The 57671-nt window shown below is 38.2% G+C and carries 53 protein-coding genes, 17 tRNA genes and 3 rRNA genes (2 of these 73 cut by a window edge); 25 read left to right on the top strand and 48 right to left on the bottom strand.

Going from position 1 to position 57671, the window contains the following annotated elements; all coding sequences use genetic code 11:
• From MKX65_RS05965 to MKX65_RS05945, 5 genes are all read left to right on the top strand, one after another.
• On the top strand, window positions 1–122 hold the end of the coding sequence (locus MKX65_RS05965; RefSeq protein WP_119707130.1) for an HIT family protein. 298 nt of this gene lie to the left of the window's left edge; the window shows 122 of its 420 coding nt (coding positions 299–420); its start codon lies beyond the left edge, outside the window; the stop codon is at window positions 120–122.
• A 158-nt stretch (window positions 123–280) separates the two neighbouring features.
• The gene (serC, locus tag MKX65_RS05960; protein WP_340902792.1) at window positions 281–1357 is read left to right on the top strand and encodes a 3-phosphoserine/phosphohydroxythreonine transaminase; all 1077 of its coding nucleotides are present in this window, start codon (window positions 281–283) and stop codon (window positions 1355–1357) included.
• Between the two features lie 129 nt (window positions 1358–1486).
• Window positions 1487–2014: a tryptophan transporter gene (locus tag MKX65_RS05955; RefSeq protein WP_340902791.1), complete on the top strand. Its 528-nt coding sequence runs from the start codon at window positions 1487–1489 to the stop codon at window positions 2012–2014.
• A gap of 341 nt (window positions 2015–2355) precedes the next feature.
• On the top strand, window positions 2356–2712 hold the full coding sequence (locus MKX65_RS05950; protein WP_340902789.1) for a YtxH domain-containing protein: 357 nt from the start codon (window positions 2356–2358) through the stop codon (window positions 2710–2712).
• 250 nt (window positions 2713–2962) lie between these two features.
• Window positions 2963–3535, top strand: coding sequence for an HTH-type transcriptional regulator Hpr (locus MKX65_RS05945; RefSeq protein ID WP_160548195.1), 573 nt, complete (start codon window positions 2963–2965; stop codon window positions 3533–3535).
• Here MKX65_RS05945 and MKX65_RS05940 read toward each other — a convergent pair whose 3' ends face one another.
• On the bottom strand, window positions 3536–3871 hold the full coding sequence (locus MKX65_RS05940; protein WP_340902787.1) for a DUF1878 family protein: 336 nt from the start codon (window positions 3869–3871) through the stop codon (window positions 3536–3538). It abuts the gene before it with no gap.
• A gap of 190 nt (window positions 3872–4061) precedes the next feature.
• Here MKX65_RS05940 and MKX65_RS05935 point away from each other — a divergent pair, with 190 nt between their 5' ends.
• Together MKX65_RS05935 and MKX65_RS05930 are read left to right on the top strand one after the other, a co-directional pair.
• Window positions 4062–4619, top strand: coding sequence for a DUF3267 domain-containing protein (locus tag MKX65_RS05935; RefSeq protein WP_340902785.1), 558 nt, complete (start codon window positions 4062–4064; stop codon window positions 4617–4619).
• Window positions 4620–4722: 103 nt separating this feature from the next.
• Window positions 4723–4902, top strand: coding sequence for a hypothetical protein (locus tag MKX65_RS05930; protein ID WP_119707123.1), 180 nt, complete (start codon window positions 4723–4725; stop codon window positions 4900–4902).
• Between the two features lie 58 nt (window positions 4903–4960).
• On the opposite strand, the gene MKX65_RS05925 is transcribed toward MKX65_RS05930, so the two are convergent.
• Both MKX65_RS05925 and MKX65_RS05920 read right to left on the bottom strand, forming a co-directional pair.
• The gene (locus MKX65_RS05925; RefSeq protein WP_119707122.1) at window positions 4961–5044 is read right to left on the bottom strand and encodes a YjcZ family sporulation protein; all 84 of its coding nucleotides are present in this window, start codon (window positions 5042–5044) and stop codon (window positions 4961–4963) included.
• A gap of 88 nt (window positions 5045–5132) precedes the next feature.
• Window positions 5133–5207 (bottom strand): YjcZ family sporulation protein, encoded by a 75-nt coding sequence (locus MKX65_RS05920; RefSeq protein WP_160548211.1) that lies wholly within the window; start codon window positions 5205–5207, stop codon window positions 5133–5135.
• Window positions 5208–5462: 255 nt separating this feature from the next.
• On the opposite strand from MKX65_RS05920, the gene MKX65_RS05915 reads away from it, so the two are divergent.
• The gene (locus tag MKX65_RS05915) at window positions 5463–6341 is read left to right on the top strand and encodes a peptidylprolyl isomerase (RefSeq protein WP_340902784.1); all 879 of its coding nucleotides are present in this window, start codon (window positions 5463–5465) and stop codon (window positions 6339–6341) included.
• Window positions 6342–6389: 48 nt separating this feature from the next.
• Here MKX65_RS05915 and MKX65_RS05910 read toward each other — a convergent pair whose 3' ends face one another.
• The 6 genes from MKX65_RS05910 to MKX65_RS05885 form a co-directional block, all read right to left on the bottom strand.
• Window positions 6390–6560: a sporulation YhaL family protein gene (locus MKX65_RS05910; protein WP_160548192.1), complete on the bottom strand. Its 171-nt coding sequence runs from the start codon at window positions 6558–6560 to the stop codon at window positions 6390–6392.
• Between the two features lie 99 nt (window positions 6561–6659).
• A complete protein-coding gene (gene yhaM / locus MKX65_RS05905) occupies window positions 6660–7604 on the bottom strand; it encodes a 3'-5' exoribonuclease YhaM (protein ID WP_160548191.1) in 945 nt (314 codons plus the stop codon).
• A 110-nt stretch (window positions 7605–7714) separates the two neighbouring features.
• Window positions 7715–10699, bottom strand: a complete 2985-nt coding sequence (locus tag MKX65_RS05900) for an AAA family ATPase (RefSeq protein WP_160548190.1) — start codon at window positions 10697–10699, stop codon at window positions 7715–7717.
• A gap of 12 nt (window positions 10700–10711) precedes the next feature.
• Window positions 10712–11932, bottom strand: coding sequence for a metallophosphoesterase (locus MKX65_RS05895; RefSeq protein ID WP_160548189.1), 1221 nt, complete (start codon window positions 11930–11932; stop codon window positions 10712–10714).
• A gap of 109 nt (window positions 11933–12041) precedes the next feature.
• Complete coding sequence (locus MKX65_RS05890) at window positions 12042–13295, bottom strand: ABC transporter permease (RefSeq protein WP_160548188.1); 1254 nt, start codon at window positions 13293–13295, stop codon at window positions 12042–12044.
• A complete protein-coding gene (locus tag MKX65_RS05885; protein WP_160548187.1) occupies window positions 13288–14187 on the bottom strand; it encodes an ATP-binding cassette domain-containing protein in 900 nt (299 codons plus the stop codon). The genes MKX65_RS05890 and MKX65_RS05885 overlap by 8 nt, the downstream gene beginning before the upstream one ends.
• Before the next feature lie 136 nt (window positions 14188–14323).
• Between MKX65_RS05885 and MKX65_RS05880 the strand changes: the two genes are divergently transcribed.
• Window positions 14324–14509: a YhzD family protein gene (locus tag MKX65_RS05880; RefSeq protein WP_160548186.1), complete on the top strand. Its 186-nt coding sequence runs from the start codon at window positions 14324–14326 to the stop codon at window positions 14507–14509.
• Window positions 14510–14544: 35 nt separating this feature from the next.
• Here MKX65_RS05880 and MKX65_RS05875 read toward each other — a convergent pair whose 3' ends face one another.
• Window positions 14545–15333 (bottom strand): enoyl-CoA hydratase, encoded by a 789-nt coding sequence (locus MKX65_RS05875; RefSeq protein ID WP_160548185.1) that lies wholly within the window; start codon window positions 15331–15333, stop codon window positions 14545–14547.
• A 230-nt stretch (window positions 15334–15563) separates the two neighbouring features.
• Here MKX65_RS05875 and MKX65_RS05870 point away from each other — a divergent pair, with 230 nt between their 5' ends.
• Window positions 15564–16679: an IS4 family transposase gene (locus MKX65_RS05870; RefSeq protein ID WP_101730630.1), complete on the top strand. Its 1116-nt coding sequence runs from the start codon at window positions 15564–15566 to the stop codon at window positions 16677–16679.
• Between the two features lie 185 nt (window positions 16680–16864).
• Window positions 16865–17356: a GNAT family N-acetyltransferase gene (locus tag MKX65_RS05865; RefSeq protein ID WP_340902778.1), complete on the top strand. Its 492-nt coding sequence runs from the start codon at window positions 16865–16867 to the stop codon at window positions 17354–17356.
• Between the two features lie 32 nt (window positions 17357–17388).
• Here the strand turns inward: MKX65_RS05865 and MKX65_RS05860 are convergent, their stop codons facing one another.
• From MKX65_RS05860 to MKX65_RS05845, 4 genes are all read right to left on the bottom strand, one after another.
• Window positions 17389–18909, bottom strand: coding sequence for a coproporphyrinogen III oxidase (locus MKX65_RS05860; RefSeq protein WP_445677907.1), 1521 nt, complete (start codon window positions 18907–18909; stop codon window positions 17389–17391).
• An 88-nt stretch (window positions 18910–18997) separates the two neighbouring features.
• Entirely contained in the window at window positions 18998–19864 is an 867-nt protein-coding gene (locus MKX65_RS05855; RefSeq protein WP_340902775.1) for a Cof-type HAD-IIB family hydrolase, read from the bottom strand.
• Between the two features lie 138 nt (window positions 19865–20002).
• On the bottom strand, window positions 20003–20356 hold the full coding sequence (locus tag MKX65_RS05850) for a YlbF family regulator (protein ID WP_160548182.1): 354 nt from the start codon (window positions 20354–20356) through the stop codon (window positions 20003–20005).
• A gap of 68 nt (window positions 20357–20424) precedes the next feature.
• The gene (locus tag MKX65_RS05845) at window positions 20425–21564 is read right to left on the bottom strand and encodes a DUF445 domain-containing protein (RefSeq protein ID WP_340902772.1); all 1140 of its coding nucleotides are present in this window, start codon (window positions 21562–21564) and stop codon (window positions 20425–20427) included.
• A 105-nt stretch (window positions 21565–21669) separates the two neighbouring features.
• On the opposite strand from MKX65_RS05845, the gene MKX65_RS05840 reads away from it, so the two are divergent.
• Genes MKX65_RS05840 through MKX65_RS05825 form a run of 4 tightly spaced genes read left to right on the top strand, consistent with a single transcriptional unit; the run spans window position 21670 to window position 26536 of the window.
• Window positions 21670–23094 carry a YheC/YheD family endospore coat-associated protein gene (locus MKX65_RS05840; protein ID WP_340902770.1) on the top strand — a complete coding sequence of 475 codons (1425 nt, stop codon included), beginning with the start codon at window positions 21670–21672 and terminating at the stop codon, window positions 23092–23094.
• On the top strand, window positions 23054–24145 hold the full coding sequence (locus MKX65_RS05835; protein ID WP_160548180.1) for a YheC/YheD family protein: 1092 nt from the start codon (window positions 23054–23056) through the stop codon (window positions 24143–24145). The genes MKX65_RS05840 and MKX65_RS05835 overlap by 41 nt, the downstream gene beginning before the upstream one ends.
• Complete coding sequence (locus MKX65_RS05830) at window positions 24123–25493, top strand: YheC/YheD family endospore coat-associated protein (RefSeq protein ID WP_340902769.1); 1371 nt, start codon at window positions 24123–24125, stop codon at window positions 25491–25493. Before MKX65_RS05835 ends, MKX65_RS05830 begins: the two co-directional genes overlap by 23 nt.
• Window positions 25490–26536: a YheC/YheD family protein gene (locus MKX65_RS05825; RefSeq protein WP_340902768.1), complete on the top strand. Its 1047-nt coding sequence runs from the start codon at window positions 25490–25492 to the stop codon at window positions 26534–26536. Before MKX65_RS05830 ends, MKX65_RS05825 begins: the two co-directional genes overlap by 4 nt.
• Window positions 26537–26576: 40 nt before the next feature.
• On the opposite strand, the gene MKX65_RS05820 is transcribed toward MKX65_RS05825, so the two are convergent.
• A complete protein-coding gene (locus MKX65_RS05820; RefSeq protein ID WP_119707106.1) occupies window positions 26577–26837 on the bottom strand; it encodes a metal-sensitive transcriptional regulator in 261 nt (86 codons plus the stop codon).
• Between the two features lie 147 nt (window positions 26838–26984).
• Here MKX65_RS05820 and MKX65_RS05815 point away from each other — a divergent pair, with 147 nt between their 5' ends.
• Window positions 26985–27887 carry a PucR family transcriptional regulator gene (locus tag MKX65_RS05815; RefSeq protein ID WP_340902766.1) on the top strand — a complete coding sequence of 301 codons (903 nt, stop codon included), beginning with the start codon at window positions 26985–26987 and terminating at the stop codon, window positions 27885–27887.
• Window positions 27888–28004: 117 nt separating this feature from the next.
• On the top strand, window positions 28005–29102 hold the full coding sequence (locus MKX65_RS05810) for a sn-glycerol-3-phosphate ABC transporter ATP-binding protein UgpC (RefSeq protein WP_160548176.1): 1098 nt from the start codon (window positions 28005–28007) through the stop codon (window positions 29100–29102).
• Window positions 29103–29140: 38 nt separating this feature from the next.
• On the opposite strand, the gene MKX65_RS05805 is transcribed toward MKX65_RS05810, so the two are convergent.
• On the bottom strand, window positions 29141–29383 hold the full coding sequence (locus tag MKX65_RS05805; RefSeq protein WP_340902764.1) for a hypothetical protein: 243 nt from the start codon (window positions 29381–29383) through the stop codon (window positions 29141–29143).
• 272 nt (window positions 29384–29655) lie between these two features.
• Between MKX65_RS05805 and MKX65_RS05800 the strand changes: the two genes are divergently transcribed.
• Window positions 29656–29862 (top strand): alpha/beta-type small acid-soluble spore protein, encoded by a 207-nt coding sequence (locus tag MKX65_RS05800; protein ID WP_066058898.1) that lies wholly within the window; start codon window positions 29656–29658, stop codon window positions 29860–29862.
• A gap of 316 nt (window positions 29863–30178) precedes the next feature.
• On the opposite strand, the gene MKX65_RS05795 is transcribed toward MKX65_RS05800, so the two are convergent.
• Together MKX65_RS05795 and MKX65_RS05790 are read right to left on the bottom strand one after the other, a co-directional pair.
• Window positions 30179–32191 (bottom strand): ABC transporter ATP-binding protein, encoded by a 2013-nt coding sequence (locus MKX65_RS05795; RefSeq protein WP_340902760.1) that lies wholly within the window; start codon window positions 32189–32191, stop codon window positions 30179–30181.
• On the bottom strand, window positions 32188–33945 hold the full coding sequence (locus tag MKX65_RS05790) for an ABC transporter ATP-binding protein (protein ID WP_340902757.1): 1758 nt from the start codon (window positions 33943–33945) through the stop codon (window positions 32188–32190). Before MKX65_RS05790 ends, MKX65_RS05795 begins: the two co-directional genes overlap by 4 nt.
• 638 nt (window positions 33946–34583) lie before the next feature.
• On the opposite strand from MKX65_RS05790, the gene MKX65_RS05785 reads away from it, so the two are divergent.
• Window positions 34584–34904, top strand: coding sequence for a hypothetical protein (locus MKX65_RS05785; RefSeq protein ID WP_340902755.1), 321 nt, complete (start codon window positions 34584–34586; stop codon window positions 34902–34904).
• Window positions 34905–34990: 86 nt separating this feature from the next.
• Here the strand turns inward: MKX65_RS05785 and MKX65_RS05780 are convergent, their stop codons facing one another.
• The gene (locus MKX65_RS05780; RefSeq protein WP_160548208.1) at window positions 34991–35452 is read right to left on the bottom strand and encodes a helix-turn-helix domain-containing protein; all 462 of its coding nucleotides are present in this window, start codon (window positions 35450–35452) and stop codon (window positions 34991–34993) included.
• Between the two features lie 258 nt (window positions 35453–35710).
• Between MKX65_RS05780 and MKX65_RS05775 the strand changes: the two genes are divergently transcribed.
• The 3 genes from MKX65_RS05775 (at window position 35711) to MKX65_RS05760 (ending at window position 38893) form a co-directional block, all read left to right on the top strand.
• Window positions 35711–36850 carry a histidine kinase N-terminal domain-containing protein gene (locus MKX65_RS05775; RefSeq protein WP_340902754.1) on the top strand — a complete coding sequence of 380 codons (1140 nt, stop codon included), beginning with the start codon at window positions 35711–35713 and terminating at the stop codon, window positions 36848–36850.
• A gap of 156 nt (window positions 36851–37006) precedes the next feature.
• Entirely contained in the window at window positions 37007–37465 is a 459-nt protein-coding gene (locus MKX65_RS27065) for a MerR family transcriptional regulator (protein ID WP_377057857.1), read from the top strand.
• A 48-nt stretch (window positions 37466–37513) separates the two neighbouring features.
• Window positions 37514–38893: a hemolysin family protein gene (locus tag MKX65_RS05760; protein ID WP_340902752.1), complete on the top strand. Its 1380-nt coding sequence runs from the start codon at window positions 37514–37516 to the stop codon at window positions 38891–38893.
• A 40-nt stretch (window positions 38894–38933) separates the two neighbouring features.
• On the opposite strand, the gene MKX65_RS05755 is transcribed toward MKX65_RS05760, so the two are convergent.
• From MKX65_RS05755 to MKX65_RS05730, 6 genes are all read right to left on the bottom strand, one after another.
• Complete coding sequence (locus MKX65_RS05755; RefSeq protein ID WP_160548169.1) at window positions 38934–39821, bottom strand: peptidylprolyl isomerase; 888 nt, start codon at window positions 39819–39821, stop codon at window positions 38934–38936.
• A gap of 129 nt (window positions 39822–39950) precedes the next feature.
• Window positions 39951–40622: a PspA/IM30 family protein gene (locus MKX65_RS05750; protein WP_160548168.1), complete on the bottom strand. Its 672-nt coding sequence runs from the start codon at window positions 40620–40622 to the stop codon at window positions 39951–39953.
• A gap of 2 nt (window positions 40623–40624) precedes the next feature.
• Window positions 40625–41122: a hypothetical protein gene (locus MKX65_RS05745; RefSeq protein WP_340902751.1), complete on the bottom strand. Its 498-nt coding sequence runs from the start codon at window positions 41120–41122 to the stop codon at window positions 40625–40627.
• A gap of 91 nt (window positions 41123–41213) precedes the next feature.
• Complete coding sequence (locus tag MKX65_RS05740) at window positions 41214–42488, bottom strand: S1C family serine protease (protein WP_340902750.1); 1275 nt, start codon at window positions 42486–42488, stop codon at window positions 41214–41216.
• 161 nt (window positions 42489–42649) lie between these two features.
• Complete coding sequence (locus MKX65_RS05735; RefSeq protein WP_340902749.1) at window positions 42650–44056, bottom strand: sensor histidine kinase; 1407 nt, start codon at window positions 44054–44056, stop codon at window positions 42650–42652.
• Complete coding sequence (locus tag MKX65_RS05730) at window positions 44046–44750, bottom strand: winged helix-turn-helix domain-containing protein (protein WP_160548164.1); 705 nt, start codon at window positions 44748–44750, stop codon at window positions 44046–44048. Before MKX65_RS05730 ends, MKX65_RS05735 begins: the two co-directional genes overlap by 11 nt.
• A 259-nt stretch (window positions 44751–45009) precedes the next feature.
• Between MKX65_RS05730 and MKX65_RS05725 the strand changes: the two genes are divergently transcribed.
• A complete protein-coding gene (locus MKX65_RS05725; RefSeq protein WP_276131190.1) occupies window positions 45010–45138 on the top strand; it encodes a hypothetical protein in 129 nt (42 codons plus the stop codon).
• A 120-nt stretch (window positions 45139–45258) separates the two neighbouring features.
• Here MKX65_RS05725 and MKX65_RS05720 read toward each other — a convergent pair.
• The 22 genes from MKX65_RS05720 to MKX65_RS05615 all read right to left on the bottom strand — a co-directional run bounded on the left by MKX65_RS05720 (window position 45259) and on the right by MKX65_RS05615 (window position 54434).
• Window positions 45259–45332, bottom strand: a tRNA-Gly gene (locus MKX65_RS05720).
• A gap of 128 nt (window positions 45333–45460) precedes the next feature.
• Window positions 45461–45532, bottom strand: a tRNA-Gln gene (locus MKX65_RS05715).
• Between the two features lie 19 nt (window positions 45533–45551).
• Window positions 45552–45627: transfer RNA gene (locus MKX65_RS05710), tRNA-His, on the bottom strand.
• Window positions 45628–45639: 12 nt separating this feature from the next.
• Window positions 45640–45710: transfer RNA gene (locus tag MKX65_RS05705), tRNA-Trp, on the bottom strand.
• 11 nt (window positions 45711–45721) lie between these two features.
• Window positions 45722–45794 (bottom strand) — tRNA-Phe (locus tag MKX65_RS05700).
• Between the two features lie 275 nt (window positions 45795–46069).
• Window positions 46070–46145: transfer RNA gene (locus MKX65_RS05695), tRNA-Asp, on the bottom strand.
• Window positions 46146–46193: 48 nt separating this feature from the next.
• A tRNA-Ser gene (locus MKX65_RS05690) sits at window positions 46194–46286 on the bottom strand.
• A 17-nt stretch (window positions 46287–46303) separates the two neighbouring features.
• Window positions 46304–46380: transfer RNA gene (locus MKX65_RS05685), tRNA-Met, on the bottom strand.
• A 97-nt stretch (window positions 46381–46477) separates the two neighbouring features.
• Window positions 46478–46550: transfer RNA gene (locus MKX65_RS05680), tRNA-Ala, on the bottom strand.
• Window positions 46551–46569: 19 nt separating this feature from the next.
• Window positions 46570–46646: transfer RNA gene (locus MKX65_RS05675), tRNA-Arg, on the bottom strand.
• A 108-nt stretch (window positions 46647–46754) separates the two neighbouring features.
• A tRNA-Leu gene (locus MKX65_RS05670) sits at window positions 46755–46843 on the bottom strand.
• A 12-nt stretch (window positions 46844–46855) separates the two neighbouring features.
• Window positions 46856–46930 (bottom strand) — tRNA-Gly (locus tag MKX65_RS05665).
• A 33-nt stretch (window positions 46931–46963) separates the two neighbouring features.
• Window positions 46964–47048 (bottom strand) — tRNA-Leu (locus MKX65_RS05660).
• 30 nt (window positions 47049–47078) lie between these two features.
• Window positions 47079–47154, bottom strand: a tRNA-Lys gene (locus MKX65_RS05655).
• Window positions 47155–47162: 8 nt separating this feature from the next.
• Window positions 47163–47238 (bottom strand) — tRNA-Thr (locus MKX65_RS05650).
• A gap of 81 nt (window positions 47239–47319) precedes the next feature.
• Window positions 47320–47392: transfer RNA gene (locus MKX65_RS05645), tRNA-Val, on the bottom strand.
• Between the two features lie 116 nt (window positions 47393–47508).
• Window positions 47509–47583 (bottom strand) — tRNA-Glu (locus MKX65_RS05640).
• A gap of 8 nt (window positions 47584–47591) precedes the next feature.
• Window positions 47592–47707 (bottom strand): 5S ribosomal RNA (rrf, locus tag MKX65_RS05635).
• Window positions 47708–47902: 195 nt separating this feature from the next.
• Window positions 47903–50862, bottom strand: a 23S ribosomal RNA gene (locus MKX65_RS05630).
• Window positions 50863–51064: 202 nt separating this feature from the next.
• Window positions 51065–52616: ribosomal RNA gene (locus MKX65_RS05625) — 16S ribosomal RNA — on the bottom strand.
• Together the 16S, 23S and 5S rRNA genes with 17 tRNA genes alongside form the textbook arrangement of a ribosomal RNA operon.
• A 328-nt stretch (window positions 52617–52944) precedes the next feature.
• Window positions 52945–53721: a TerC family protein gene (locus MKX65_RS05620; protein ID WP_160549717.1), complete on the bottom strand. Its 777-nt coding sequence runs from the start codon at window positions 53719–53721 to the stop codon at window positions 52945–52947.
• A 347-nt stretch (window positions 53722–54068) separates the two neighbouring features.
• On the bottom strand, window positions 54069–54434 hold the full coding sequence (locus tag MKX65_RS05615) for a DUF2294 domain-containing protein (RefSeq protein ID WP_160549718.1): 366 nt from the start codon (window positions 54432–54434) through the stop codon (window positions 54069–54071).
• A gap of 129 nt (window positions 54435–54563) precedes the next feature.
• On the opposite strand from MKX65_RS05615, the gene MKX65_RS05610 reads away from it, so the two are divergent.
• Both MKX65_RS05610 and MKX65_RS05605 read left to right on the top strand, forming a co-directional pair.
• A complete protein-coding gene (locus tag MKX65_RS05610) occupies window positions 54564–55349 on the top strand; it encodes a C39 family peptidase (RefSeq protein WP_160549719.1) in 786 nt (261 codons plus the stop codon).
• Window positions 55350–55518: 169 nt separating this feature from the next.
• Entirely contained in the window at window positions 55519–57150 is a 1632-nt protein-coding gene (locus tag MKX65_RS05605; RefSeq protein ID WP_445677944.1) for an alkaline phosphatase, read from the top strand.
• A gap of 46 nt (window positions 57151–57196) precedes the next feature.
• Here the strand turns inward: MKX65_RS05605 and MKX65_RS05600 are convergent, their stop codons facing one another.
• Window positions 57197–57671 carry the final stretch of a SpoVR family protein gene (locus MKX65_RS05600; protein ID WP_160549721.1) on the bottom strand. The gene runs 935 nt beyond the window's last position, so the window shows 475 of its 1410 coding nt (coding positions 936–1410); the start codon falls outside the window, past its right edge; it ends in the stop codon at window positions 57197–57199.

Genomic DNA, 57671 nt, shown 5'->3' with positions numbered 1-57671 from the left:
TGCATCTGATTCCACGCTATGGTGAAGGAGATGGATTCGGTGCTGTTTGGAAGTCTAATCAAAGTAACTACACGCCAGACGATCTTCGTAAAATTGCGGATTCTATCAGTAGCGAATTGTAAGACTGTTCTTTTCGGACAGTCTTTTTTTCTTTTCCTTTTTAAAATTTTCATAATGTTCAAATTCTCATCTTTACATAGTACGAATTTCTGTTAGGATAAATATATCTTTTTTCTTTGCTGCTTTAAACCGTAAACATCTAACTGGAGGTATGTATTGTATGAATCGCGCACTTAATTTTAATGCAGGACCAGCTGCTCTTCCGGCAGAGGTTCTAATTGAAGCTCAAAAGCATTTGCTTAATTTTAATGGTACCGGCATGTCGGTAATGGAGTTAAGCCATAGAAGTAAACCCTATGAGGAAGTTCACGATGGTGCCATCTCAAAGCTTAGAACGCTAATGAACATTCCTGATGATTATGAAGTCCTTTTCTTACAAGGTGGCGCTAGCACTCAGTTTTCTATGGTTCCAATGAATCTGCTGAAGGAAGGTCAAACCGCTTCCTACATCCTTTCCGGTGCTTGGTCTGAAAAAGCGTTAAAGGAAGCAAAAAAAGTTGGACAAACGAGCATCCTCGCTTCAAGTAAAGAAAGCAATTATAACTCTATTCCGGAGTTTACTCTTTCAGATCTTTCATCTGATACTGCCTACCTTCATATTACTAGTAACAACACAATTTTTGGTACACAATGGCAAAGCTTCCCAAATTCGCCTGTTCCTTTAATCGGAGATATGTCGAGTGATATTTTAAGCAAGCCTATTCAAGTGGATCAATTTGGACTAATTTACGCTGGAGCACAGAAAAACCTAGGACCTTCAGGAGTTACTGTTGTTATTATAAAGAAAAGCCTGTTAGAACGCTCCACAGATGCGTTACCAACCATGCTTAATTACAAAACTTATGCAGACAACAATTCCTTATATAACACACCGCCAACAATCGCTATTTATTTATTGAAGCTTGTACTTGATTGGGTTGAAAATCAAGGTGGTGTGACAGCAATAGAAAAAATCAACGATCAAAAAGCTAAGCTTCTATACGATGCCATTGATGAGAGTGAAGGTTTTTATAATGGGCATGCCACACTTAATAGCCGTTCGAAGATGAATGTGACTTTCACTTTACAAAGTGAAGAAGCAACAAAAGTTTTCCTTCAACAGGCAAAAGAAGAAGGCTTTGTTGGTTTAAATGGTCACCGCTCAGTCGGTGGTTGCCGTGCATCCATTTATAATGCTGTTCCTCTTGAGAATGTTGAAAAGCTAGCTGAGTTCATGAAGAAGTTTTCGCAAAAATAATAACCAGATTAGTTAACTTTTTATATAATTTGTAGTGTGATATAATAAGAGCAAGTTTTTCGCTATAGGCAAAGAGTGCACTATAGGAGGAACGAAAATGAGAGAAGAACAGACGAGGAGAGATGAGAAATGAATACGAAAAATCTTGTTGCACTATCATTACTAGTGGGTATGGGTGCGGTATTACATGCAGTAGTTCCACCAATTCTTTTTGGAATGAAGCCTGACATGATGTTAACGATGATGTTTTTAGGAATTATGCTATTTCCAGAAAAGAAAAATGTGCTGCTTGTTTCATTAGTAACAGGCATCATTTCTGGCTTAACTACAAGCTTTCCTGGAGGACTATTCCCGAATATTATCGATAAGCCTATCACTGCTTTTGTTTTCTTTGGCCTATTTCTAGCTCTTAAGAAGTTTAGAAACAATATGGTTAGTGTTGGTGTATTAACTGCTGTTGGTACAGTTGTGTCCGGACTTGTATTCTTAAGTGCAGCTAGTGTAATCGCTGGGTTACCTGGTCCATTTGCCGCATTATTTGCTGGTGTGGTCTTACCTGCTACGGTGGTTAACACAATTGCTATGATTGTACTTTACCCAATTGCCTATGCAATTGTTAAAAGAACAAAACTTAACCAGCAAGTTACTTCTAGTTAATAGAAAAGAACCCTTTAAGGGTTCTTTTCTATTTTATGCTGGATAGAAGAATGGCAGCTAACAAAAGGATGATTCCAGTCCCTAAAAATGCACTTGCCCTCTTTTTCAACCGCTTTTTTGGAGGATAAAAACCTGGTTTCAATAGTGATAACATATAGAAAACTGCGGCTACAAAACAAATAATGCTTATTAAAACTAATAAGCTTACCACCCATACCACCTACTTGTTCGTGAAATATTTATATATATGCTTGTTTTATATAATCTATGTGAAACAACATGTTTACCCATGATGAATCATGTTAATATAAGTCCTATAAACGTTTATTAGGGGTGAGCTTATGAATGCAAAGAAAGTTCTTCTAGGAGTGGTAGTTGGTGGAATTGCTAGTGGTATTGCTACGCTCCTAACAACTCCTCAATCTGGTGTTGCTCTGCGGAAAAACCTAGTTCGCTCTGAAGAGGAATGGAGACAAAATTTGGCCGCTTTAAGCACTTCTATACGAGATCTGAGCAAAGAGGTTGCTTCAGTAACTAAAGAAGGGAAAGTCGTCCTTTCAAGCTTGATAACAGATATTAAAATTAGTGTACAAGCCTGGAAGGAGTCTACGGCCGACAACCAACATGCGATTAAAATAGAGCTAGATTTGATACAAGAAGCGTTACGCAAACTTGAAAATGATTTAGGAAAAAATTAATCACTCTAGAATTTAAGATTTTGTCTGTCCTTTTTTTCATATGAAAAGAAGGATTTTTTTTATTTAATGGAAATCTTCTCATATTATTTAACGTTTATTTCCATAAATCTTATAAATCTATCACTATCTTCTTAATTGGAAATAAAATTTTATCTAATTTCTAAAAATTTTGTAAATTACATCTTTATTAATTTTTGTTTTATTGGCATAATGAAAATAATAGACAAAAAAAAGTGGGTGACTAATAGGGATGGCGGGAAAAGATTATACAATGAAAGAAGCAATGCTATTTAGTCAGAGAATTGCACAACTAAGCAAAGCTCTCTGGAAAGCCATTGAAAAGGATTGGCAACATTGGATTAAGCCACATGATCTAAACATTAATGAACATCATATTTTATGGATTGCTTACCATCTAAATGGTGCATCCATCTCTGATGTGGCGAAATTTGGGGTCATGCATGTTTCAACAGCTTTTAACTTTTCAAAGAAACTAGAGGAGCGAGGACTTTTACAATTCTCTAAAAAGGAAAATGATAAGCGAAACACGTATGTACAAATTACGGATAAAGGAGAAAGCATCCTTCTGGACTTAATGGAACACTATGAACCATCAGGAAATGCTGCTTTCTCAGGTGCTTTGCCATTAAAGGAACTATACGGCAAGTTTCCAGATATCATTGAGGTAATGGCCATTGTTCGAAATATTTATGGGGACGACTTTATGGAGATTTTCGAAACATCCTTTAGAAACATTGAAGAGGATTTTGAAGAGAAGGAAGGAAAGCTTACAAAGAAAAAATCATCGTCTGAGTATGTATAATCATAAGTACCTTTTAAGCTCATCCATTAGTGGTAGAAACAGTCTTTGAAGGATACACGCATGAATTACTTCTTCTACTTGTAAGCGTGGATGTAATTCTTCTTTAAACTTTTTAAAAAGCGGATGAAAATATACAAAGCCTTCCGCTTTCTGTTCTTCCAATTCTATGCTCATTCGTTCACAATTCGTACAAAATACCTGTACATCACGTTCAGATAAACCTCTTTCAATTACTAACAGATCAAATTTGCCATTATTACTACCAATCATCTTTAAAAGTAAGGATTGATGGTACTCTAAGCGCTTTATTCTTTCTAATAATTCCTCGTCAAACATCCTTCTACCTCTTTTCTATTCTTCCTTCATTCTATTGTATAAAATGTAAAATGATATGACAAAAAATTTATCGAAAATTGTTTGCTGTTTTCCTATTGATTTTTTTATCTGTTCATCGTAAAGTATCTAAAGTAAGTGGAACATATGAAGCTTACAAAATACTTATATCTCCATTTGGAGGCTGATTCGCTTGAATTGCTGGAAAACAATAAACTTTACAAGACAATATGGATCGCAGCGTCTTTTTATACTGTCTGCCTTAACTATGTTATTTACTTTTATTCTACTTTATATTCCGGCAACATACTTATTTGTTGCAACAGCCTTTTATGACAATCATTTTATTTATTTTATTTTAGCATTAATTTTATTGTATCCGGCTCATAAACTTCTACATTTTTTACCAATTGCTCATATGAATGAGAAGATCAGAAAAATTGTAGATATTAAGTTGGGTTTTATTCCAACAATCAAAATTCAAATTACAGAACCAATTAAAAAGTATCAGTTCTTAATCGCTCTACTATCGCCATTTGTCATTATCAATTCGGTATTATTAGCAGCTTGCTTCGTATTTCCGCATTACGCACACTATTTTACGATTTTACTAGCTTACCATATTGGATTGTGTGTTTCTGATCTTATTTGCGGTAAAGATGTACTTAGCGCTCCTAAGAATGCATTTATTGAAGAAAATGAAGATGGTTATGAAATACTAATTATCAATAAGGAAGGGACATCTTACTGATGTCCTCTTTCTTTAATCACTGCTAAAATCAATTTTTCTTTTAACTTAAAAATTGATTATGATACAATACAAGAAAACACCTTCCCATAGGAGGGATTTAACGATGATTTTTCTTTTTATAGTACTTGCCGTTTTTATTTTATTCCAAATTAACAAACTTACAAACTCTCTCTGCTTACAGAAAGAGATTCCAGAAGAACGACAGCCACAAATTTTTAGGACGATTAATATATTAATAACAATCCTTCTGATATCTTCCTATGTAGAAATCCTATTTACATAGAACAATAAGGAGCGGTGGACATTCATCCACCGCTCTTTTTTCTTATTCATTTATTCGCTTATAGCCAAGCAGCACCAACGATGATTAAAAGGATGAACAATACTACAATTAGCGCGAAGCCTCCACCATATGAGTGACCCATTCTAACACCTCCTCTCAAGGAAAGTTAATATATCCTATTCAAGTAGAGCTACATCCGTTAAAAGGATTCATTATATTTCATATGGAGCTTAACAATAAGCTGCCCCCACAATAATCAACAAGATGAATAAAACAACAAGTAGCGCAAAGCCATTGTGTCCCATCTTTAAAACCTCCCTTTCTCTCTAATTTTTATCGTGGCATTCCAATCATTTTGAAGGATGCCTGATTTCTTGGGTGAACTATTTGCTAGTTCCCTTTATATTATGTAACCCATTCCATAATGGGATGGGCCATTTACTTATTTTTGAAGATTTACCATTGTGGAACAGATATTTTTTTTTTGCTCTTCCCATCAGGTATGGTATAGTAATGTTTGTGACCGAATGATACGAAATAATTTTGTAGGAGTGTTCAAGATGAAAAAATGGATGTTATCCCTATCAGTCATTGCTGGCATCATTACTTTAACTGCCTGTAATAATGCCAATGATTCTGCAACAGTTGTAGAAACGTCTGCAGGGGATATTACGAAGGACGAGCTTTACGAGGCAATGAAAGAAAAATACGGAGAAGCTACTTTACGTGAGCTTGTTTATGAAAAAGTTCTTTCTGACAACTATGAAGTAAGCGATGAAGAGTTAGATGAAAAAATTGCAGAATTAAAAGAGCAACTAGGGGACAATTTTGAAGTTGCTTTATCTCAATATGGATACGATAGCGAAGATGACCTTCGTGAAACGTTCAGAATCGGTATGCTACAAGAAAAAGCTGCAGTGAAAGATATTGAGGCTACAGAAGAAGAAATGAAGGAATACTACGAAAACTTTAAGCCACAAATTAAAGCTCGTCACATTTTAGTTGAAGATGAGGCAAAAGCAAAAGAAGTAAAAGCTAAGCTTGATGCTGGAGAGAAATTTGAAGATGTAGCAAAAGAATTCTCTACAGATACAGCATCTGCAGCAAACGGTGGAGACCTTGGCTGGTTTGGAGCTGGACAAATGGTTGCTGAGTTTGAAGAGTTTGAAGAAGCTGCCTATGCACTTGAAGTCAACAAAATCAGTGATCCTGTAAAAACAGAACATGGGTACCACATTATCCAGGTAACTGAAAAGAAAGAAAAAGAATCATATGAAGATATGAAGGCTGAAATTGAACACCAAGTAAAAGTGTCCAAGCTAGACGAAGCATCGATCACTGAAGCCATGGAACGTGAGCTTAAAGATGCTGATGTAAAAATCAAAGATGAGGATTTAGAAAAAGCATTGGACAGTGAGGAAACAACAACGCAAGGCTAATAGCAGCCTCTGTATGTAAAAAAGGTTCCAGAGTATCTGGAACCTTTTTTATTGAGCAGAACGACCTTCTCTGGCCCTCTCAACCCTCATCATATAAATTTCTCCTTCTCTTTCAATACTTTGCATTTCTTCCTCCCTCTCTTTCCTTCCTGTACGAAGTGCCATCATGGCACTAATAAAAATACCAGCAACAACAAAATAGACCCAAATTGGTATCATAGAACATCCTCCTTTTTCATTAATGGTTGTCCAAGTCTTTATAAACCATATGAGATAAAAAACAAAAAAATGCCCATTTAGAGCATTTTTCGTAAGGTATTATTTATGAAAGCTTGGTTTATAAAATGACCTTTGCTCTAGAGGGAAAATTCTTTCAGTAAACTCACCTGGTTTCACTCTCTCCAATGCTCGGTCTAGCATATTCATTTTTGCATCTAAATTGTCAATATAATGAAGAATTTCTGCTTCTTTAATTAATGGTGGTTTTGGGCTTCCCCACTCAGCCTTTCCATGGTGACTCAATACAAGATGCTGAAGGATAACGACTTCTTCACCAGAAATATGAAGCTCATCTGCCGCTTTACCAATTTCGTTCACCATGATAGATATATGACCTAAAAGATTTCCTTCGACGGTATATGAGGTCGAAATCGGTCCAGATAGTTCCGTTACTTTCCCTAGATCATGAAGAATGATTCCAGCATATAGTAAATCTTTATCCAAGCTAGGGTATAGCTCAGCTATTGCCTTAGCTAAGTCAAGCATACTAACCACATGGTAAGCTAGTCCTGAAACAAACTCATGATGGTTCTTTGTTGCAGCTGGATACTCTAAAAACTCATTTAAATGTTTCTTTAATAAATGTCTTGTAATTCTTTGGATATTAGGGTTTTTCATTTCAAATATATATTGTGTAATTTTACTAGACATTTCATCCTTACTAACAGGAGCTGTTTCAAGGAAGTCAGCTAACTTCACAGAATCTGTAGGAGCTGCAGGTCGGATTTGTCTTAGCTTTAATTGGTTACGCCCACGATAATTCTGGATTTCCCCAACGATTCTCACGATTTTTTGTGCTGCATATATTTTTTCATCTTCATCAGATGCATCCCATAGTTTCGCTTCAATCTCACCACTTTGATCTTGGAAAATGATCGTTAAAAAGGGCTTACCATTACTTGCGATCCCTTTTACCGAATTTTTTATAAGTAGAAACTGTTCAACAGCTTCTCCTACTTCATAATCAAGGATACCTTTTGACATCAAATACGCCCCTTTCTATGATTCTAGTATAGCATATTTAATCATCATAACAGTCAATATTCATAGACTTGATTATGGTAATTCTTTCGTCATAATAAGAAATCCCGTCCTCACTTCAACTGAGGAACGGGCATTTCTTCAAGACGGATGATATGGCTACCTTGTAAATCCTTCAGTAAATGACGGTGGCAAGTGAAGAACAAAACTTGATTATTCGTTATTTTCTTTAATAATTCAAGAACACGACTCGTTCGAACGTGATCAAAGTTTACAAAGCTATCGTCAATCATAATTGGGAAGGGTCTTTTTTTATAAATGGTGGTTACAAGAGCAAGTCTGATCGCAACATACACCTGCTCCATGGTCGCTTGACTTAGTTCATTAGCTTCGAATACAGAATAATCTTTTCGATGAATATAAAACCCACTTTCATTCTCTTTTGGAACGATGCGCTGATAGTTGCCTTCCGTTAAAAATGATAAGTATTCCTCGGCTTTTCCTAAAACCGCTGGCAGCTTTTCTTCATTAAATACCTTCATGGTTTTGTTCAAAAGCTCTTTAGCTAGAGCCACGCGTGCCCAGTCCTTTGCTTCATCCTCTAACTCCGCTTTCAATTGCGTATACTTATGAAGGAGTTCTGAATATTTACCTCCTTCTTCTAGAATTGAAATTTGGTGTTTTGTTTCAGATAGAGTTTTTAGAGCTTCCTCACGTCTTTTATGATTCTGTTCAATGTCCGTATTCTTTTCTATTATGGCTTGTTTGATATCAGTAATCTTTATTAATTTTCCGATTACTTCCTTTGTTAATGATGAAAAAGCGATTTGCTTTTGAAGTTCTTCTATTTTATTTCTATCCTCCGTTTGTTTGTCCATTTCAAGCCCTGCACTACGGTACTCTTCTTCATTGATTACATCAGCTAAAACAAACAGTTCATTCATTTCATTACGGAACTGATTCAGCTCACTTATAACCTTCTCAAGCTCCTCCTTACTTTCGTCGAGTTTTTCGTTTTTTCCACTGAATATTATATACTTTTGCTGTTCTTCTCTTAATCGATTTCTTAGTTCCAACGCTAGTTGTGGCAATGGAAACTGTTTCTCAAAAAATAATCTACCAAGCTCTTCGATACGATTTGATATCCTTTGAATGACGTCTATTTTTTTATCTATTTGTAATTGAAGGGCGTGTTGTTCATGAATCGTCTGTTTGATACGTTCTAAAAGGTCAAATGCCTCTCCTAAATAAGACTTTGTAACTTCTTCTGATAAGCAAAGTTTTTGGGCGATTGATTTTAGCTCCGATTCGATTTCTGCAGACTCAATTTCCCATTTTTCAAATTCTAAGATTATTCGTTCATAATGGGTATTTTGTTGCTCCCATTTAACGTTAAGGATCTTTAACTCTTCCGCTTTTTGTTTCTCCATTTCTAACCGGCGGCTATTTTCGTGAAATTGATCAGAATTCAATGCTTGTATTTGTACATCTAGTTCTTTTTCTTCTTTTAATAAATCTTCTAGCTGCGTTCGGATATTTTTCTTTGTTTTCCTCGTTTTCGTGGAAAGTGAAGAAAACAATACAATTAGAAACAGACTGATACTAATAAAAATGAATAAAGGTTCTGATCTCATAAGACCAAATACACCAAGGAATATACTTATGATTGTAAATGCGAGTAATTGAAAGAAGCGATTCCTCGATTCCTTGTTTGCCTCCTCTTCAAATCCCATTAACATATTGAGTGTTTGTTTCACTTGTAATTGATCACTTTTTAAGCTAGCTGGGCTCGAAAGCTTTACCTTTTCCTCAAGCTCGAGATATTCATTCTCCGAAAGCAACTCATTCTTATAAAAGGCAATCCTATTCTCAAGTAACTCTAAGTCCAACTTTTCTTGCTCAAATAACGCATCAAGTTCTTCTTTCTTTTCATTGAGCTTCCATTGTTTTTTCTGTGCGATCTTCACACGTTCCTTCATAAACATGCTCGTATCAATATTTAAGAGCGCATCATCGGGTAGAGGAATATGTAATTTGCTCACGCACTCTCTTTTTTGTCTCTGTAGATGTTCCAGTTGAATGCGCAAACTCTTTTCTTCCTCACTGAGTGTTTCAAGTAAAGGAAGTTTGTCTAATGCTTCTTGAATGTCTATTTCCTTATCTAGAAGAGCAAGATTGGGTTGAGAATTTCTAATCTCCTCACTAAGCACTAGTATTTTCCTATCTAATCTTTCTTTTTGCGCTTCTAATGGCTTCATCCATTGAATGATTTGATCTAATCTTTTTATCCCCTCAACAGGAAACTTAATAGGAGGTTTTCCCTCTATTTTCTCTTTTACATATTCCAGCTCTTTTACAACTGGTTCAAGCTTTTTCCATTCTTGTAGCTGGTGTAGCTCTTGCATTAAAACTTCTTCGCTATTAGCTAGTTGGGAGATTTCCTCCACTAGCTCATTGCGTTGCCGTACCAACTGCCAATAGCCTTCATTTTTATTTTCCGAACTCTTAAGCTGATGATAAACTTCTTTCAGCTCTTTTAATTTCTCATTAATTACAGGTTTTTTTCCACTTGGTTTAAACCTTTCATCCATTTCTTTCTGGAGGGTCGAATTTATCGAAACCAGCCGGTCAGTACCAACAGCACCCGTAGAAAATAAAAATCTTCCCAAATCCTCTTTTTTCAGTTGATGGATATTTTGTAACCCCTGTAAATTAAAAGAAAAGATCGATTGGTAAAGAGATTTATCCATACGGGATAGTAACTCTTTAAGGAGATCCTCTCCTCCCCTTGTTCCATCCTCTAAAGTAACGATCACATCACCTGTGGCTTTGCCTTTTATTCGTTCGATAACGATGTGACCTTTATCGTTTATTTCGAAAAGGAGCTTCCCACCATACCTTATTCCTGACTTCGGCTCATACCTCTGCTCAGCCTGAACTTTTGTTGGAAAACCAAACAACATACTATGAATAAAGGACATGATCGTTGATTTGCCTGCTTCGTTTTCTCCATAGAAAACGGTAAAGGAATGTAGATTAGAAATCGTAACATTTTCTATTTTTCCATAACCATAAATTTGTAACTCTTTAATTATCATATCTTTCACCTCCTATTCCTTTAACAATTGATCCACTAGAAAACTCTCCGCATATCGTATCATTTCTTTTTTTTCCTCTTCAGTTAATGGGTTTAGAAATTTCCTTGCTTGCGGATGGTGAAATAGTATGTCTAAACTATGTCCGAGTTCCCCTGGCTCCCCTGATAGCCGAAATAACTCACCATAGAAATCCGTTTGATTTGCCAATGTCTCCTTATCCCAAATGCACTGTTCCTCAGCTGTAACAGCATATGTCCAAACAAAGGAAGCTTCTTCTTTTTCATCTTCTTGAAGAGCTTCCAATAAATCATTTAAAATGTCTCTTTCACTAGGATTATTTTCCTTTCTTAGCTTGGTTAGATGAAGTTTAAGCAAAATGCCTACCTTACTTTCTCTCTCAGCATCAATCAAGCTTTTACAGGTTAAGTAAAGCTGTTCAAACCCATTTACTTCACTTACATTGATCTCCTTTTCTGTCCACAAACAGTCTGAGGTAGGAAAAAACTCAAAACTCTTTTTCCCTTCCTCTAACACAATCAAATAGCCTCCTTTTAGCCCTGTTTCCTTCCTATTACGCCCTTGCGTATTGCCTGGATAAATAACCGGAGGATCTTGTGACAGGATCATGCGTTTATGAATATGTCCAAGAGCCCAATAATCAAAATCCTTGTCTAATAATTCCTTTATCGAAAAAGGGGCATAATTTCCATGTTCATGGTTTCCTTCGATGTTTCCATGTAGTATCCCAATATGAAAATCCGCTTCGCCCTCTTTTCGGTAATCAACTATTTTTCTTTCGAAAACATGCCGGCTAGGGTAACTAAAACCGTATAAGTGAATATGGCTTCCATTGGCCGTTGTATATATCTTTCTTTCTACATCGGTGGAAAAAATATGTACATTCTCAGGCATATCAAGATGAGCCCAACTCCCATCAAGGTGATCATGGTTTCCATGAATAGCAAAGACAGGTATTCCATGCATTTGAAGCCGCTTCATTTCATTACGAAGTCTTGTTTGGGCTTTAATACTTCTATCCTCACTATCAAATAGGTCACCAGCTAAAATAACAAAATCGACCTTTTCCTCAATCGCCTTATTAACAATCCTTTCAAGCGCGACAAACGTACTTTCCTTTAGTCGTGAGAAAATGGATGCTGGCAAAGACTTCAGACCCACCATCGGACTATCTAAATGCAAATCAGCAGCATGAATAAAGGTTACTCGCTTCATAATCGGTTCCTCATTTGGTTTTCTATTTTTCTATATTTTAGCATCTTAAAAATACGAATGCACGTTCTTATACTAAATAAAAAAAACAAGCTTCAAAATCGAAGCTTGCTTATTCATTCTTTGTAAGTTGAAGGGCTTTTTTAATATCTTTAAAAGAAGTTGATCGTCCATACATTAGTACGCCACCTCTATATACTCTTGCTCCGAAGATCGCTAGAAGAATAATAGTGATAATAAGAATCGCAATCGCTAGTATTGGCTCCCAAATGGGTAACGATAACATACCAACTCTCATGAACATTAGCATGGGAGCAAAGAACGGTATATATGAAGAGATCGTGATGAAAGGTGTTTCTGGTTGGCCTAATCCAAACATAGCGATCATAAAACCAGCAACAACCAACATTGTCATGGGTGTAATCATCTGCTGAAGGTCTTCTATTCTACTAACAAGTGACCCAAGAAAGGCAGCAAGAGTGGAATAAAGAAAGTATCCTAAAATAAAGAAAACCACAGCATATATAAGGGTAGCTAAGGGTAAATCTCCAAAACCAAGATAGCTAAAAAATCCCCCTTGCATCGTATCGAGATTCTGCTTCATGGAAACATAACCTACACCTAGTAAAACAGCCATTTGTGTAATACTTACCAAACCTATACCAAGAATCTTTGCAAACATCTGCTTAATGGGAGATACACTCGAAATAAGAATTTCCATTACACGAGAAGATTTTTCCGTCGCAACTTCCATTGCAATCATGTTAGCGTATAGAATCACTGAGAAATAGATGACAAATAAAAGTACATAAACAAGGCCTCTTGCTTGGTTCAGTTCTTCCTCTGTTTTTGCGTTTTCTTCTAGTGCTAGTTGCTCAAAGTCAACAGGCTCATACAGTTTTGCAAGCTCCTCAGTGGAGAGTTCCATCTGTGTGGCAGCTAACTGTGTTTTCAATTGCTGGAGGCTATTTTTCACCTCATTTGCAATGGTTGTATCAGCAATGGTCATTGCATGATAAGTTGCTTCAGGTAAGTTCACATTGTTTAATCGTACAAGAAGTAGTCCATCATATTCCCCTTCTCGAATTGCTTCCTTTGCCGCATCCTCGTCCCCAGTAAATTGGGTTAGTTTAATATCTTCATTGACTGCTTCGACTTGCTGCTTTAATGGAGAAAAAATTGCTTCACTCTCATCAATGACTGCAATTTCCTCTCCGGATTCTCCTTTATTAAAATAGTCCATCACGTTTGAGAGATTCGTAAGTCCTACAATTAACAATAAAGTAACAGCAGTTGTAATGATAAATGATTTTGATTTCACTTTACTCATGTAAGTATGAGCCAGGATGATCCAAAACTTACTCATATGAGGCACCTACCTTCTCGATAAAAATATCATTTAAGCTTGGCTCCTCTAGGGCAAACTTTCGTATAAACCCATAAGGTACAATTTCCTTAAGTAGGTTCTCCGCTACTTCTTCACCCGTTATTTGAAGATGAATTCCTTCTGCGGTCTTTTTGTGCTTAATTACTCCAGGATATTCTTTTAAAAAGTCTAGTGAGAAATCAGCATGAATCACGACATTTTTCTTACCAAAACTTTTCTTTATATCCCTAAGAGAGCCATGTACAACAGGGCTTCCTTTATGCATGATACATAAATGTTCACACATCTCTTCTACATGCTCCATACGGTGACTTGAAAAGACAATCGTTGATCCGTTTTTCTTTAAGTCCAGTACAGCCTCTTTTAACAACTCGACATTTACAGGATCAAGTCCACTAAAAGGTTCATCCAGAATTAGCAGTTCTGGTTTATGTAGAACGGCTGCGATAAACTGAATTTTTTGCTGATTTCCCTTAGAAAGCTCTTCAACCTTTTTGTTTGCATACTCAGGAACTTTAAATCGTTCGAGCCATTTGTCTAATTCCGTTTGTGCTTCTCCCTTCTCCATTCCTCTTAACCTTGCCAAGTACACAATTTGTTCTTTTACCTTTAATTTAGGGTACAGTCCACGTTCTTCTGGTAAGTAGCCAATATATCTGCTCGTTGAATAATTAATGGGGTTACCATTCCAAGTGATTCGACCATCACTACTATCCATTAAGCCTAGAATCATCCGAAAAGTTGTTGTTTTCCCTGCTCCATTTGCCCCAAGAAAACCAAACATCTCTCTTTCCGGTATGGTTAATGATAGGTCGTTCACTGCCGTAAACGTTCCAAAACGCTTCGTTATGTTTTCGATTTTTAAAACCATGTCCTTCCCTCCTCTTCCATAAGGTAGTACGTTCGAGAATATAAAAAGTTACATATTTTTGTAATTTCTATTTTGCAAGAACCTCCTCACCTATGTGAAAATAAAACTAGGAAGTTATTACGATGGGGGAAAAAGGATGAAGATCTACAAATTAACTTGTTTTGAAGCTACTGGGGAAAAAATTATAGACGAAGCAATCGAGGCGAAGAATGATATCGAGGCAAAGAATAAGACCGAGGTTCTCTTAAAGGAAAAGAAGCTATACAATAAAACACACCGTCTCGTAACCCCTGATGGTAATCTAATCCTATTTAAAGCATAAGAAACTCAGCCAGTAAATATTGGCTGAGTTTTCCTTTACTTCCCTTTAAACTGAGGTTTTCGCTTTTCTATAAAGGCACGGATTCCCTCTTGGTGATCCTCTGTTTGTCTCATTTTATGTTGTCCATATTTTTCAAGCTCAAGAATTTTTAATAATTGTGGCCGGTTCTTTTCAACCAATATTTTCTTAGTTTTTATCATAGCTTGAAGTGGTTTCTTTAAATACTCCTCCAGCTTATCGTTTAATGCTTCCAAATAATTAGGCGCTACCTCATGAATGAGGCCTTTTTGAAATGCCTCATGTGCAGTCATTATTTTCCCTTCCCAAATGAGCTGTTTGGCTTGATCCTCACCTAACTTTTTCTCAAGGAAGAAGTGAGCTCCACCATCAGGGACGAGACCAATTCCGATAAAATTCATAGCAAGCTTGCTTTTTTCATCAGCTAGAATATAGTCTGTCGCTAAAGCTATACTTAGTCCGAGACCAGCCGCAGAACCTGATACAGCACTAATTGTTAGCTTAGGTAAAGAATAAAGAGTCATAACCAATTCATTAATGTTGTCCATCACATTAAAGAAATCGCTTTCATTCGTTTCCTGTAGCATCATTTTTATATCGCCTCCTGATGAAAAGGCACGTTCGTTTCCAGTTATAACCACAACATCAATATCATCTGTAATACTTATTTCCTTTAATTTTGTTGTCAATCCCTTGATTAGTTCAACATTTAGTGAATTTAAGCTTTCTGGTCGATTCAATTGTATCGTTGCGACTCGTCCATTCACATGTACTAACAGTGTATTAGATTCAGTATTCGTTTTCATCCTTCTCCCCTCCAAATGACTTCTCTTCTATTATTATATCGGTATTCCATTTGATAAAAAACTAATTATTTTAAATTATTACAAAAATAGCACTAGTGTTGCATTAATTTAATTTCACTATTAAAAATACTCAAAATGTTCAACTTTATTATATTGTGCAAAGAAAAAGTCCTTTATAATGGATAAGTCAGGTGGTAACCCGTCCAAATCCACTAAAAAGGACACATCTCATGGACAAGATTACACGAAAAACTTCATTTGGACAATGGTTTTCACCAATTAATATTCAATTATTTGAAGAACAGGTGAAAACGATGAAATTAGATTACTATACGAAAAAATTAACGACAGAGTCTTTCCTAAAATTACTACTTTTTGCCCAGCTAGAAGAAATCGAAAGCCTGCATGCGCTAGGTGATTGTCTATTCGATGACCAACTTCAAAAAGGGATTGACCTTGATTCGATCAGTATTTCTCAGCTGTCACGGCGATTAAATGGCATGAACCCAGATCTATTTCAAAGGCTTTTCCTTGATTTGGTCGTACAAATTCATGCCAAGACACACTATACGAAACTGGTCATGCCGTTAAAAATCATTGATTCAAGCACATTGCCACTTAATTTGACCAATCATAAATGGGCAAAGTTCCGTAAGACAAAAGCCGGTGTGAAGTTGCATCTACGCCTTGTGTTTATGGAAAAAGGTGCGTCCTATCCCGAAAAAGCAGTCATAACAACGGCAAACGAACATGATCGTGGTCAACTTGAAATCATGGTCGATGACAAGGAATGCATGTATGTGTTTGACCGTGGCTATCTAGACTACGAGCGCTTTGATCGCATGACAGATGATGGTTACTTTTTTCTATCAAGGCTAAGAAAAAACGCCGTTATACGGGAGGTTTATGATTTTAAACTACCCGAGGATTCCGCTGTTTTATCAGATCAAATGGTCCTGATTGGTACAACCCAAAACCGTGCTGAAAATTACTTTCGCCTTCTAAAAGTGCTTGATTCCAAAGGAAATGAACTCCATTTAATCACCAATCGCTTTGATTTGAACGCTGAAGAAATTTCAGAGATGTATAAATCAAGGTGGGCCATTGAGTTGTTTTTTAAATGGATCAAACAGCACCTTAGCATCAAAAAGTTCTACGGACAAAGCGAATGGGCCATTCAAAATCAAGTGTTTATCGCACTTATCGTTTTTTGCCTACATGTTCTTGTTCAACTTGAGACAAATAGTAAGCGAAAAACCTTAAAAATTAGCCGTTATCTACGGGCTGCCCTTTGGAAACCAGCCCATATTTGGCTCCGAAAAATTGAAGGAAAAGCCATTCCTTGATAAGAAAGTTGTCGTCGTCACACAGGTCTAATTGTAAATAAATTTCCAAATGGATGGAGCCACCTTTGTTGGGTATTTACTTTTTTGGCTCTAAATAGAGAATATAATTAAACTGAAAATTACGAAATTATTTATGCAACACTTGTGCAAAAATAGGTATAGTTAAAAGGAAAGGAGTGTTCTTTTTGAAATCAACCTACTCATATAATCAATTTTTTATTACAACGAACAAAGATCTTTTAAATCTTGATGTCATTGAACGATTTATCTGCCACGATTCCTATTGGGGACAGGGGATGAATCGCGATTTAATAGTAAAATCTATAGAGAACTCTAATTTATGTTTCGGCCTGTTTGATGGTAATCCACAAGAAAACTCTACAGCCAAGCAAATTGGCTTTGCTCGCGTAATAACTGATTTTGTTAGATTTGCTTATTTAGCAGATGTGTTTGTAATAAAAGAGTACCGTGGTCAAGGTTTAAGTAAATGGTTAATTGAGACGATTGTTAGTGAGCCAAGATTAAAGGGGGCTGCCTTTCATTTAACGACCAAGGATGCACACAGCCTCTATGAAAAATTCGGATTCCGGCCAATCGATCAACCAGAAAACCGAATGCTGCGGCCATTAAATATGGAACAAATATACGAGGCATACAAAAACACCACGGATAACTAAATATCCGTGGCTACTACAATTACCCTATTGACTTACTTTATAGAAGAGCCTGGGGTTGAGAATAAGCTAGTGAGTATTTCCAGTTTATCATTTGTATATTTCTCGAATGAGTCGTTGTATGTTTTTGGGTCTTTAGGATTTGAAAACTGCGTTATTTTACCTGATGATGGATCAATAAATTTACTCGCAGCGCCACAGCCTAAACCAATGATCGTCTGCTGTTCTTCCATAATCATAATATTATAAATGCTCTCTTGATTAGGAAGAGCGTATCCTACATTCTCCAGATTTCCTAGAATATTCTTTTGGCGATACAAATAATAAGGGGCATAATTATGTTCCTTCGTCCAGTTTTCGGCAAGCCTCATCATCTCTTCAATTTCACTACGCCCTGCAACCTTGTACTTTTCTTTGTTCTTTGTCATCTCGGAAGCACGTTTAAAGGAAAGAGTATGAACAGTTAATGATTCTGGCATGAGCTTTTCAGTCTCTTGTAGTGTATAAGAAAACTCCTCCACCCCTTCTCCAGGCAAACCAATAATTAAGTCCATATTAATATTATTCATATCCATATTTCGTGCAAGCTTAAATTTTTCAATCGTTTCCTCTACCGTGTGATGACGGCCAATCGCTTTTAACGTTTCCTGAATATACGATTGTGGATTAATACTAATTCGATCAATATTCCATTTTTTTAATACCTCTAGCTTTTCAGGCGTGATGGTATCAGGACGACCGGCTTCTACCGTTACTTCACGAATGTCTGTCACATCAGGAAAAGTCTCGTACATTTCTTCATAGAGCATGTCCATTTCTTCAGCAGAAATACTTGTAGGAGTACCGCCACCATAATAGACCGTGGTAATTTTCACGTTATTTTCTTTCAACCACTGTCCGATCTTTTTCATTTCAAAATGCAGACCACCTAAAAATGAATTGACGGATCCTTGTCTACCATTAATCGCATAGGCAGGAAATGTACAATACGCACATTTCGTAGGGCAAAACGGAATACCAATATAAATACTCACTTCATTTTGCAGTTGATACAAGTCCGGAACAACGGATAATTGACGATCAATGATATTCTGCATTAATTGAATCTTTTCATCAGAAATCATATACTCCGTTTGAAGCTTTTGGTGTGCTTCCTCTTTCGGCATTCCTTCTTGCAACATCTTGTGGAGAAGTTTCGTTGGCCTTATTCCTGTTAATATCCCCCACTTCTGTGTCATTCCTGTATAAGTTTGTAGAACAGATAAATATACATAAGAAATCGCATGTTTAATCATTCGATCTTTTTCTTTTTGAGAAAGTTCATTTGGGAGAACTTTTTCATAATTTGCATGTAGTAGCTCGGAACCAGGTATTTCAGCTTGTACATGAATCCAATCCGATACTCGTAAATCAAAATTTACCGTTAACTCTGCTTGGTCCGAATGGTTTTCCATGAATACTTTCGTTTCTTCAAAAAATAAGTTGGCAATATTTGTTAGTGGGCGGTGGAATTTCTCCTCCACTAATCCTTGTATATTAATCTGCAAAAAAATCACCTTTTAGTTAAATTTATATCATTGCTTTAAAAGTGTACAAAAATGAAAGGTATGGGTCAACTTTCAATCGTTGATCCATACCTTCCAATTACTTGATAATATTCATTTTCTTTAAGAACTCAATCGGCTGTTGCTTCCGGAAGTGTTCCTTTACTACATATCCGACTCCATTTTCATTATTTGATCGTGTAACCCAATCGGCTGCCTTTTTTACCTCAACGGGTGCATTCCCCATGGCAACACCTAACCCAACCTTTTCAATCATATCTATATCATCCAATGCATCAGCAATTACAACCATTTCTGAACGCTTCACACCGAGTCTTTCTCCTAAGTATAAAAGACCTGTTAACTTGGATGCACCCTTTGGTACAATTTCTAACCGAAGATCATCCAGTTGCAATGTATCGACTTCATCATACATCGTGTAGATAGCTTTCTTTGCGTCCTGAAGGTCTTCTTTTCTCTCAAAATATATTTCAATTTTTGGTGGACTACATGGTTCATCTGAAATGGCATCACTTAGTGAATCAACATACTGATGTGAGTAAAAGACCGGATCCCCTGAAGAAAACACTGTTTTTGCTAGTAAATTATTACTAACTCTTGAGCGATTGGCCAGTGAATACCGATCATCTACTAATCGAATTTGACAGTGAAAGGCTTCTAATAATCGAACCAACTCAAAGGTGACATCCTCCGAAATTCTTCTTACTAATACCGGTTGATCCATCGAGCTTGCAATATAAGCTCCACGGTGTGTGACTAAATAAGAATCGAGCTTTAATGCCTTTGCCACTTTCTTTGCTGATGGAAAGCTTCTAGATGATACTAACGTAACATAAATTCCCTTTCCCTGGACATATTCAACGGCTTCCTTGGTTGACCTTTGGATTCGCCCGTTTGATTGAAGAAGCGTTCCGTCTATATTTATAGCAAGCAGACGATAAATCATAGTTAGTGCCCCCCACCTTCATCATTTCCCTTTATATCACATGTATGAAAACAGTGAGGCAAATAGAACAATTGAGAAGCAGAGTTTGCTGTTGAAAAGAAAAAACACTTTATCAAAATAGATAAAGTGTTTTAGATGTTATTGTCCCATAGCTCCATAGAGTTCTTCTAGTGGCTTCATGATTATTTGGTTTAATTCACCAATAATCATACTCATTCTTTGTTCAGCTTCCATTAGCTGAGCAATTTTTTCGTGTTGTTGAACAAGTGCTACTGTCTTTTGCGCCTGCTCTACTTCCTCTTGAGTAATTTCTTGGCCCATCATTTGCTTTTGTTGTAATTCAAGCTGTAAGTTACGGAAATTCTCAAACATTTGTTTAGCGGATGGATCCGCATTTACTTCATCATAAATTCTTCTTAAACTCGCATATTCATTACTTGAGCGAATCGCCTTTTCTAATTCATAAGCTGCATCATGTAAATTAACCGCCATATTTATACACTCCTTATCAAGAAATCCTTCCAACTATACCAAACAATTCAATAAAAAGCGAATAATCCCTATCCAATGAAAATAACAACAATACCTTGGAAAAGGCCGATCACTCCTCCTAACAATGCTCCTAAGTACGTGATCATCTTTAATTCACTTCTAGAAATGGATAATACCATCTCCTCAAGGCGTTCTACTGAAAACGTTTCGACTTGCTCTCTCACAATTTCTGCTAAGTGTAATCGTTCAAGAATTGTCTCCATACGGCCAGTAGTCCAGTCGAAGACTAAACGTAAGCCGGCAGGAACAAAATCGTTAATAATGCTCTCACGATTATTTTCAAGTAGTTCTGAAATAGGTTTTTGAAAAAATTGATCCATCTTCACAAGTTTTATAACTGTTTGATTAATCATTTGTAATAATTGCTCTTTTCCTAATTGATCCTCAAATTCTTCCGTTTTCTTATTTAATAGTTTTTCCCATTCCTTTAAAAGGAGTGTCGTTATCAGGTCCTTTGTACCCTCATTTTCAAGAAACTTTAAAATCTCTGGACGAATCTTTTCTGTGAGATTTACATTTCCTAAGAACATCTGTAGCATATTCCCTAACATCCCACTTCGTTCACGGACAAAATCATTGATCATTCTTTCCACTCTAAGCTGACCTTCGGCACTATTAAAGTAATCCTTCCCCTTTATTAAAATATATTCGCTAATTACAGGGATCTTTTCACTTAATTTTTCTTGAAGTTCCTTTGGAAGCACGTCCTTTATTGGTTTCTCCCTAAAGCGTGGCATCATTTCCTCGTATTTATTATGAATAAATAGGGACAGTTTTTCGGTTGCACTTGTTTCTATATGCTTAAAGCCTAGCCGGTCGAAGACTTGTGCTAAAGTAAGTTCACTTCTTAACAGTTGATCAAGCTCCGTTTGAGCAACGGTTATCATATCCTTTTGGAATTGCTCATTTAAAAATTTCTTTTGGATACTTTCAGGAGTTAGCAGGTGATCAACCACCATTTTCCCCATTTGTTCAGCTAATTCATCTCTTCGCTTTGGAATTAATCCAGGAGTAAACGGCACTCTCCATTTCCCTATATAAAGTGCTCGATACGGGCGGAACAGCATTTTAATGGCAAGCGAGTTAGTAAACCCTCCAATCACTGCTCCAATGACAACCATAAAGACTATGGTTATTGCTATATTCATACAACATCTACCTTCCATAAAAATTTTCACAAATGGTTTTGTTTTTTCATACGATACCGTATCAGCTTTTGCCCATATATAGGGGCGATAGAAAGAGGTATCGTGATGGCTACTTCTTACTTACCTATTACGGTGATTCCTACCGAAACGTTTCAAACAAAAGCAAATTGTATCCAGATAAGCCGAGCAATAGCAAGTTATTTTCACATTTTAGCACGTCCTACCATATTTCTAAAGATTGGTAGGGTCTGTATAGAAGTTAATGCGGAAATAAGTGATATACCAAAAAACGAAGTACACTTACCTTCATTCCTATTCTCACAATTTAAAATACCTAATAAAGCAACAAAGTATTTAGCAAAATTTATTGATGAATTCAACACCTTAATAGTTGGTCCTATTGTAGCCCTTATGACAGACAGCACGGAAACGAATTATGAGCCTAATTTCCGGTCTGTTCATACATTTTGTGAGGAACTTCATTACCATACACAGCAAACAGGTGGACTTTTTTACGTATTTGAAAGTGATGATTTTTCAATAGATGAAATTAGTGGCTATTACTATAATGACGGGTGGAAAAAACATACATTCCCACCCCCTGATGTAGTTTATAACCGCATTCACTCAAGAAAAAAAGAACGTAGTGACCACTTTAATAAAATTAAAAACGAAATGACAAGATTGAATATTCCATTCTTTAATGACCGTTTCTTATCTAAATGGGATGTTCATGAACTGTTAATTCAAGAAGACCATTTGCAACCACATCTCCCAGAAACTTTACTGTTTACGGAAACCCATTTTCTTGAATTATTAAATAAACATTCTAGCCTATTTATTAAACCTATTCATGGTAGTCAAGGGAGAAAAATCCTACATCTATATAAAGAAAGTCACTCATTTATCGTAAAGGTTTCCACTGGAACACAAAGCGATGATTTCATGTCCTTTTCTAATGTTGAGCGTTTTTTCAAATGGTTTTCACGCTTCCGAAAAAATACAACCTATATTATTCAGCAGGGCATCCCCTTGCTTTTATATAAAAATCGCCACATCGATTTTAGAGTATTATGTCACAAAAATCTTCATAATGCATGGAAAGTCACCTCTGTAGTAGCCAGAATTTCAGGTGAAAAGCAATTTGTAGCAAATATCGCTAGAGGTGGTGAAACCTATAAACCAGTTAAAGCATTAACAGAGCTCTTCGAAAAAAATGTGGCGATCCAGCAACTCGTGGATATGAAAGAGTTAGCCAGAGAAATTGCAACTGTTATTAGTAATAAAACAGATGGTATTACCGGTGAACTGGGTTTAGATATAGGCATTGATCAGGATGGTAAGCTTTGGCTGATTGAGGTTAACTCAAAGCCCTCGAAAAACTTCGAAGAGCAGGACGTTAAAATCCGACCTTCCACAAGAGCAATAATGGAATTATGTACAACACTGGCTTTCGAGTACAAAAGCAAGGAATTGGAGGAGAACATACATGCTGACCTTTGGATTCATGACATTAAACCTGAGGAATGAAAATTCTTATTTTAGTGGAATTGCCCAGGCTGCCAGCAACTTTGGAATCAGTTGCTTTAGATTTGTCCCATCGAATATTATCCCAACTTCAGAACTTATCGTTGGAGAGAAATATAATCCGAGCGAGTCCCGCTGGATAAAAGCGGAATTCCCACTTCCTGATGTTTTGTACGACCGATGCTTTTATGGTGATGATACACATTCTCAAAGTTGCCTTTCCATTGTACGCTGGTTAAAAAAACGAAAGGATGTAACCTTTTTAGGATATGGTCTTCCAAACAAAATGGAACTTTATGATGTCTTGAATCATTCTAAGCTTCATCCTTATCTTCTTCACTCAGCACTAGTCGCTCATGCTGATCAAGTGATACACTCGCTTTCCCATATCAATCCAGCCATTATTAAGCCCATCAATGGTTCACAAGGAAAGGGCATATATTTTATTAAAAAAGAAAAAGAACAATATATTGTTGAAACCGATAAGAAAGGGAAACATGTGAACCGAGTCTTTGAATCAAAAGAACTTTTTTCAGCTTGGCTTCAATCTCTTTTAAAAAAGAAAACATTCCTTATTCAACCTTATAAACATTTAACCAATAAAGATGGGCACCCCTTTGACCTTCGAATCTTGCTACAAAAGAATCAACACGGGAAGTGGATGGTTCGTGGCAAAGGTATTCGTGAGGGTTCTATTGGCTCTATTGTCTCAAATGTTAGTGCTGGGGGGAAAATTCTTACCTTCGAGGACTGGTCAAAAGAAAATACTCCATCTTCTTTTCTTTTAAAAGAAATTCAATATATCTTGTCCCTTCTTCCAACTGTTTTAGAAGGTACCTTCCGTCCTTTATTTGAAATCGGGGTAGACATCGGAATTGCGAAGGATGGATCACTGTGGATACTAGATGTAAATTCAAAGCCAGGAAGAAAAGTCGTTGTTTCTACCACACCTGAAGTAAAAGCCTTGTTAGATTTAGCTCCAATCCTTTATGCAAAACATCTGATGGAGCAAAAAAGGAGTTTGATGAATCATGAAAAAACAATATCGAATTGACATTAGCGACCATCTTGAAAAAGGCACCATATACTTTCCGGCTGAGCTATCTAAACATCATGCTCCAACTCGTGTCTCTTTCGGAACATTTGCGACTCAAGCAAAATGCTATCCACATCCCGATGGAAAAAACACTCTTGTTCTTAGTCCTGACATTGCAGAAACTATTAAAGTCCCGTCTTTAGACATTCCGTTTCATCTGTTCATTGCAGATAAGACCATTCATGTTGGTCCTCTTATTGGTGTTTTCACCTCTGGTTTTACTCCATTTGCTATGCGGCCGATTGGGGAAAGATCCATCTTTTTTTCGAAGTTATTATCTGTCAAAAAGTTTGTTGGAGCCCTCCCATTTGTTTTTGGCGAACAACATATCAATTGGGAAGAAGGAACGATAGAGGGACTTATCTATCATAAGAACGGTTGGCAATCTATCATTTTACCGTTCCCAAATGTCATTTATGATCGACTCCCAAACCGCCGAAGTGAAAAAAAGGCGGCGTTGCGAAAAGTGAAAGATCGCTTGCAATCCGAGTATCTTATTCCTTGGTATAATCCAGGCTTTTTTAATAAGTTAGATGTATTTGAAAGGCTTGAATCGGTTGGTGCCGTTTCCTCTCTACTACCAGAAACACATCCTTTTACTTCTTTTTCAATGATTGAAAGAATGCTATCTTTATATGGTCATGTGTATGTAAAACCAATGAATGGAAGCCTGGGTCTTGGAATTTATCAAGTCCTTTATGATCGAGACCAGAACCATTATTATTGTCGGTTCCGAGATACTGATGGAATCAACCGTCTTAGAAAGTTTGAAACATTAGAATCTTTAATGAAGCATACCTTTCCGAATAACAAGCTCAATCACCTTATTGTCCAACAAGGGATACATCTTCTACGCCATGAGCGCTGTCCAGTCGATTTCCGAGTTCACACCAATAAAGATGAAAATGGACGTTGGAAAGTTAGCGCCGTTGCAGCAAAAGTAGCTGGACCTGGAAGTGTGACAACACATGTAAAAAGTGGTGGTTGTATAAAAACGATAGAAGAAGTGATTGAAAATAAAGAGGAACAAAAGAAGCTACTGCAAAAGTTATCTGAAGCTAGTCTTCTACTTAGTCATGTGTTAGAAAATCATATGGAAGGCATTGTTGGAGAAATTGGGTTTGATTTAGGAGTCGACCGAGAAGGAAAGGTTTGGCTTTTTGAGGCAAACTCAAAACCAGGTCGTTCGATTTTCAAGCATCCTGATATGAAGGAATTTGACCTATTAACTCGTAAACTTTCTCTTGCATTTGGTGTCTTTTTATCAGAGCAAGCGATTAAGAAACCAGGAGAGGTTTTTAAATGACTTCCCTCATTCTTGGGAATCCTTTTATCGGTATCTTAACCAGTAAAAAAGGTGAAAAGAACCTAGCTGGAAATATTCCGTTATTCCGATCTATTCAACAAGAGTTATTGAAGACAGGTGGAATATCTATTGTATTCTCTCCTGAGGATATTTTAAGTAATGGAATAAAAGCAGCAAAATATGAACCTAGCAATAATACATGGGAGACTGTAATAGCTCCCTTTCCACACCTAGTATACAACCGGGTTCCGTTTCGAAAACATGAAAACACCACCATCTTTAAAGAAGCTGTAGCTCTATTTAAAGAACAATCCATTCCCTTTTTTAACCCAGGTTTTTTAAACAAATACGATTGTTATTTGCAGTTCAAGGAGCATATGGATTTAAAACAATATTTCTTGCCAACAATAAAAGTAGACGACAAAACAGCACTAGAAAAATTTCTTTTAGCTCATCGTTCTCTCTATATAAAACAAGGCAATTCTTCCATGGGGAGAGGCATTCATATGATTAAACGGAGAAGAGATGGGAAAGTTCTGCTCATAGATCAAAGTCGGCAGACTATATATCATGACTTTCATCACTATTGGGAACAATGGTCTACTAAATTTCTCAAAATATTATATATTGCACAGCAAGCAGCAAGTCCTCAACTATATCAAGGCAAACGGTATGATTTTAGAATATTGGCTGTTTTCCAAGGCGAGAAGCATATCCCTGTAGGAGTAGGTGTTAGACAATCAGGTCATCAACAAGTAACTACACATATTCCTAATGGAGGGAAGCTCCTTCCTTACTCACTATTTCAAACAAAGGAACATGACCTGTTAATCGAAAAAATCGTAGAGCTTTGCGGGAGAGAATTAAATAGGAAATACGGCTTCTTTGCTGAATTCTCCATCGATTCAGGGTTAACAACAGATGGAAAATTTGTGATTTATGAAATTAATTCAAAGCCAATGAGCTTTGACGAAAAAACTATTGAAGAAAAACGGGTGAAAATGCTTTGCGAGCTTTTCCGTTCCTCTATAGAAAAGAAGTAAAAGACACACTATTCATCACATAGCGTGTCTTTTTACTTGTCTAGCGACTTTTTACTATCATATTTACAGCCTCTTGAATGGCATCCTCGGCGTTTTTCCCCTCGTCATTTGCTTCACGAATACATGCCTCTAAATTTTTTGCTACAATATATCCCATTGCACGGTCGACTGCCGATCGCACAGCTGATAGCTGAGTTACCACATCTTTACAATGTTTTTCCTCTTCCATCATACGTATTACTCCACGAACCTGACCCTCAAGCCGTTTTAATCGGTTTTTCATTTCTTGTGAGTATTCCAATTTATTCACCTCTCAACTATCGATACGGTATCCCCTATTGAACCGATTATATCGTATTCTTTTCTTAAATAGAAATTATAAGCCAAATTATTGATAAGAGACGTTACCTGTTATAATGAAGATATACAAACATTTGGGAGCAACCATATGCTAAAAAAAGTTCACCAACTATACAAAGACAGTAAATATTCAAATCAACAGCCTACACTTGAAGAGACAAAAGAGTATGACTGGTTTTATGAAGAAAACGAAGAGGGCTGGCTTGGTATTAAAAAAGACAGTTTAGACCCAAAAGAAAAACAGTTACTAGATGCCCTTTTCCACTCTTTTGAACCACCTGTTATAGAGTTTCAATCTCAGGGATGGTACAATTTTTTATTTTCGGATGAGAACGTCCCTTTACAAAAACAAGAGCGTCGGGTTCGAATCATTCACCTTCATTGTTCAGGAGAGGACTGGGAGCAAAAAGATTTAGAACTTGCTTTAAAAGGCTTTTTATCTGAAGAAATTATTATTTTTTGGGAAAGTCCACATCATGCTGTGCTTATTGAACACGAATCTCACAGCTTTTTGATGGCAGAAAATTTCTTGGAAATCTCTGAGACATTTGAAAACGATCTTTACTTACGTGTCAGTTTTTTCATTGGAAAGTTTCACTCTGCCACAGAGGAATTAAAGGAATTATTCCATCAAGATCATCAATTTTTCAAACAAGCTTTAGAATGGAAGCTCCATGAAAGAGTATTTACATTTGAGAACATATTCCCAACTTTGCTCTCGAACAGTCTCACCACTGAGCTTTTAAAAGCTATAGAAGTCCAACTTCTTCAGCCTTTAATGGATGATCCAGAAACGCTCGCAACCATTCAAGTATATTTAGAAAATAATTTAAACGCGAGTGTTACAGCAAAGAAGTTATACATTCACCGAAACACCTTACAATACCGCGTAGACAAGTTTACAGAAAAAGCTGGCGTAAATTTAAAAGATTATCCTAGTGCCATAACCCTTTATATTGCTTGTCTACTACAATCACAAAAGCAAAAATAGCACATTGCCCAATTTCCTTCTCCCTATTTTTGTGCACTATTCACATGGTACAAGATCCTACCCATCATGTAATCTATACATAAGAAAACGATTACAGAACATTGGGAGGAATTAATTATGGCTGAGTTAGTATTAGATCATATTTACAAAATTTACGACAATAAAGTAACTGCTGTTGAAGACTTTAACCTTCATATTCAAGATAAAGAGTTTATCGTATTCGTTGGACCATCTGGTTGCGGAAAATCAACAACTTTACGTATGATTGCTGGTCTTGAAGAAATCTCTAAAGGTGATTTTTCTATTGACGGTAAACGTGTAAATGATGTTGCACCAAAAGATCGTGATATTGCCATGGTATTCCAAAACTATGCTCTTTACCCACATATGAGTGTTTATGACAATATGGCTTTTGGATTAAAGCTTCGTAAATTTCCTAAGGATGAAATTGATCGCCGTGTTCAAGAAGCTGCAAAAATCCTTGGTCTAGAACCTTATCTTGATCGTAAGCCAAAAGCACTTTCTGGTGGTCAACGTCAGCGTGTGGCGTTAGGTCGTGCGATTGTGCGTGATGCAAAAGTATTCTTAATGGATGAGCCATTATCAAACCTTGATGCTAAACTTCGTGTTCAGATGCGTGCTGAAATTGCAAAGCTTCATCAACGTCTACAAACAACAACTATTTACGTAACACATGACCAAACAGAAGCAATGACAATGGCTACTCGTCTTGTTGTTATGAAGGATGGAGTTATCCAGCAAGTTGGAGCACCAAAAGAAGTATACGAAAAGCCTGAAAATGTATTCGTTGGTGGATTTATTGGATCACCAGCAATGAACTTCCTAACAGGAAAAATCGAGGAAGGTAAATTTGTAGCAGGCAAAACTGCTATCGCTATCCCAGAAGGAAAAATGAAAGTATTACGTGAGCAAGGGTATGTTGGTAAAGAGATTATCCTCGGTATCCGTCCTGAAGATATTCATGATGAGCCTGTTTTCATCGAGGCTTCTCAAGGAACAAAAATCCATGTAAAAATCGATGTATCAGAATTAACTGGTGCTGAAACGATGCTTTATTCAAGCATTGAGGGTCAGGATTTCGTAGCGAGAGTAGACTCTCGTTCAGATATTAAACCTGGTCAATCAATCGATTTAGCCTTTGATTTGAACAAAGCTCACTTCTTCGATGTAACTACAGAATCAAGAATTCGTTAATCGGCTAGGATGCAGCACAAACGCGCTGCATCCTTTTTCTATTCTTGGATGAATTGTACCACATCATTATTACAAGCTGGACACTTATAGAGGTGTGGACAGAGTCCTTTAGCGTAATCCTCGGGATATCCATCCTCAAGCTTCATTAAGTCAATTGGCATATAGGCACTATAGTCATCAAAAAAATCCATTAACCTTCCTGCTTCCTCTAATTCACTTCCGCATGTATTGCAAGTAAAGTATTTTTCTTCAAGCCCGTTACAAACTGGACATATTCCCATTTCTCTTCCCTACTTTGTTTTTTTATTAGTTTGAGAAGCATCTAACCTCTTCATGTAAAGCAAAAAGAAATAATGAACAGGAAAACATTACCTGCTGTTTATTTCGAATAGGATCCAAAAAATCATCCATAATATTGATTAAACACAGCGACAACGAGTCGCCAACAACCAAATAACTTTTATAACGGACTATGCTGAAAGCTTGATTTACTAAAATCAATTTGGTTCAATCCAAAATAGTCCACCAAAAAAACTGAAGGAGAGTGTTCAACATGGCAAACAACAATTCTTCAAACCAACTATTAGTACCAGGAGCAGAGCAAGCATTAGAGCAAATGAAGTACGAAATCGCTAGCGAATTTGGTGTAAACCTTGGTGGCGAAACTACTTCACGTGCTAACGGATCTGTAGGTGGAGAAATCACTAAGCGTTTAGTATCTATGGCTCAACAATCTATGAGCGGTTCTTTCCAACGCTAATTTAACTTAAGATAGTACAACAATTGAATAAGGTATGGCTTAACCCTCTTCCATTCCGGAAGAGGGTTTTCATATTATACCCCAAAAAAAACAGCCTTTCGCAATAAAAGGCCGTTTTTATGATTCTTTTATGATTGTAAATCCAATAAAGTAACCTAATACCATAATACTTGCAATAACTAATGTCACTGAAAGCTCTTCCATCTTCAAGTCCCCCTTCGTGCTTATGTTTGCTTTAACATTATCACGAATTTTGGGACCAACTAGACGTAAAATTAGAAAATTGTTTGTCTAATTTACGAAAATTCTTTGAACATTAACCCGCTAAGCTGCTACCTTGTTGAAGCTGATACATTTGATAATACTTTCCTTTTTGTTCCATTAACTCATCATGCGTTCCTTTTTCGACGATACATCCTTTATCTAATACGAGTATTTGATCAGCATTTCGAATGGTCGATAATCTGTGAGCAATAATGAATGTGGTTCTTCCCTTTTTCAATACATCCATCGCCTCTTGAATAATCATTTCCGTCTCTGTATCAATACTTGAAGTTGCTTCATCCAAGATAAGAATGGCCGGATCGAACGCTAATGCTCTTGCAAAAGATATAAGCTGTCTCTGACCACTTGATAACGTGCTACCCTTTTCAATAACCGGCTCATCAAAACCCTTTTCCAAATGCTTGAATACTCTGTCAGCCCCTACATCACGAAGTGCCTGTTCCACCTTTTCTCGAGTAATAGCTGGATTATCAAGACTAACGTTTGAAGCAATCGTACCAGTGAATAGAAAAGGATCCTGTAACACGATTCCCATATGCTGTCGCAGGGTTTGATGGGGAATATTTTTTATATCGGTTCCATCAACTAAAATACTTCCTTTCTGACAATCGTAAAACCTAAAAAGCAAATTGATAATTGAGCTCTTTCCTGAGCCGGTATGTCCGACAAGTGCCACAGTTTCCCCGTGCTCAGCGGAAAAATGAATATCCTTTAAAACAAATTCATTCTCTTTATAACCAAAGGAAACATGATCAAAAGTTACATTCCCCTTATAGCGTTCCATCCGATGATCATTAACATCAATTCCCTCTTCAGTTAATAACTCAAACACACGGTCTGCCGCAACGAGCGCCTGTTCTAGATTGGCTAGCTGATTCACAATCCCTTGAATAGGGTTAAAAAGGCGATTAATATAATCAACAAACGCATACAGCATTCCTAGTGAGACAACTGCACTTGGGTTTAATGCTTCTCCGCCAAAGTACCAAATAAAAGCTACAAATATCACATTCCTGAGCACGTTTACTAAATTATGTGAAGTTAATGAGTTGAGACTGAGAAGTTTGTTTTGAAACCTAAAGTGATCTTCATTTAGTTTTTCAAATTCATTCTGAGTTTGTTTTTCTCGATTGAATGCTTGAATCACGTTCATGCCTTGAATGGATTCATTAACAATTGCGTTAATATCACTATTTCTTGAACGTATTTTATGATTATACTTTGATGCGTATTTTCGATAAACAAGTGTCCACACAAAGAGAATTGGTAATAGTAATAAACAAATCAACGCTAGCTTTACATTCAGAATGAACAATGCAATATAAATTCCCGTAATGTAAATCGCGCTGGTAAAAAAGGTTGATAGTACAGTAACATATAATTCTCGAATCGCTTCTGTATCGTTTGTTATCCTAGCAACAACCTTACCGGCAGGTAAATTATCAAAGTATCGAATAGGGAGTTTTTGAATCTGTCCAAATACATCCTCACGCATTTTTTGAATGACACGGTTTGCAGACATCTGCAAATAATAACGCTGTCCGTATTCAAAGATTGCTGCAATAACGATCAGCCCGAAGTATAGTGATAATAAACCAATAATTCTTGAGGTTTCCGGTTGATAAAATGCAACTAGCTCCTCCGTTGTAAGCTTTGTTCCTTCAAAGGTCTTAATCTTGTCTCCCTTTGTAATGGTTAGTACACCATTATTAAAGCTTCTTTCCCCGTCAAAGGGAGTCGCCTCCTCCACAAAGACGAATGAACGATTCACTTGTAGAATGGTTGCTTCTTCTACCTTCACCTCATCGTCCTCAGTATATTTCTCACGTTTATAATAATTCCCTTTGTATTCAACTGAATCCTTCGTTCCATTTGTTTGATACCAAGTCGACTCAATTCCTAATATGTGTTGATCAATCATTCTCTTGGCAATGAATGGTCCTGCAAGGTCAGCGGTAACTGCGACTGAAAGCATCAAAAGTGCGGCGATAATGATTTTTTTATAATACAAAGCGTATTGTACGAGGCGTTTACCGGTCGTCATACACTCACCTCCACATCAGATGAGGTTTGAACCTGCTGTCTATCATATTGCTCTTGATACCAGCCGTTCTGTTTCATCAATTCTTCATGGGTTCCTTCCTCAACAATCAACCCTTCATCCAACACGAGAATACGATCCGCGTGCTGAACGGCAGACATTCGATGAGTCGTTATTATTGTTGTCTTTCCGCTTCGTTCACTCCGTATATTTTCGATGATTTTCTTTTCTGTTTTGGCATCAACGGCTGAAAGCGAATCATCTAAAATAAGAATTTCAGGATTTTTAATTAATGCTCTAGCGATCGAAATTCTTTGTTTTTGTCCCCCAGATAAAGCAACACCTTTTTCCCCAACAAGTGTTTCTAGACCTTCAGGAAGCATCTCAATATCCTTCTGGAAGTCCGCTAATTCAATGGCTTTTGCCAAATCGATATCGGTCGCGTCCATTCGTCCAAAAAGAATATTTTCTTTTACTGTCTTTGAAAACAATACATGATCTTGTGGAACATACCCAATCCATCCTCTAGTTGTCTCTAACGTATGCTCATTTAACTCTACATTAGAAATCGTTAACGCTCCTACCCCTAATGGATATTCTCTTAATAATTGCTTAATAAAGGTTGTTTTTCCACTTCCCGTTTTCCCAACAATCCCTAACGTCTCTCCTCGCTTCAAATCTACGTTGATTTTAATTAGATTATCAACGTTAGAGGATGGATAACGAAAAGAAAATTCCTTAAATGTAATCTGCTCGGGATTATTATCCGATTTCGGATTCAATGGATCCGATACATCAGGCTCGTATGATAAAGTTTCTTGTACGCGGTCTAGTGAAGCATTTCCTCTTTGCATAATATTGATAAGCTCCCCAATGGCAAACATCGGCCAAACAAGCATACCTAAATACACATTGAACGAAACGAGTTCCCCTAACGTGAGTCGATTATGGAACACTAAGTATGAACCAAAGCCTAATCCAATCACATAACTAAGCCCAACCAAAACCTTAATTGTTGGATTAAACAAAGAATCAATTTTTGCAACAGCCACATTCTTTTTATAAACATCCTCTGTCATATCGTGAAATCGTTCTTGATCTTCACGTTCTTGTACATAAGCGCGAATCACTCTTACTCCTGAAACCGATTCGAGAACACGGTCATTAAGTTCACCAAATGCATCTTGTGCTGACATAAACTTTTTATGAATGGTATTGCCATAGTAATTGATGAGAACAGCCATAATTGGCAAGGGTAGTACTGCTGCAAGAGTAAGTTCCCAACTAATAAAGATCGTCATCATCGCAACGATGGTAAGCATAAAGGCTGTAGAATCTACTAGTGTTAAAATACCAAAACCAGCAGTGGTTGAAATTGCCTTTAGATCATTTGTTGCACGCGCCATTAAATCTCCCGTTCGATTTTTTTCAAAAAACGTTGGTGTCATTTTAAAAAGATGTCTCATAAATTGTGAGCGCAGTTTTCTTTCAATCAGAAAAGCCCCACCAAACAGCTGATACATCCAAATATATGTGACCCCATAAGAAACAACTGTAAGAATGAAAAATGCTAATAAATACTGCACTATTCTTTCCTGACTTATTACTCCCATGTGAATATCATCAATAACCATTCCAACAAGCTTTGGTGGAATAACATCAACAAATCCTATAAAAACAAGAAGCGTTATCGCAACAGTATAACGTTTCCAATTTTCTTTAAAGAACCAACTTAATTTTCTTAATATAGAGAACATCTTTTGAGTCTCCTCTCTTTTCTTTCCATCATATTTAACTAACCACTCTCAAGCTCCACGGGTGATACCAATAATCTTTCTACACGTAATGTTTGCATTGTTTCTCCTCCTAGAATCTTTTTATAGTAATGGGTTATTCCCAATGCTACCTCTTTTACAAGACAAAAAAGACATACCGCATCCTATGCGATATGTCCAAAGGCGACAAAAAAGCACAAGCTACTCATACGCAACCTGTGCTGTTCATTAAAAAGTAAACAGTGCTCATTTAAGGACAGAATAAAAAATGGTTACGCTCCCATATTTAGTTGAGTGAATGTGAAAATCTCTAACTCTCATGATCGTAACCTCCTATCCTTTCAATATTTTCCATATTTTTTACATTATCATTAAAACCCTCTAAAGTCAATTGAATTTTCTCAATATTGGTATGCTTCTAAGAAACAGGCAAAGGCTTGGATTGTGCCTGGAGATTACGACTGTATTTCGGAAGAGCGATAGTATAAAATACTCCAACTAACATCCCTTCTCTAGACGGAAGAGATTGAATTCTCAGTAAATTCCCTAACAAACATGTTTCATTATGGGGAAGAAGGGGTAATCATTTATTAAAATAACTGGATAAAGGAGTGCTGTCCATGAATGAAACATCGTCTGTAACGATTCGTTACACTCATCGAATAATGATGAAAGAGATAATGGAATTATACACATTAATAAAGAAATTCAATGGCCTGGTTACTTTTTATCATAATCATCACTCCGTTTCAGGCTTACACATAACCAAACTAGTGACATTCTTTTTAACAGTAAAAAAGGGAAGCAAGTTGCTAGTAGTTGTGGATGGACAAAGCAATCATTTGTTTCTAAATAAGATCAAATCTATTTTTGAAAATGACCATTCGCTCAATCATGTCTCCAAATCCATTTCATTTCAACACCCGCTACAACTCAAATGACGAAAGTGGCTACTAACTTCATTCCAAAAATCTCATGAAAAAAAGCTACTATGTATCCCTTAATGGACACCCGGTAGCTTTTGTTCTTAATCCTTTATTTCATTCACAAGCTCTTCAAAACGTTCTCTGGATGCATGTTCTTCGAAACTGCTAAAAATTCGAAAGTACTCATCATCAAGAATGCGATAGTGTTGACTTAAGACATTCTGCTGTAGAATAATCCCCTTTTTTCTTTCAATTTCACGCCACCATAGCTTACCACCCAATGTTTTTTCTTTTCGGTAATCAATCCCATCTCTCGCCACAGTCTCAAGCACTTCTAATGGGTCACTCCCAAATAAATACTGAATGGTTTCTGTTTCACGAAATAGAGCACATATGGTAACAACAGTCTGCCAGTTTGCATCCATCCTACCTTTTTCAATTTGTACGAGCGTCTTTTTCGAAAGACCGATGACTTCACCCATTTTATCCTGTGTGTAACCTGCTTCCGTCCGGATTAATCTCATTTTCTCCGATACCTTCGATATTATCTCGTCTCTAGTCAAATCCATTCAGTCCTTTAAAATGAATTGGTGTAATTTTACACATCCTCTTTTTATTATAAAGCAATAATGGAAAATATTCCATAAAAATACTGCTATCCTAATGACTACGTTTATCTGGGTATTTTTTACAATTAATAAGACTTACGTATGATTTCTCTCTTTCTCCTTTTTCGAAAGAGGATTCCACCTAAAATCCGCGAATATATCCATATTAACTAAATAAAGAGAGAGAAAGAATATAAGGGTGAGTGACAATCCATGCTGCAAGCAACCAGGGAGAAATTAATTGATTATCTCTCCAAATCAAAGAATTTATTAATCTCTTTATGGGAAAAAGAAATCCTGATCTCAACAGAAGATCCATATAAAATTGAAGTTAATACAAATGATCTTTCTTTATTTCAAATGATTCTAGATGGACTTGATAGAGAAGGTCTTGGTTTTGAAATGTTTATTGAGGAATTTTCGTTAAAAATGGCTGAACAACGAGTAAATGATTCTATCAACATTGGGACATTTGTTTATAATGTCAACATCGGCCGGTCGATTATCTATCACCATTTACTTGAAAGTGATTTTACTAAAGAAGAAATTCAAGAATCCATAAAGATCATTGATTCATTCTTCGATAAGTTTCTGCTGTACTCTGTTTCTTACTTTACAGAAGAGAAAAATAAAATAATTGAAGAAAAGACGCAATTTATCGATTCTACACATAAGGATAGGTTAACACTACTTGGACAAATGACCTCAAGTTTTATTCATGAATTCAGAAACCCCTTAACTTCGGTTCAAGGTTTTATTCAATTATTAAAAGCCGAAGACCCATCAATTAAATACTTAGATATTATTTCAAGTGAATTAGAACAGTTAAACTTCCGTATTTCTCAATTCTTACTTCTCTCGAAGAAAGAACTCATTGGTAAAGAAAAAAGTTCATTTTCATTAAATGAACTTATTGATGAAGTACTCATATTCTTATATCCAAGCATACTCGACTCAAAAGTAAAGGTTATCAGAGAAACTTTTGACCATGTTCATTTATTCGGATATGTGGATGAAATTAGACAGGTTCTAATCAATATTATATTTAATGCAATTGATGTGTTAACACAATACCGTGAAGACCCAACAATCGAGATCATTAGTTCTCTTTCACACAATAAGCATGTTGTTATTGAAATCTCAAATAACGGACCGATGATTCCAGACCAAATGTTAAAATCCATTTTCGAGCCATTTGTTACTACTAAAACACTCGGAACTGGCCTTGGACTTTTCGTATGTAGAGAAATCATTGAAAAACATAAAGGTCGTCTAATATGTGAATCAAGTAAAGAAAAAACCATTTTTAGAATGACCATGCCTATACCATCACATACCAAAGCCTCTGAGTAAAGAGGTTTTTTTTCATTTTTCTAACAATTCATCTTTATACCTTCATATTACACTAAATTCATCATAAAATATGGATAATACCAATTTTTATCTAACCGTAACGTTTGACTGTACAGTTTTTCCTTTCGTATAATTATAATTATTTAATATTGAAGAATTCATAAGCAGAGGTGGTACAATGGGGCATTTTACCGAATTGGAGAGCTAGCTTCAATTGCAAAAGTTTCAAGAAGAACGATTGACTATTACACAAACTTAGGGTTACTGCACGCTGATCGTTCAAAGGGGAATTACAGACTTTACAATGATGAAGCTCTAGAAGCACTACAATTCATTGAAGCATGTAAAGAAATGCACATCCCTTTAGAAGAGATTAAGAGAAAACTAGAAATGAAAAAGCAAAAAGAAGTGAAACAGGTAGAAATGGAAAAGCATATTCACTCCATTGGTCAACAAATGAAGCAGCTACAGCACGATATTTCTGTACTCATCCCATTAATTGAAAATCTAGATGGTCAGCAAACGAAAGTGCTCTCAGAAGAGTTAACAGTGGAGAGCGAATGGCTGATGAAGTTTTTACCCGAGTTTCAAAGGTTAGTAAAATTTTCGAATTAACTGGGAGGTGACTCCTTACTCGTTTATAAAGCGAGATAAGGAAACTTATTGGACATATTAAACTTGGTTTTAATAGCCATTTTAATTGCTTTGACGGCATTTTTTGTGGTTTCGGAATATGCTATTGTAAAGGTACGAGACTCACGACTCGACCAACTCATTGAGGAAGGAAAAAGAGGTGCTATTTCTGCCAAAAGGGTTAATGCTAATCTAGACAATTATTTGTCTGCTTGCCAACTTGGTATCACAATGACAACACTAGGTCTAGGTTGGTTAGCCATTGAACCGATTGAAATCGTATTGCGACCTATTTTCCAGCAAATGAACGGAACAGAGGCAATCGTATCTTTCCTTTCTTTCGGAATAGGGTTCTTAGCAATTACATTCCTTCATGTGCTATTTGGAAAAATAGCTCCAAAAACGATGGCACTGCAAAAAGCAGAGAAAATGACGCTATTTACTGCGCGTCCACTGATCTGGTTTTACCGGCTAATGTTCCCTTTTATATTTGTACTGAATGGTACAACGAAAATATTAACAAAAATATTTGGGCTAAAACCTGCTTCCATAAATGACTTAGCACATTCTGAAGAAGAGCTGCGATTAATACTTTCTGAGAGCTATAAAAGTGGTGAGATAAACCAATCAGAGTTTAAATATGTAAACAAAATATTTGAATTCGATAACCGAATTGCCAAGGAAATTATGGTTCCTAGACGTGAAATCATTACCCTATCAAAGGACAATACGTTAGAGGAATTTCTTCAAGTTGTTAATGAAGAAAAGTTTACTCGTTACCCTATCATAGATGGTGACAAGGACCATATTATAGGAATGGTAAATATAAAAGAAATCATGACAGAGCTGATCCAAAACCGAACACTCTTAACGAAGACACTTGAAATTTATACAAGACCTATTATCCGCGTTATAGATACGGTTCCTATTCATGACTTGTTAGTTAAAATGCAAAAGGAACGGATCCATTTGGCCATTCTTATGGATGAATATGGCGGTACTTCTGGTCTCGTTACCGTGGAAGACATAATAGAAGAAATTGTTGGTGAAATTCGTGATGAGTTTGATATGGATGAAATTCCAATGATACGAAAGCTTCAGGAAGATCACTATATTATTGATGCAAAAATGCTTGTAAGCGAAGTAAATGATCTATTAGGATTAAATATTGATGATGAAGATGTGGATACAATTGGTGGTTGGATCTTAACTGAGAATTATGAGGCAAGAGAAGGCGACGAAATAACACTTGAAAACTACACCTTCAAAATTATTGAAATGGAAGAACATCATATGAAATATGTAGAGGTTTCAAAGAATGTCACAAAGCATTCTTTAATTGATACCCCACTTCCAGCTGTCCCAAACACATCAGAAGAAATGATTTCTAAGCAATCAGTTAGTTTCTAATATGAAGAACCCTCGATTGATTTCTCAATCGAGGGTTCTTTTATGCTTCTAGATAGTTAGTAATTTCATACTCTTCTTTAAGCTCTTCTAACCATACAGTATATTCTGTAGACATCTTATCATTCATTAAAGTGTCTGAGATCTCTTCCTTACTATCTTCGAAATTTGCTTCCTTCGCTTCCTGATGATCAACCACTTTAATGATATGGTAACCATAGTCGGTTTTTACAGGAGCACTAATCTCATCCACACCGAGTGCAAATGCAACCTCTTCAAACTCCGCTACCATATCACCACTACTAAAGTAACCTAAATCCCCACCAGATTCTGCTGTAGTTGTATCTGTAGAATATTCTTTTGCCAATTCACTAAAGTCTTCCCCAGCATCTAGCTTACTCTTGACTTCGTTAGCAGTTGCTTCGTCAGCTACTAAAATATGGCTTGCTTGTACTTGTTCAGCTGTAGCAAAAGTATCTTTATTTTCATCAAAATACGTTTGTAACTCTTCATCTGTAATTTCAATTCTTGGCTCAAGCAATTTTTCTGTTTTAATATAACTGATAATATCGTCTCGTACATCGTCCATTGTTGATCCACTTGCTACAACTGCCTCTTCAAGAGCAGTTTCACCGCCATATGATTCAGCCAATGTAGCAAGTTCCTCGTCAACTTCTTCATCAGAAACCGTAAGCTTTTGTTTATCCGCTTCAAGCTCTATTAATTTGTTTGTAATTAACACATCAAGTGCATCTGCTCCATACTGATCTAACAATGTCTGTTGTAGTTCATCTTCTGAAATGGACGCATCTCCTACTTTTGCTATTACACTGTCTTTTGTTGATAAGAGAATACCAGCGATAATAGCTAGTCCAATTAGTGCTGTTACTATTGTTATGACTAATTTCTTCCTAAGTAATTTTTCCTTCATAATGTGATTGTCCTCTCCTTTGTTTTCTCTTCCTCTATACTAACCTGTAAATGTGACAAAACTATTAATAAGCAATGAAAGAGATATGAAAAAGAAAAAGAGACGATTCACTCGTCTCCGTCTCCCATATTATACCGTTTCTAGTCTTGAAGATTTTAGCTTTTCCAATTCCTTCTCTACATCTTCATGTGAATATGTTTCAAGAACACTCTCAATTCTTCCCGCATTCGCTTTTGTGAAATATTGATTTGCTTGTGACTTTGCTTCAAGTTTTAGTATCTCTTCCTCTACTCTTATGAACCCCTTGACGGCTCGGTCCGGATTAATGGAAGCAAGGACTTGAGAGATATCGTTTGATACCTTTGCCGCTGTCATTCTAGAAACGAGCAGAAGTTTTCGATCCTGTAATTCGTCGTATTTTTCTTTAAGTTTATCGAGTTCGTCGTACAATAAATTCGTTTGATTTTTAATGGTATGGTACTGTCCTTCATACAATCTTAATTTTTTCTCTTGCTGAAGCTTGTCCTCTATCGCTAGTCTAGCAATCTGATCTTCGCCTCTTTCAACGGCTAACTCTGCTTGCCTTGCTCTTTTTTGGACTCTATCTATCGTTGATTCGATGACTGCTTCAAACTTCTTTTCAATATACAGCTGCTGAGCGAGAGCCTTTTGTGCCTTTCCTATCTCTCCCTCAAGCTCCCTTAAATATTGCTTGAGCATACTAATTGGATCCTCTAATTTATCCAATGCGTCATTAAAATCTGCTGTTGCGATATCTTTTATTCGTTTGAAAATCCCCATTTTTACTTTTCCTCCCTACGTACTTTGTTTTCCCACTCATCAAGGTAATCTCTATTTGTATAGGACGGTACCACTAGCTCTTCTCCCGTCATTAATTCCTGAACATTTGTGTCTTTCTTTACTGCACCCTTATAAAGTAAGTACCCTAATAATATTAGAAGTGGAATGGCTAGAATAGTAGGTAATAAAGCTAGTATTCCTAGTGCAAGTAAGATTCCACCAATCAGCTTCATTCCATTGCTCTTTCCACGGACCCACAGCATCCAACCAGCTATCACTAAGCCCGCCTTTGCCAATACACCCAGTAAGAATGGTACTACGAAGTAGGAGTGGCTCACCATCATACCTCTTTCATGAAAACCATGAACGCCTCCACCTTTCATTCCATGAAATCCCTGAGCTTGAACAGTCATGGTAGGTATACTAAACATACTAACTATAACAATCGCTAGAACGACGATCGGCGCTACAATCATCGTCCATTTTACCGCCTTGTTCAAATGAATTCACCTCCCTTCAAGTAAGATTGCATACGCAGTTTCTTTAATATCTTGTTTTTATCGTTCATATCTAATTCCTCCATAGATTTGATTAACTTGTCGCTTGCTGACCTGTTAAAGTCATCGTGACCGTTTTTTCTTGTCCTTTGCTATAGACCTTTAAAGTTATTTCATCTCCCACAGATAAGTCATTGTATAAATATTTACGTAAATCATTTGAATTGGTTACCTTCACATCATCGATAGTAACGATAACATCACCTACTGCTAGACCCGCTTTTGCAGCAGCTGAGCTAGAATCGATTTGCATCACCATAGCACCTTCTGTTACTGTTTCTGGCACTTCCTGAAGATACATTTGCGGAAGTTCCTCTAGGCCTGCTAAGCTAACACCCATATATGGACGTGAAATTTGTCCTGATTCAATGAGTTGATTTACGATTGGTACGACGTCATTACTTGGAATCGCGAATCCTAATCCCTCAACTCCATCCTCTGAGATCTTAAGTGAGTTAATTCCGATCACCTGCCCACTTGAATTTAGTAAAGCACCACCACTATTTCCAGGATTAATGGCTGCATCCGTCTGGATAACATTCAGCTCCCATTCTCCTGCAGAAGTCGTAACATCAATCGTCCGATCCGTTGCACTTACAATCCCTTGAGTTACCGTACGTGAAAATTCAAGACCGAGTGGATTTCCAATGGCAAGTACCTCTTCTCCAGCACGCAATGTGGATGAATCTCCGAAATCAAGTGTGCCTTCAACATCTTTGGAATCAATTTTTAATACAGCTAAATCAGTTAGAGCATCTGCTCCAATAAGTTGTGCACTAGCTTTCTCTCCGTTATAGAGTGAAACCTCAATTTCACTTGCCCCTTCGATTACATGATTGTTTGTAACAATATAAGCCTCATTACCTGTTACTTTAAAAATGACACCTGATCCTGATCCAGCCTCAACAGCTGATGTGTCAGTAGAATAACGACTAGTTTGCTCTTGTAAGTTGACAATCCCTACAATCGCTTTTGAGGATGCCTCAACCATATCTGCAACCGCAATATCATTAGAATCTTTAGTAGTAGTTGCAGCTGTTGTCACTACAGCTGCTGCCTCATTATTTTCATTTGAGCTAGAAATAGCGGAATTTTGCTCTCCAGTCACTCCACTGATCTTTTCAGAGAGGTTTTGTAAAGTGTCAATATTAGGAATCGCTACAATGGTAAGCATAGAGCCAACAACCCCAGCGGTTACCATTGATAACAAGCTTTGTACCTTCCTTCCTTTCTTTTTCTTCTTAACAGGTTCTGTATGATATTCTTGCGAAGTTTCTAATTGTGATGGATATTGATTAAAATCACTCATTCTAAGCTCCTCCTTTATGTCTTGCTTCATATTTACATCATAGACCCCATTTATGAACAAATAATTAACAAACCTTTAATAGAGTTAGAAATAATAGGGAAAGATTTTGATTATTTAGCCAAAAAAAATAAGCCGCTCATGCGGCTTATTTCTTGCTAGGATCATTCAGCAGGAAAACGAATCGTAAATATTGTTCCTTTTCCTTTTTCACTTGTAACTTCAATTTTTCCATTGTGAAGCTGTACGAGCTGTTTGACAATGGACAAGCCTAACCCGAACTCACCAAATGGATTTGATGTACGCGAGATTTCAGCTTTATAAAAACGATGCCATATTTTTTCAATCTCCATCGGATCAATTCCAATTCCTGTATCTTGAATTTCAATGATCGTTTCCCTTATTCCATTCTTCCCTCGCAAATAGATACTTCCATTTGAAGTAAATTGAATGCTATTTTTGGTGATATTTATGAGAATTTGTACAAGACGGTCATAATCCGCAAAAATGGATGTACCCTCTTCTACCTCTATTTGGATAGAGTTCCCTTTTTCTTCCGCTTGCAGAGATAATTGTTCCTGAATAATTTCAAATAACTCATCCAATGGAATCTCTTCTTTAGTAAGCTTGATCTGATTTGATCGGATTTTATCATAATCTAGATTTTCATTGACCAGGCGAATAAGGCGCTTGGTCTCTTTGCTTACTAATTGAATTCCTTTCTCTTTTTCTTCTTCTGCAATCATATTATTTTTTAGCCCTTCAATTACTCCGCTGATCGTTGTAAGCGGTGTTCGAAGTTCATGTGATACATCTGACATAAAATTACGACGGCGGTTTTCCAAGCTTTCAATTTCTTCCTTCGAGGTATTTAATCGCATCACCATTGAATTAAAGTCCTCGGCAAGTTCCCCAATTTCGTCAAATGTTGAAGAAGGTAGCTTTACTGTGTAATTTCCTGCAGCAACGGAAGATGTTGCCGCTTGAATTCGTTTAATTCGATGAACATGTATTCTTGATAAAATTAAGCTTAGTAAAACAGCAACCACTAAAGCTATGAGAACGGTATAAAATAAATATTGGTTAATTTGACTGATCATTTCCCTTGAACCGCTAATTGGTGCAGTAAGCAAGATTCCTCCTGCTAATTGTCCATTTACTATATAAGGAATAGCAACAAGCGTTACTTCCTGATTCGAGCGTTTCGTCCTATTTTTAACAATTAGAGTCTCTCCGCTCGAAATTTGTTCAAGTACTTCATCCACTAACCTTAAATCTCCCCCGTGCTTATCGGCAGGAAATATAACTGATCCTTTCTCATCAAAGATAGAGAAGCTAATATTCCGTCCACCTAATACGGTCATATATTCATTTACAATTCGGTCGGAGGAAAGATTCCCCTCTGTAATGTCACGCAAGATATTTTCACCGTATGATTCAAGTTCATCCACCTTATTTTTATACACCAGCCCCTCTACGTAATGAGAGAACACTAAGCTTAATATTAAAAAAGCAACTACTAGCACACTTATGTGACTTATAAGCTGTTGGTACAAATATTTAATTTTCATTTCCCTGCACCACTTCATCGAACTTGTAGCCTACCCCCCAAACCGTATGGAAGAATGGCTGTGAATCGGTTCCTATCTTTTTTCTTAATCTTTTAATATGAACATCTACTGTTCGCTCATCGCCATAAAATTGGTAGCCCCAAACTCTTTCTAGAAGCTGTTCCCTTGTAAAGACCTGCTTTGGATGCTGTGCGAAGTAGTAAAGAAGTTCGAATTCCTTTGGTGTTAAATTTAACACTTGCTGATCATCTAAAAATACTTCTCTTGTATCTTTACTGATTTTAAAATGTTTTGTTTGTAGCATCCCTTTATCGACTTTTACTAGATCATTACTTTGCATCCGACGACTAATGGCCTTAATTCTTGCCATTAAAGCAAGTGGACTGAAAGGTTTCGTTACATAATCATCCGCTCCCATTTCAAGCCCGAGCACTTGGTCTGATTCTGTATCCTTTGCTGTTAACATAATGATAGGAACCGAATAGCCCTCTTCTCGGATTTTTCGGCATATCATAACACCATCCATACTCGGAAGCATCCAGTCAATAATAACCAAGTCCCATTCACCTGATTTAAATGTGTTAAGGCCTTCTAAACCATCATGGATATATGTTCCTTTAATTCCCTCTTTAGAAAAAAACATATCAATCATTGAGCATACACTCTCATTATCTTCTATTACTAAAACGTTCATTTATTTCAACTCCCCCTACATCTCTCGACCTTATTTAAATGTATTTATAACTTTTTTTCAACTAAAAATGAGATTCTTCCTAATTTGTTAATAGCTAAGTAATAGTTTGGTCATATTTTATTCATAACATGATAAGGGAAACAAATTAATAATTTCTTTATTCTTACCCCCATAAAGAAGAACGTCGCATCGAAAAGTTTAGTAGACCAGGAAATAGGGTATGTTTAATAACGTACATACACGAGAGGAGAAAATAACTATGCGATTAATTAAAGCTGATATCGATGAATTGTTAGAATCCACTCGAGACCTTACTGAAGATGAGGGATTCTCATTCATCACAACAATTGAAATTGATCATTTACTTGAAAATACACAAGATTGGTAAAAGGATAGATGCTATGCATCTATCCTTTCTTTATGAGAATAACATCTAAAAAAATAAAAAACACTAGGACTGCTTCATTGGAAACAACTCTAGTGTTGGAAACAAGGTTATATGTATTTATGGAGCGGGTGATGAGAATCGAACTCACGACATCAGCTTGGAAGGCTGAGGTTTTACCATTAAACTACACCCGCATATTATATTGTCCAGCTGCGCCTCCTTGGTCCTCGAGGTCGCTTCGGTGCCCCTTTGAAGTCTTATGACTTCCGCAGGTGCCCCTCCAGCGCTTGTCGGACCAAAACAGTCGGCTCCGCTTTTCGTACTGGGCTAGCTGGATTCGAACCAACGCATGACGGAGTCAAAGTCCGTTGCCTTACCGCTTGGCTATAGCCCAAAGAAGAAATTGTAAATATTGGGGCGACTGATGGGAATCGAACCCACGAATGTCGGAACCACAATCCGATGCGTTAACCACTTCGCCACAACCGCCATGTGATTTGACAGGGGTAGTAGGAATTGAACCCACACCAAAGGTTTTGGAGACCTTCGTTCTACCTTTAAACTATACCCCTTCAAAAAAAGATGGCTCAGGACGGAATCGAACCGCCGACACAAGGATTTTCAGTCCTTTGCTCTACCGACTGAGCTACTGAGCCATGATTATTAATAATTACCCTAGATAAAATCTTATTTCGTCCTTCGTCCCGATTTTCAATCGGTACGCTGGATGTTAATTCCTTGAAGCTTACTCATCGTGCTCTACCGACTGAGCTACTGAGCCATGATTATTAATAATTACCCTAGATAAAATCTTATTTCGTCCTTCGTCCCGATCTTCAATCGGTACGCTGGATGTTTTTTCTTTGTAGCTTATTCATCGTGCTCTACCGACTGAGCTACTGAGCCATAATACTATTCAATTATGTATAGATGGCGGTCCCGACCGGGATCGAACCGGCGATCTCCTGCGTGACAGGCAGGCATGTTAACCGCTACACCACGGGACCAGAGTTTTTTTCAAGTGTCTTACTTGAAAAATAAATATTATTTAAAGATGGAGGAGGTAGAGGGATTCGAACCCCCGCGCGGTTTGACCCGCCTGTCGGTTTTCAAGACCGATCCCTTCAGCCAGACTTGGGTATACCTCCAAAAGTATAAGTTATTATGGTAGCGGCGGAGGGGATCGAACCCCCGACCTCACGGGTATGAACCGTACGCTCTAGCCAGCTGAGCTACACCGCCAAAGTTAATTTAATGAAGATTTTATTCACTGCACTTTCGTTCCGTGAATTAATGAAGATTATTTTCACTGCACTTTCGTTCCGTGAAAAAATCTAAGTGGAGCCTAGCGGGATCGAACCGCTGACCTCCTGCGTGCAAGGCAGGCGCTCTCCCAGCTGAGCTAAGGCCCCAAACAAATATTAATAGAAATGGCGCGCCCGAAAGGAGTCGAACCCATAACCTTCTGATCCGTAGTCAGACGCTCTATCCAATTGAGCTACGGGCGCATATAAGAAATTTACTTCATAATCTATTGAATCCTATTTTGCTTTGCAATTTATCGTTGGATATTTTACTTCGTATTAACGAAAGCTATTTTACTTCGTAAAAAGCATTGGTGCCGAGGACCGGAATCGAACCGGTACGGTAGTCACCTACCGCAGGATTTTAAGTCCTGTGCGTCTGCCAGTTCCGCCACCCCGGCAAAAGAAGTTCTTGGAGCGGAAGACGGGATTCGAACCCGCGACCCCAACCTTGGCAAGGTTGTATTCTACCACTGAACTACTTCCGCATATGGAAAATTTATAGGCTATAAAAGAAACATTGGTGCGGGTGAAGGGAGTCGAACCCCCACGCCTTGCGGCGCTAGATCCTAAGTCTAGTGCGTCTGCCAATTCCGCCACACCCGCATAGTGAAAAAAAGTTATAGTAAAAAACTTTGGTGAGCCATGAAGGACTCGAACCTTCGACCCTCTGATTAAAAGTCAGATGCTCTACCGACTGAGCTAATGGCTCGGTATAAGTGGTGCCGGTGAGAGGACTTGAACCCCCAACCTACTGATTACAAGTCAGTTGCTCTACCAATTGAGCTACGCCGGCATAGAAGAAATTATAATGGAAAGTTATTTTCACTTTGTGATATAAGGATGAATATTTTTCACTTCGTGAAAAAATTCTTAATGGAGGATGACGGGATCGAACCGCCGACCCCCTGCTTGTAAGGCAGGTGCTCTCCCAGCTGAGCTAATCCTCCGAAATGGAATGTTATTTTCACTTCGTAAAAAAACTTGGTTATTTTCACTTCGTAAAAAAACTTGGTTATTTTCACTTCGTAAAAAAACTTGGTTATTTTCACTTCGTAAAAAAACTTGGTGACCCCTACGGGATTCGAACCCGTGTTACCGCCGTGAAAGGGCGGTGTCTTAACCGCTTGACCAAGGGGCCATTTTTAAACCTAGCGACGTCCTACTCTGACAGAGGGAAACCCTCAACTACCATCGGCGCTGAAAAGCTTAACTTCCGTGTTCGGTATGGGAACGGGTGTGACCTTTTCGCTATCGCCACTAGATTATATGATTGAAGAAAATCATTCCTTCAAAACTAGATAATGAATGAAGAAGGAGAAATACAGAGGGTTCACCAAGCGGAATCGAGCTCCAACGGCTAGGGACTCGGGGTCATAAGCCAAAGCCTTCCAGAGGTCAGGACCTCTTTCAGTCTTCATCTTATGCCTGTCGTCCCTGACCAAGCCGTTTCCGCATCTTAGATTAAGTCCTCAACCGATTAGTATCAGTCAGCTCCACACGTCACCGCGCTTCCACCTCTGACCTATCAACCTGATCATCTTTCAGGGGTTTTACTAGCTTGCGCTATGGGAAATCTCATCTTGAGGGGGGCTTCATGCTTAGATGCTTTCAGCACTTATCCCTTCCGCACATAGCTACCCAGCGATGCCTTTGGCAAGACAACTGGTACACCAGCGGTGCGTCCATCCCGGTCCTCTCGTACTAAGGACAGCTCCTCTCAAATTTCCTACGCCCACGACGGATAGGGACCGAACTGTCTCACGACGTTCTGAACCCAGCTCGCGTACCGCTTTAATGGGCGAACAGCCCAACCCTTGGGACCGACTACAGCCCCAGGATGCGATGAGCCGACATCGAGGTGCCAAACCTCCCCGTCGATGTGGACTCTTGGGGGAGATAAGCCTGTTATCCCCGGGGTAGCTTTTATCCGTTGAGCGATGGCCCTTCCATGCGGAACCACCGGATCACTAAGCCCGACTTTCGTCCCTGCTCGACTTGTAGGTCTCGCAGTCAAGCTCCCTTGTGCCTTTACACTCTACGAATGATTTCCAACCATTCTGAGGGAACCTTTGGGCGCCTCCGTTACTTTTTAGGAGGCGACCGCCCCAGTCAAACTGCCCACCTGACACTGTCTCCCACCCCGATTTAGGGGTGAGGGTTAGAATTTCAATACAGCCAGAGTAGTATCCCACCGACGCCTCCACCGAAGCTAGCGCTCCGGCTTCTCAGGCTCCTACCTATCCTGTACAAGCTGTACCAAAATTCAATATCAGGCTACAGTAAAGCTCCACGGGGTCTTTCCGTCCTGTCGCGGGTAACCTGCATCTTCACAGGTACTATAATTTCACCGAGTCTCTCGTTGAGACAGTGCCCAGATCGTTACGCCTTTCGTGCGGGTCGGAACTTACCCGACAAGGAATTTCGCTACCTTAGGACCGTTATAGTTACGGCCGCCGTTTACTGGGGCTTCGATTCAGAGCTTCGCTTTTAAGGCTAACCCCTCCTCTTAACCTTCCAGCACCGGGCAGGCGTCAGCCCCTATACTTCGCCTTGCGGCTTCGCAGAGACCTGTGTTTTTGCTAAACAGTCGCCTGGGCCTATTCACTGCGGCTCTTCTGGGCTATTCACCCTGAAGAGCACCCCTTCTCCCGAAGTTACGGGGTCATTTTGCCGAGTTCCTTAACGAGAGTTCTCTCGCTCACCTTAGGATTCTCTCCTCGCCTACCTGTGTCGGTTTGCGGTACGGGCACCTGTTACCTCGCTAGAGGCTTTTCTTGGCAGTGTGGAATCAGGAACTTCGGTACTATATTTCCCTCGCCATCACAGCTCAGCCTTTTGATCACGGGATTTGCCTCGTGATCAGCCTAACTGCTTGGACGCGCATATCCAACAGCGCGCTTACCCTATCCTCCTGCGTCCCCCCATCACTCAAACGGTAATTTGGTGGTACAGGAATATCAACCTGTTGTCCATCGCCTACGCCTTTCGGCCTCGGCTTAGGTCCCGACTAACCCTGAGCGGACGAGCCTTCCTCAGGAAACCTTAGGCATTCGGTGGATGGGATTCTCACCCATCTTTCGCTACTCATACCGGCATTCTCACTTCTAAGCGCTCCACCAGTCCTTCCGGTCTAGCTTCAACGCCCTTAGAACGCTCTCCTACCACTGACATCGTGTGACGCCAATCCACAGCTTCGGTGATACGTTTAGCCCCGTTACATTTTCGGCGCGGAGTCACTCGACCAGTGAGCTATTACGCACTCTTTAAATGGTGGCTGCTTCTAAGCCAACATCCTGGTTGTCTAAGCAACTCCACATCCTTTGCCACTTAACGTATACTTTGGGACCTTAGCTGGTGGTCTGGGCTGTTTCCCTTTCGACTACGGATCTTATCACTCGCAGTCTGACTCCCATGGATAAGTCTTTGGCATTCGGAGTTTGTCTGAATTCGGTAACCCGATGAGGGCCCCTAGTCCAAACAGTGCTCTACCTCCAAGACTCTTACTACATGAGGCTAGCCCTAAAGCTATTTCGGAGAGAACCAGCTATCTCCAAGTTCGATTGGAATTTCTCCGCTACCCACACCTCATCCCCGCACTTTTCAACGTGCGTGGGTTCGGGCCTCCATCCAGTGTTACCTGGACTTCACCCTGGACATGGGTAGATCACCTGGTTTCGGGTCTACGACCACATACTAAAGCGCCCTATTCAGACTCGCTTTCGCTACGGCTCCGTCTTATCAACTTAACCTCGCATGTAATCGTAACTCGCCGGTTCATTCTACAAAAGGCACGCTATCACCCGGTATTTATCCAAAGGAAAAATACACAGGGCTCTAACTACTTGTAGGCACACGGTTTCAGGATCTCTTTCACTCCCCTTCCGGGGTGCTTTTCACCTTTCCCTCACGGTACTGGTTCACTATCGGTCACTAGGTAGTATTTAGCCTTGGGAGATGGTCCTCCCTGCTTCCGACGGAATTTCACGTGTTCCGCCGTACTCAGGATTCACTCAGGGAGGGAACGAAGTTTCAACTACAGGGTTGTTACCTTCTATGACTGACCTTTCCAGATCGATTCGTCTACTTCATTCCTTTGTAACTCCGTATAGAGTGTCCTACAACCCCAAGAGGCAAGCCTCTTGGTTTGGGCTAATCCCGTTTCGCTCGCCGCTACTCAGGGAATCGCGTTTGCTTTCTCTTCCTCCGGGTACTTAGATGTTTCAGTTCCCCGGGTCTGCCTTCATTACCCTATGTATTCAGGTAAAGATTCTATCCCATTACGGATAGAGGGTTTCCCCATTCGGAAATCTCCGGATCAAAGCTTACTTACAGCTCCCCGAAGCATATCGGTGTTAGTACCGTCCTTCATCGGCTCCTAGTGCCAAGGCATCCACCGTGCGCCCTTTCTAACTTAACCTACAGTTAAAAAGTTTCTCTATATAATATAGAGAGAAAACTAAAATGGCGATTACTCGGTATTTCTTGGTTTTCTTCATTTATCATTATCTAGTTTTCAAAGAACGATTATCATAGAGAGATTGCTCTCTCAAAACTAAACAAATCATATCATCAACGGTTGTTAGCTTTGACCGAAGGTCATAAGCCTCAATTTTCCTTAGAAAGGAGGTGATCCAGCCGCACCTTCCGATACGGCTACCTTGTTACGACTTCACCCCAATCATCTGTCCCACCTTAGGCGGCTGGCTCCTTACGGTTACCCCACCGACTTCGGGTGTTACAAACTCTCGTGGTGTGACGGGCGGTGTGTACAAGGCCCGGGAACGTATTCACCGCGGCATGCTGATCCGCGATTACTAGCGATTCCAGCTTCATGTAGGCGAGTTGCAGCCTACAATCCGAACTGAGAGTGGTTTTATGGGATTGGCTCGACCTCGCGGTTTTGCTGCCCTTTGTACCACCCATTGTAGCACGTGTGTAGCCCAGGTCATAAGGGGCATGATGATTTGACGTCATCCCCACCTTCCTCCGGTTTGTCACCGGCAGTCACCTTAGAGTGCCCAACTGAATGCTGGCAACTAAGATCAAGGGTTGCGCTCGTTGCGGGACTTAACCCAACATCTCACGACACGAGCTGACGACAACCATGCACCACCTGTCACTTTTGTCCCCCGAAGGGGAACGCCCTATCTCTAGGGAAGGCAAAAGGATGTCAAGACCTGGTAAGGTTCTTCGCGTTGCTTCGAATTAAACCACATGCTCCACCGCTTGTGCGGGCCCCCGTCAATTCCTTTGAGTTTCAGCCTTGCGGCCGTACTCCCCAGGCGGAGTGCTTAATGCGTTTGCTGCAGCACTAAAGGGCGGAAACCCTCTAACACTTAGCACTCATCGTTTACGGCGTGGACTACCAGGGTATCTAATCCTGTTTGCTCCCCACGCTTTCGCGCCTCAGTGTCAGTTACAGGCCAAAGAGTCGCCTTCGCCACTGGTGTTCCTCCACATCTCTACGCATTTCACCGCTACACGTGGAATTCCACTCTTCTCTCCTGCACTCAAGTCTCCCAGTTTCCAATGACCCTCCCCGGTTGAGCCGGGGGCTTTCACATCAGACTTAAGAGACCACCTGCGCGCGCTTTACGCCCAATAATTCCGGACAACGCTTGCCACCTACGTATTACCGCGGCTGCTGGCACGTAGTTAGCCGTGGCTTTCTGGTTAGGTACCGTCAAGGTACCGGCAGTTACTCCGGTACTTGTTCTTCCCTAACAACAGAGTTTTACGATCCGAAAACCTTCATCACTCACGCGGCGTTGCTCCGTCAGACTTTCGTCCATTGCGGAAGATTCCCTACTGCTGCCTCCCGTAGGAGTCTGGGCCGTGTCTCAGTCCCAGTGTGGCCGATCACCCTCTCAGGTCGGCTACGCATCGTCGCCTTGGTGAGCCGTTACCTCACCAACTAGCTAATGCGCCGCGGGCCCATCTATGAGTGATAGCCGAAACCATCTTTCAGCTTTTCTACATGTGTAGAAAAGAATTATCCGGTATTAGCCCCGGTTTCCCGGAGTTATCCCAGTCTCATAGGCAGGTTGCCCACGTGTTACTCACCCGTCCGCCGCTAATCTTTGGGAGCAAGCTCCCAAAGATCCGCTCGACTTGCATGTATTAGGCACGCCGCCAGCGTTCGTCCTGAGCCAGGATCAAACTCTCCAATAAAGAGTAAGATTAGCTCTTAAAGTTAAAACGTTGGCTAGTGTGTATTTCAACACTAATCATTTTTGTTGACGTATGATTTGTTTAGTTTTCAAAGAACAAAAATCAATTCATTTCTTATCTTGTCGCTCGGAAGCAACTATATTAGAATAACATTTTCCACTTATCTCGTCAACAACTTTTTAAAAAAGTTTGTGTATCAACTTTTAAATTATGTTGTTTCACAAGCAGATTTTTATAATACCACCCGTCCTTTTTATCGTCAATAGATTTTTATCATTTTTTGTCGAAAAAAGCGTTCATTAGAATTTTCTAATGAACGCTCATTAAATTAAGCTGCATTTTCTACTTCCTTCACTTCTTTTGAGAAAAACCAGCCAGCTAATGCAATCAGAACTAATATTATATAGAAAGAAAATTTCCACTCAGGTGATTTTGCAAATGCGCTAGGAAGTATGGATAATGAAGGGTGTGATAATGTGTATACTGCAAGTTTCACCCCTACCCAACCTACAATAGCAAAAGCCGCGATTTCTAATCCAGGGCGTTTGGCAAGAAGTGTTACAAAGTAGTTTGCCGCAAAACGCATGATAATTAACCCAATTAATCCACCAGCGAAGATAACCAAGAACTTACCTCCATCCAATCCACCGATAGGAGGAAGTGGAGTATCTGGTAAAGCTACGGCTAAAGCAACTGCTGCTAAAATTGAATCTACTGCAAATGCTATATCTGCTAACTCAACTTTTATAACCGTTGTCCAGAAACCCGAATTCTTTTCTTTCTTTTCTATGTGACTTGACTTCTCTTCAAGTTTTTTCTTAAAAAGTTTCCTCGCTATATGATTAAGGGCAATAAATAATAGATATATCGCACCTATAGCCTGAACTTGCCATACATCCACTAAGAACGAAATAATAAATAAGGAAGCAAATCTAAAAACAAATGCACCTGCTAAACCATAAAATAGTGCCCTTTTTCTTTCTTCTTCAGGTAAATGCTTTACCATAATAGCTAATACTAGGGCATTATCTGCTGCAAGTAATCCCTCTAATGCAATAAGAACTAACAATACCCAACCATATTCTAATAATAAACTAAGATCCAATTTTTGTTTCCCCTTTCAATTGAGAACTCTCCACCCTGCATTCTTTAAACATTCTGTATATATCTCTATAGGTAAAATATAAAATGACCATTTATTGTTTCATACACTCTCCCCCTTCCCACGTTTCTATTTTTCGGTAAAGGTTTGAGACGCAAAAAAGACCTTTACCATTGATAGGTAAAGGTCTTGCTAACAACTAGTATCGTTGCCAACAAAGCCGAGAGCCTGTGCCTCTGAAATGACGACTTTGCTGTAAAAGCTACTCCCCTTTAAAGGAATACTTATTATATTCTTATCATTATCATATGATGTTTTCGATTAATCGTCAATGATAAAATACTTGTTGTTTAAATAAACTCCTTTTCGAGATCAGCCCGTAACCGGAAGATCATCATTCTTTCTCCAGTCCTGGTACTAATATCGGTATAAAAATTAAGAACACTTTGACCTGTTATATTAGAAATTAGCTGTTTTAATTCACCTGTACCAGACTCAACTAAATCAGCTCGCGTACGTTTTATAGATAGCATTCCGTCTTTTGTTTCACACACTGAGTACTCAGCAGGAGTTAGAATTCCTTTTAAAGATACAATGATCATATCTCTTAGAATATCTGCCTTTACAGATATTGAACCTCTCCCTAGGTAGTCCTTTTCCCATTGAGTAATCGCTTTACTTATTTCTGCCTCAATTGAACCCTTTGTTTTCTTCATAAATCACCTCTTACCACATTATAATTGTTCCTTAAACTTTCCTCAATTCTTCCTAACCTCGTAATAGTTTGTACATACTTTGATTCTATCATTATAAAATCTATTACTTTATGAAGAAGGAAGGTTTCCATGAGCTATAAAATCACTGCACTTATATTATCTACCACCTTAATTGCAGCAACAAGGTTCCTCACGAATGATAAACTGGCCGAATCTACGAAAAACAAGGAATCAACAGCAGTAGCTGCTCAAACTACATCTAGCACTTCTTTTACTGAAGAGATGGCTTCCGCAGGAACTATTGTTGCAGAGGAGGTTGTAGAAGAAGAGCATGAAATCACAGAGATTCTACTTGATGTTCCATTTTTAAACCAGATGGACAGTCCTAGATTATACAATGGTTGTGAAGTAACAAGCCTAGCAATGATTTTACAATATAATGGTCTTGATATTACCAAAAATCAATTAGCAGGAGAAGTAGTTCGAACACCGCTCCAATATAATAGTGGTGAATATGGCAATCCTAATATTGGATTTGTTGGTAATATGGAAGACGGGCCAGGACTCGGAGTATATCATGGTCCCATCTATGATCTGGCAACAAATTATTCCGATCAAGTCATTGACTTAACAAATCAACCATTTGATGATTTATTAAAACAAGTAGCTCAAGGTCATCCTGTATGGATTATTACCACCTCTACTTTTTCTCCTGTTGACGAATTTGAGACGTGGGAAACACCACAAGGAGAAGTTACTATCACATATAAAATGCATAGTGTTGTCATAACAGGCTATGATAATGAATCTATTTATATAAATAATCCTTATGGAGAAAAAAATCAACAACTAGATCGAGAGACATTTATTCTAGCTTGGGAACAAATGGGAAGTCAAGCGATTGTCGTATTATAACCTCAAATACAAATTGTATTTGAGGTTTTTTGTTTAATCAATCGGAATTTTCCACTATTTTTACATTTCTGAGAATAGATTTACATTTAATTAACACTCTATTAAAACTACAAATGTATACTCCAAAAGTAGAGTTAGAAATTCATCATTTTAAATAAATGGAGGAATAATCATGAAAGTAAACAAGAAGATAATCGGAGTTACACTAGCAAGCAGCCTTACACTTAGCTCTCTTAGTTTCACAACAGGTAACAACAAGGTGGAAGCGAAAAAAGATCCTGAAAAAGCGAAAAACGTGATTGTTTTGGTCATGGATGGGGTAAGTTCAAGTACAACTACACTTGCTAGATGGTATAAAGGTGAGCCGCTTGCAATGGACGAAATTTTAACAGGTGGTGTTCGTACTTACTCAGCAGATTCAGCTATCACTGATTCAGCTCCTGCTGGTACAGCATTGGCAACTGGGAATAAGTCAAATGATAAATTTGTTGGGGTCTTACCAGAAAAGGTTACAACCCCTGGAGTTGACCAATCTCTAGCCGATAACCCTTACAAGCCGGTTGCTAACGTATTAGAAGGTGCTAAAATTAGCGGAAAAGCAACTGGAATCGTTTCTACTTCTGAAATTCAACATGCAACTCCTGCAGCATTCTCATCTCATGCAGAAAATAGAAGCAATTATGACAATATCGCTGAACAGCAAGTATACCAAGACATGGATGTCGTTCTAGGTGGAGGCAAAAACTCACTCCTTCCTGCGAATCGTAAGGATGGAGAGAACTTACTTGATACAATTGAGAACAGAGGTTATGACTTTGTAGAAACACGTGAGGAACTATTAAATTCTAAATCAAAAAAACTATGGGGTTCATTTGCTCCTTCAGCAATGGCCTATGACATGGACCGTTCACAAACTAAACCGGAAGAACCTACTCTAGCTGAAATGACAAAGAAAGGAATAGATACTCTTTCTAAAGATAAGGATGGATTCTTTTTATTTGTTGAAGGTAGTAAACCTGACTGGGCTGCTCATGCAAATGATACAATTGGTATGATCAGTGATACCCTTGCATTTGACGATGCCGTAAAAGAAGCTCTTGAATTTGCAAAAAAAGATAAAAACACTATGGTTATTGCCGTATCTGACCATGGAAATAGTGGTATTTCCATTGGAAATCAAAATACAAGCGGTTCTTACTCATATATGCCTGTTTCAACCTATATCGATCCGTTAAAGCCAGCTAAAATGACTCTTGAAGGTGCATTAAGTCAATTAAAAGCAGATAAATCAAATGCTTTAGAAGTAGCTGCACTTTATGGAATTGTCAGCCCTTCTGCAGAAGAAACAAAAGCCATTAAGGAATCTAGTAATTTAAGCAAAACACTTGTTCAACTTTTAGCTACTCGTGCAAACATCGGCTTTACATCAGGCGGACATACCGGTGAAGATTTGTTTATGTATTCTTATGGACCAGGAAAGCCCGTTGGCTTTGTTGAAAATACAGACATTGCACATTCTGTAGCAAGCGCTATGGGATTTGACTTAAAGAAATTAGACAGCCAGCTATTTGTGGATGCAGAAGAAGCTTTCAAAGGAGCATCTATTAGCATTGATACAACTAACAAAGAAAACCCAGTTTTAGTTGTGAAACAAGGTAAAACAACTGCAGAATTCCCTGTAAATAAAGACATCGTAATCATTAATGGAAAAGAAAAGGATCTTAGAAGTGTTACTGTTCAATCAAACGGTATATTCTATGTTTCTAAAGAAGCCATTCAATCTGTAAAAAATGGAAAATAATTCATGAAGAAAACCCCATTCATCTTCTGAATGGGGTTGCTTCACTCTATAAATACTTTCTGTGTATACTTTTACCGTCATACGTATAAAGCATATTTTTCCCTTCAATAACTGTTTCCATATGAATGCTTCTTCCCCATAACTGATGAATATACGGCATCACTTTTTCCAAATACTTAATATCAAGTTCAATTCCTTCATATCCATGCTTGATATAAAGCTCACCGTTTTTCAGATAATCGCCATCCGTTACCGTTAAGTAAGGGAAGCCACCATTCACCCTCATACTCACTAATTGATCTCGAACATTTTCCCATGCTTTATCAACAATCTTATAATCTTTCCCTTGCTTTTGGAACAAATACATATCCTCGCGCATAACAAGATCTTTCGTTAAATAGTTGCGAAGGAAGGATATATCTGATTCGATTTCACGTACCTCAAACATCTTCTCTCGCCCAGATCCAGGTTGGACTCCTCGACGCTTCATTTCCTCGGTCGGATTATTATATCTTTCTTCA

The organism is Robertmurraya sp. FSL R5-0851 (genome assembly GCF_038002965.1).
GTDB lineage: Bacteria > Bacillota > Bacilli > Bacillales > Cytobacillaceae > Robertmurraya_A > Robertmurraya_A beringensis.
The sequence above is the reverse complement of the archived record's forward strand: the minus strand, read 5'-3'. Positions and strand labels throughout refer to the sequence as shown.

Excerpts from the sequence above, each read along its gene's own strand:
- serC (WP_340902792.1), top strand. The coding sequence starts at position 281 with ATGAATCGCGCACTTAATTTTAATGCAGGACCAGCTGCTCTTCCGGCA.
- MKX65_RS05955 (WP_340902791.1), top strand. The coding sequence starts at position 1,487 with ATGAATACGAAAAATCTTGTTGCACTATCATTACTAGTGGGTATGGGT.
- MKX65_RS05950 (WP_340902789.1), top strand. The coding sequence starts at position 2,356 with ATGAATGCAAAGAAAGTTCTTCTAGGAGTGGTAGTTGGTGGAATTGCT.
- MKX65_RS05945 (WP_160548195.1), top strand. The coding sequence starts at position 2,963 with ATGGCGGGAAAAGATTATACAATGAAAGAAGCAATGCTATTTAGTCAG.
- MKX65_RS05940 (WP_340902787.1), bottom strand. The coding sequence starts at position 3,871 with ATGTTTGACGAGGAATTATTAGAAAGAATAAAGCGCTTAGAGTACCAT.
- MKX65_RS05930 (WP_119707123.1), top strand. The coding sequence starts at position 4,723 with ATGATTTTTCTTTTTATAGTACTTGCCGTTTTTATTTTATTCCAAATT.
- MKX65_RS05925 (WP_119707122.1), bottom strand. The coding sequence starts at position 5,044 with ATGGGTCACTCATATGGTGGAGGCTTCGCGCTAATTGTAGTATTGTTC.
- MKX65_RS05915 (WP_340902784.1), top strand. The coding sequence starts at position 5,463 with ATGAAAAAATGGATGTTATCCCTATCAGTCATTGCTGGCATCATTACT.
- MKX65_RS05910 (WP_160548192.1), bottom strand. The coding sequence starts at position 6,560 with ATGATACCAATTTGGGTCTATTTTGTTGTTGCTGGTATTTTTATTAGT.
- yhaM (WP_160548191.1), bottom strand. The coding sequence starts at position 7,604 with ATGTCAAAAGGTATCCTTGATTATGAAGTAGGAGAAGCTGTTGAACAG.
- MKX65_RS05900 (WP_160548190.1), bottom strand. The coding sequence starts at position 10,699 with ATGATAATTAAAGAGTTACAAATTTATGGTTATGGAAAAATAGAAAAT.
- MKX65_RS05895 (WP_160548189.1), bottom strand. The coding sequence starts at position 11,932 with ATGAAGCGAGTAACCTTTATTCATGCTGCTGATTTGCATTTAGATAGT.
- MKX65_RS05890 (WP_160548188.1), bottom strand. The coding sequence starts at position 13,295 with ATGAGTAAGTTTTGGATCATCCTGGCTCATACTTACATGAGTAAAGTG.
- MKX65_RS05885 (WP_160548187.1), bottom strand. The coding sequence starts at position 14,187 with ATGGTTTTAAAAATCGAAAACATAACGAAGCGTTTTGGAACGTTTACG.
- MKX65_RS05880 (WP_160548186.1), top strand. The coding sequence starts at position 14,324 with ATGAAGATCTACAAATTAACTTGTTTTGAAGCTACTGGGGAAAAAATT.
- MKX65_RS05875 (WP_160548185.1), bottom strand. The coding sequence starts at position 15,333 with ATGAAAACGAATACTGAATCTAATACACTGTTAGTACATGTGAATGGA.
- MKX65_RS05870 (WP_101730630.1), top strand. The coding sequence starts at position 15,564 with ATGGACAAGATTACACGAAAAACTTCATTTGGACAATGGTTTTCACCA.
- MKX65_RS05855 (WP_340902775.1), bottom strand. The coding sequence starts at position 19,864 with ATGATTTATCGTCTGCTTGCTATAAATATAGACGGAACGCTTCTTCAA.
- MKX65_RS05850 (WP_160548182.1), bottom strand. The coding sequence starts at position 20,356 with ATGGCGGTTAATTTACATGATGCAGCTTATGAATTAGAAAAGGCGATT.
- MKX65_RS05845 (WP_340902772.1), bottom strand. The coding sequence starts at position 21,564 with ATGAATATAGCAATAACCATAGTCTTTATGGTTGTCATTGGAGCAGTG.
- MKX65_RS05840 (WP_340902770.1), top strand. The coding sequence starts at position 21,670 with ATGGCTACTTCTTACTTACCTATTACGGTGATTCCTACCGAAACGTTT.
- MKX65_RS05835 (WP_160548180.1), top strand. The coding sequence starts at position 23,054 with ATGCTGACCTTTGGATTCATGACATTAAACCTGAGGAATGAAAATTCT.
- MKX65_RS05830 (WP_340902769.1), top strand. The coding sequence starts at position 24,123 with ATGAAAAAACAATATCGAATTGACATTAGCGACCATCTTGAAAAAGGC.
- MKX65_RS05825 (WP_340902768.1), top strand. The coding sequence starts at position 25,490 with ATGACTTCCCTCATTCTTGGGAATCCTTTTATCGGTATCTTAACCAGT.
- MKX65_RS05815 (WP_340902766.1), top strand. The coding sequence starts at position 26,985 with ATGCTAAAAAAAGTTCACCAACTATACAAAGACAGTAAATATTCAAAT.
- MKX65_RS05810 (WP_160548176.1), top strand. The coding sequence starts at position 28,005 with ATGGCTGAGTTAGTATTAGATCATATTTACAAAATTTACGACAATAAA.
- MKX65_RS05805 (WP_340902764.1), bottom strand. The coding sequence starts at position 29,383 with ATGGGAATATGTCCAGTTTGTAACGGGCTTGAAGAAAAATACTTTACT.
- MKX65_RS05800 (WP_066058898.1), top strand. The coding sequence starts at position 29,656 with ATGGCAAACAACAATTCTTCAAACCAACTATTAGTACCAGGAGCAGAG.
- MKX65_RS05795 (WP_340902760.1), bottom strand. The coding sequence starts at position 32,191 with ATGACGACCGGTAAACGCCTCGTACAATACGCTTTGTATTATAAAAAA.
- MKX65_RS05790 (WP_340902757.1), bottom strand. The coding sequence starts at position 33,945 with ATGTTCTCTATATTAAGAAAATTAAGTTGGTTCTTTAAAGAAAATTGG.
- MKX65_RS05785 (WP_340902755.1), top strand. The coding sequence starts at position 34,584 with ATGAATGAAACATCGTCTGTAACGATTCGTTACACTCATCGAATAATG.
- MKX65_RS05775 (WP_340902754.1), top strand. The coding sequence starts at position 35,711 with ATGCTGCAAGCAACCAGGGAGAAATTAATTGATTATCTCTCCAAATCA.
- MKX65_RS05755 (WP_160548169.1), bottom strand. The coding sequence starts at position 39,821 with ATGAAGGAAAAATTACTTAGGAAGAAATTAGTCATAACAATAGTAACA.
- MKX65_RS05750 (WP_160548168.1), bottom strand. The coding sequence starts at position 40,622 with ATGGGGATTTTCAAACGAATAAAAGATATCGCAACAGCAGATTTTAAT.
- MKX65_RS05740 (WP_340902750.1), bottom strand. The coding sequence starts at position 42,488 with ATGAGTGATTTTAATCAATATCCATCACAATTAGAAACTTCGCAAGAA.
- MKX65_RS05735 (WP_340902749.1), bottom strand. The coding sequence starts at position 44,056 with ATGAAAATTAAATATTTGTACCAACAGCTTATAAGTCACATAAGTGTG.
- MKX65_RS05730 (WP_160548164.1), bottom strand. The coding sequence starts at position 44,750 with ATGAACGTTTTAGTAATAGAAGATAATGAGAGTGTATGCTCAATGATT.
- MKX65_RS05725 (WP_276131190.1), top strand. The coding sequence starts at position 45,010 with ATGCGATTAATTAAAGCTGATATCGATGAATTGTTAGAATCCACTCGA.
- MKX65_RS05615 (WP_160549718.1), bottom strand. The coding sequence starts at position 54,434 with ATGAAGAAAACAAAGGGTTCAATTGAGGCAGAAATAAGTAAAGCGATT.
- MKX65_RS05610 (WP_160549719.1), top strand. The coding sequence starts at position 54,564 with ATGAGCTATAAAATCACTGCACTTATATTATCTACCACCTTAATTGCA.